Here is a 56,719-nt window from a genome sequence, read left to right on the forward strand (position 1 = left end):
AACTTAAAAATGCTGAAGGTATTTTAGAATATCGTTTTAATGGTTGGCGTGTGCAACCAGTGCTTGGACGCAATCAACCTGAAGTAATTACTCAAACAAACCCGCGTCAAAGTGTCATTACCAAAAATGCTAATCACATTCGCGTAGCTTCATTTAACGTTTTGAACTATGACAATGGCGCAACGGGTTTCCCAACGGAGCGCGGTGCAACGACACAAGCTGAGTTTGATAAACAGCATCGTAAAATTGTGAGTGCATTAAAAGCGATTGATGCTGATGTGTATGGTTTAATGGAAATTGCGAACAATGGTTATGGTCCGAACAGTGCAATTGCTCATTTAACCAGTGCTTTAGGTAGTGATTGGAAATACGTTGTTCCTGAAAACTTAGACCGTTTAGGTGGTGATGCGATTGCGGTTGCTATTATTTATAACAGCAAGCGTGTTAAGCCTTTGAATAAACCCGTTGTGCTTGATTTGGGTGACAAGAACCGAACAACATTGGCGCAAAGTTTCCAAGCCGTTCGTGGTAATAAAACCTTTACCGTTATTCCAAATCACTTAAAATCGAAAAGCTGTAGTGGGGTGGATGCTAGCTCTATTGATGCAGACCAAAAAGATGGTCAAGGCTGTTGGAACCCGACTCGTGTGAAAGCAGTTGATCAAATTGTGCAGTGGTTAGCAAAAAATCCAACTCAAGTGCCTAAGCAAAATGCTTTACTTGTAGGGGATATGAATAGCTACGCAAAAGAAGAACCTATTTTGTCATTTGAAAAAGCGAACTACAAAGTTTTGTTGAACGACGCTAAGGTAGGACAGGGTGCAGAGGCATATAGCTATGTGTTTGGTGTTGCGAGTGATGCCAATGGAAATGGTGGAGCGGGTAATTTAGACCATGCAATTGCTGATGCAGCTCTATATCCAAAAGTAGTCAGAACCTTTGCATGGCATATCAATGCAGATGAGCCAACCGTTTTAGATTACAACGAAGAATATAAAACTGATGAGCAAAAGGCATTGTTCTATGGTGAAGATGCTTATCGTTCTTCGGATCATGATCCAGTAATTGTTGATCTGGATTTAAATGGTAAAGATTCAAGCCAGCCTGATGATGATAAGAAAAACGGTATTTTTGATTTCTTAACTGAATTAATGAATTGGATTAGCCAGCTTTTTAAACGTAATTAATGGAAAAATTGCGTGACGTAAATGTGTTTTATCATATTTTAAACAATCGTCACGCAAGACAACTTGCAAGGAATAAATTTTTCAAGAATATTAGATGGTGTAAGTATTTTATAAGTTTACGCTTTTTTACAATTAAAGAATTGTGCAAACCTTGCAGGTTTTCTAGAAGCAATTTAAAACGTTAATATGAGATAACAAGGATCAGATATGAAATTATATTATTCGCCAGGCGCATGTTCTTTAGCTGCACATATTATTTTAAATGAAATTAATGTTGATTTTGACTTGGAACGAGTAAATTTAAAAACACATAAAACAGAAAAAGGTGCAGATTATTACGAGATTAATCCAAAAGGATATGTACCAGCTTTAGAAATTAACCCTGGTTTAATGTTAACTGAGAACGTGGCGATTTTACCTTTCCTTGCCCAGCACGATCCTAAGCAGGATTTAATTCCGCCATCGGGTATGGGCCGTGCGAAAGTATTGGAATGGTTGGGTTATTTGAACTCTGAATTGCATGATGCTTATGCAGTTTTCTTTGGGGCACCGTTAACGAGCGATGAAAAAACCAAAGCTTATGCAGAAATCGACCGTCTTTTAAAATATATCGATAACTATTTGTCTGAATCTGATTACGATTATTTGGTAAATGATAATTTTGGTCCAGCAGATGCTTATCTATTTGTTTTAACAAATTGGTCAAACTCAATTGAGCATGACTTAACACCTTATAAGCACATTATTGCATTACGCAATAAAGTTGCAGAGCGTCAATCTGTACAAATTGCGATGCGTGACGAAGGCTTAATTTCATAAAAGATTTTAAGAGCCAAAAAAAAGCCCCTAATCAATAGGGGCTTTTTTATACTAAAAACGATTAGTGTTGAGCGTCTTTTTTCACTTCAGCAGCGGTATTCTCAACAGCTTGAGCTGTATCAGCAGTCGCTTTACGTGCAGTCGCTTCTGTTTCAGCTGCAGCTTTAGCAGTCGCGTCAGCAGCGTGATCGGTTGCAGCATCGATCTTCTCAGCAGCATTATCAGTTGCAGTTGCAATATCGTCAGCAGCTTTATCACCAGCAGATTTGATATCAGCACTTGCTTGTTGAGCAGCATTTTCTAAGTGTTCACCTGTAGTCGCACCAGTTTCTGGAGCTTTATCTTTATTACAACCAACAAGGGCAACAGTCGCAGCAAGACCTAAAGCAACAAGTAATTTATTCATTGTGTTTTTCCTTCTAATTCATGGCATCCAAATATGGATGTCTAAAATATAAACATAAAGTAAATGATTAATAAAGATCGAAAATTGTTAAAAAGTTGTAACTCTAGTATTAAAAAAGCCTAGCATTTTGTAATGCTAGGCTTGAAATAAATAATAATGATTTTGACCGATTTTACTGCCCAGAACGGATGATGTAATCAAACGCAGAGAGTGATGCTTTAGCACCTTCACCTGTAGCAATAATGATTTGCTTGTAAGGTACAGTCGTACAGTCACCCGCAGCAAATACACCTTGCACATTGGTTTCGTTGCGGTCATTCACAATGATCTCGCCACGGTTGGTTAATTCAACTTCACTGTCTTTCAAGAAGTCAGTGTTTGGCAATAAACCAATCTGTACAAAGATCCCTGCAAGCTCGACCACATGCTCTTCATCAGTTGCACGGTCTTTATATTTCAAACCGGTGACTTGTGAACCATCGCCTAATACTTCGGTACTTAAGGCATTCATAATCACCGTGGTGTTTGGCAAGCTATGCAATTTGTTTTGCAAGACTTGGTCAGCACGAAGTTTGGTATCGAACTCAACCAGAGTGACATGCTCAACAATCCCTGCAAGGTCAATCGCTGCTTCAACACCTGAGTTACCGCCACCAATCACGGCAACACGTTTGCCTTTGAATAATGGGCCATCACAGTGTGGGCAGTACGCAACACCACGGGTACGGTATTCTTGCTCACCTGGTACATTCATCTCTCTCCAACGTGCACCTGTAGAAAGGATTACTGTTTTCGATTCAAGTTTTGCACCGTTTTCAAGTTCAACTTCAACCAAACCATTTGCAGTCTGGTTGGCACCCGTGATTTTGCTGACACGTTGCAAGTTCATGATATCGACATCGTATTCACGAACATGTGCTTCCATCTCGGCAGCAAACTTAGGACCTTGTGTCTTTTGTACAGAAGTGAAGTTTTCAATGTCCATAGTGTCCATCACTTGACCACCGAAGCGTTCAGCTACGATACCCGTGTTGATACCTTTACGTGCAGCATAGATTGCTGCTGTTGCACCCGCAGGACCACCACCAATCACCAACACATCAAAAGCATTTTTGGCATTGAGTGCCGCTGCATCTTTTTCAGCTGAGTTGGTATCAAGTTTTGCCACAATCTCTTCAAGCGTCATACGACCTTGACCAATGTGTTCGTTGTCTTGGAATACCATCGGTACAGCCATGATTTTGCGTTGTTCCACTTCGTCTTGGAAGAATGAACCATCAATCATGGTTGCTGTGGTGTTCGGGTTATAAATGGCAATCAGGTTAAGCGCCTGTACTACATCCGGACAGTTATGACAGCTTAAGGATACAAACACATCAAAGTTTGCTTTGAGGTTTAAGCCTTTAATCTGGTTGAGTACTTCATCAGACACTTTAGGTGCATAGCCAGACACCTGTAACAGCGCCAAGATCAAAGACGTAAACTCATGGCCCATTGGTAAGCCTGCAAAGAACACACGAGGCTGTTCACCTGCTTTAGCCACACCAAAGCTTGGACGACGTGTATTGTTACCGTCAAAACGGGCAGTGACTTGGTCAGAAAGCTCAGCGATTTCACTCACCAACTCTTTAATTTGAGCTGATTTATCTGATTCATCTAAAGCAGCAACTAATTCGATTGGACTTTCTAAACGTTCTAGGTAAGCTTTTAATTGAGTTTTAATGTTTTGATCTAACATCTGTTTTTTACTCCAATGCATCCAAATTCTTTCAATAGATGCATAGTACGTGAAAACACAGAATAGGTAAAACAGTATGTTTTTATGTGTTTGATCGGTTTTTTGAATTATTGGGGCTATTAATAAGTAAGATCAATAATTTATCTCTAAAATGTTCTTTTTTATGTTTTGTAGTGTTTTAAAGTGAAAGTATTTAAAAATTTATATATGTTATATGGCTGTAAAGATTTTATGTCATAACATTAAAAGGTACTTTCATGTCATTGCAACGCGGCATTTATCAGCATTATAAAGGTAATCTCTATCAAGTTTTTTCTGTAGCAAAACACAGCGAGACTGAAGAAGAGTTAGTCGTTTATCAGTGTCTTTATGGTGACTATTCAACTTGGGTACGTCCGCTAGAGATGTTTACTGAAACGGTGAAAATGGCTGACGGAAGTATCGTGCCGCGTTTTAAGTTAATTCAAAGCACTTAACGCAAACGACTTTTATATAAAATAATGATTTTAAAGGGTGAATATATGCCAAATACTTTTTTCTTACAAAGAGTTGCCGATTTATATGACACCTTTAAACGACATGATGCACAGCAGACAGATCGTTTGCTGCGGTATCGTAATATTGAGGCGGAGTCTGCAAAATTACTATCGCAATTTATTCGAATGCAGCAAGCCAAATCAATTTTAGAAATTGGGACTTCAACAGGTTACTCTACTTTATGGCTTGCTGAGGCTGCTCAAGCTACTCATGGAAAAGTAACCACGCTTGAAATTGATGCCAATCGTAGTAATGAAGCTAAACGCCATGCGACTGAACTGGCATTAGAGGAATTGGTAGATTTTTGGGTTGGAGATGCAGCCGATTACCTAAAGGAAACTCAGGAAACTTTCGATTTTATTTTGTTAGATGCTGAGCGACCTGCTTACGAGAATTATTGGCCAGATTTAAAACGTTTAATGAAGCCAAAAGGTGGCGTACTCATTATTGATAATGTTATTTCACATGCGGCTGAAGTCAGTTCATTCTTAGCTTTAATTAAAAAAGATGAAAATTTTATGAGCAGTATTGTGCCTGTAGGCGCTGGTTTATGTATTGTGGTGGCAAGATAAACCATATGAAAATATGATTTATTCATTCATAAAGGCCTGTTCAAAGCAGGCCTTATTTTATTATGTTATGAAGCATTCACTAAAGATAGGCGAGTAAAGTGTAAATCGAATTCTAAATATTTATGTACAAAAGCAGCTTTGTCTGTTGATCGTAATAAGTTGTCATAAATAAATTCTGGTACAGGATGATAAAGTTCACCTGAACCATCGCTATAAAATATTTTTAGATGACGTGAAGTCGCATTGTATTTCCATGAAGTGACTGCCACAGTATTCGCCATAAATTTTTCCCCTTTTATTTCATATTACTTAAGCTCAAAAAACATCGGTTATTTATTCGACATTACTCAAACTTCATGTAATGGGGAAGGGCATAATTGTAAAAGTATCAGTAGAAAATGTGATGTGCTTATTCAAAACAAAAGAACCATCCGATGAGGGATGGTTCTTTGAGTTTTTAAAATCTAATAAGAGATTAGATTTTACCAACTAGGTCGATAGATGGAGCAAGAGTAGCTTCGCCTTCTTTCCATTTAGCTGGGCAAACTTCACCTGGGTGAGCGTGTACGTATTGAGCAGCTTTTACTTTACGAAGAAGTTCAGACGCGTCACGGCCGATACCACCAGCGTTGAGTTCAACGATTTGGATTTTACCTTCTGGATCGATAACGAAAGTACCACGGTCAGCTAAACCTTCAGATTCGATAAGAACGTCGAAGTTTTTAGAAAGAGTCCAAGTTGGGTCACCAACTAATGGATATTGGATTTTTTTGATTTCTTCAGAAGTGTCGTGCCAAGCTTTGTGAGTGAAGTGTGTATCAGTAGATACAGCATAAATTTCAACACCAAGTTTTTGGAATTCAGCGTAGTTGTCAGCTAAGTCACCAAGTTCAGTTGGACAAACGAAAGTGAAGTCAGCTGGATAGAAGAATACAACAGACCATTTACCTTTAAGGTTAGTTTCGTTAACTTCAACAAATTGGCCGTTGTGGTAAGCAGTTGCTTGGAATGGTTTAACTTCAGTATTAATCAAGCTCATCATTGTCTCCATGATTGAGGTTTATATTTAAACTTGTTTACGAGATGTAGAATAAATAAAAATTCTTTATTGGGGAAATAGTATTTTTACATGACTAAAATCGGAAAATCGAATAAGTGATAAATTTACGATTTTTAAGTCCCCAAACACTGTATTCGATTTGACTGCAAAAACATGTAAATCAAATGACAGTTATCGTAAAAGAAACTTGCCTAACAACATGAAGTCTCGTTAGTCAAAATTCAAGGGTAAAATTTTAAAAAATTAAAAATATATAAAAAACCAACTGTTTTACCTTATGGTCATTAGAGCGTAAAATAGAGGATTGTTGTATTTTCAGGAAAATTTGTCTGTGCAGAATGATTTAAATATTGATCAGTGGGTGATGGCAAGAGATCGTTACCGTTTAAATCGTTTGCGTAAAGATAAAAAAGCCAATACAGCAGAGATTGAAAAATTATTTGAACAATCTAATGCCAAAGTAAGGCAGCGATTTGAACGTCTCCCTAAAATTAAACTGAATCAGGATTTACCTGTTTCTCAATATGCAGACCGTTTAATTGATGCGATTCAAAAGCATCAAGTGATTATTGTGGCAGGTGAGACGGGTTCAGGTAAAACCACTCAGCTTCCTCAAATTGCAATGCTAGCAGGCCGTGGTTTAACGGGGATGATTGGTCATACCCAGCCACGTCGTTTAGCTGCACGTAGTGTTTCTCAGCGTATTGCAGAAGAAGTTGGCGAAAAGCTTGGCGAGTCTATCGGGTTTAAAATCCGTTTTAACGAACAAGGTTCGCAGGACTCTATCGTACGGTTAATGACCGACGGTATTTTGCTTGCCGAGTTAGGCAATGACCGTTATTTGTCTAAATATGACACGATCATTATTGATGAAGCGCATGAACGCTCACTCAATATCGATTTTATTATGGGCTATTTAAAGCAGTTACTGCCAAAACGCCCAGATCTAAAAGTGATTGTGACTTCGGCAACTTTAGATGTAAATCGCTTTAGTAATTACTTTAATGACGCACCTATTTTTGAAGTGGAAGGGCGTAGTTATCCTGTCGAAGTACTTTATCGCCCAATTTCAGAAATGAATATTGGTGGCAGTGATGACGATGAGTTTGATGATTTCGAAGAAAACCTTCCTCGTGCAGTTGTACAGGCTGTAGAAGAATGCTTTGCTGACGCAGAAGCAAAAGGTCACCCCGAACATGCCGACATTTTAATTTTTTCAAGTACAGAACAAGAAATTCGTGAGTTGCAGGAAACCTTGCAAAAGTACGGGCCAAGACACACCGAAATTTTACCTTTGTATGCGCGCTTAGCTGTTTCTGAACAACAAAAGATTTTTAGTCCGGCTGGAAAAGGCCGTCGTATTATTATTGCGACCAACGTGGCCGAAACAGCTCTTACTGTTCCAAATATTCGCTATGTGATTGATAGCGGTTTTGCTCGTATATCACGTTATAACTACCGTTCACGCGTACAACGTTTACCAATTGAAGCAATTTCTCAAGCCGCAGCTAATCAGCGTAAAGGGCGTTGTGGTCGTATTGCTCCGGGTGTGTGTATCCGTTTATATAGCGAAGAAGACTTTTTAAGTCGTCCTGAATTTACCGAACCTGAAATTAAACGAACCAACTTAGCATCTGTTATTTTGCAAATGCAGAGTTTAGGGTTAGGTGAGTTAGAAAACTTCGATTTTATTGAGCCGCCAGATTTCCGCCTTGTAAATGATGGTCGTAAGTTGCTGATTGAGTTAGGCGCACTTAACGAGAAAAAAAATGAGCTGACTAAAGTCGGGCAAATGATGGCTCGTATGCCAATTGACCCACGACTCGCTCGTATGATCGTGGGTGGTGCTCATTTTGGCGTACTCAAAGAAATCTTAATTGTGGTAAGTGCTTTAGCTGTTCAGGACCCGCGTGAGCGTCCGGCAGATAAACAAATGCAAGCTGACCAAAAGCATGCATTATTCAAAGAAACGGATTCAGATTTTCTGTTTTATTTAAAACTTTGGGATACTTTAAATCCTAAAGGTGAAGCAGGCATGTCTGAAAATAAACGCCGTCAATTTGCCAAGCAGCATTTCTTAAGCTGGTTGCGTTTACGTGAATGGAAACAGACACACCAGCAATTGGTTGAGTTAGCCGAAGGCTTAAAACTGAGCTTTAATGAAAAACCTGCGAATTATGAAAACTTGCATCGTGCATTGCTGACAGGTTTATTATCGTTCATTGCCAATAAAACTGATGAACGAAATACCTTTATGGCAGTGCGTCAGCAAAAGGCTAAAGTTTTCCCTGCGAGTACTTTGCATAAAACCAATACCTCTTGGGTGATGGCTTTTGAGATGGTCGAAACCTCTCAAGTGTACTTACGTACTTTAGCCAAAATTGATCCTGAATGGATTTTACTTGCTGCACGCGACTTATTGAAATATCACTATTTCGAGCCGCATTGGTCTAAGAAAGCGGGAATCGTTAATGCATATGCGCAAATTTCTTTATTTGGTTTAATTATTGAGCCAAAACGGTTAATTAATTTTGAGAAAGTTGACCAACCTGCTGCTCATGAGATTTTCTTACGCGATGCATTAACTACTGGTAACTTGGGTACAGTTCCACCATTTTTAAAACACAATTTACTTAAGCTTGAAGAAGTAGAGCGAGTTGAAGATAAATTGCGTCGTCGTGATTTAGTGGTCGATGAAGAAACGATTTATCAGTTTTATGCGTCTAAAATTCCAGAAGAAATTGCGAGCCGTCGTAGCTTTGAAGACTGGCGTGCAACGGTAGAAGCAAATAATCCTCGTTATTTATTTATTGACGATGATGCGCTTTGGCTCAATGACCGACCAACAACGCAGCAATTTCCAGATCATTTACACAATGGTCAGCTACGTTTAGCAACCACATATCATTTTGACCCGAGCCATGACGAAGATGGTGCTACTGTTCAAATTCCTGTACAGGCGCTGCCTCAAGTGGATGAAAATATTTGGTCATGGGGAATTCCGGGTTGGCGCCAAGATTTAATTGAGGCTTTACTCAAAGCTTTACCTAAAGACAAGCGTCGTAATGTGGTGCCAATTCCTGATACAGCTCGTAAGCTCATGCAAGGGGTTGATGCAGTACATTTACGTGAACATATTTTTAGTTATTTAGCTTTTGCCTTACGTGGCGAGCAAATTACTGAAAAAGATTTCTCGTTTGAACGTATTGATCCATATTTGGTGCCTTTCATTAAAGTGATTGATGAAAAAGGTAAGCTGATTGCGAAAGGTCGTGATTTACCTGAGTTAAAAGCACGTTGCCGGGTAGAAACACATCGTCCAGTTAAACAGCAAAAAGGTGAGTTTAAGGACTTTCCTGAAAACTTTACTTTCGAGGCTTCTCATAAAGTCACGGGCGTTGTAGTTAAACAATATCAGGCTTTAGTTCCGACCAAGGCTTTTGCTGACCTCGAAGCTAAAGATGAGTCAGGCATTGTTATTCAAACGTTTAATGATCAAGCTGAGGCGATTAAACAGCACCGCGAAGGTATTATTCGTCTGGTACATATGCAACTGGGCGACTTGGTTCGTCAGTTGAAAAAGCAGATTTCAAAACCGCTCGCGTTAGCTTATTCACCTTTGGGCGATAAAGCTAAGCTTGAGCAGATGTTGGTCTATGCAACGTTGCAGATGGCAATTACGACTTTGCCAATTAACGCAGATGAATTTAACAAGCTGCTAGATCAGGTCAAAAAGCAATTTTTGAGTTATGGTCAGCAAGCACTTGAGCAATTAAGTGATATTTATATTCAGTGGCAACAAATCCGTCGTCAGCTTTTAGTGCTTGATCCAAACGTGTTTGGGCGCAGTATTGATGATATTGAAGATCAGTTAGATTTAATGTCACTTGGCAATTTTGTTTACCGTCAACCAGTCGATCTTTGGCAGGAATACCCGCGTTATTTAAAAGCACTGCTATTGCGTTTAGATCGATTGCCAAATAATCTACAGCGAGATCATGCTGCAATTGACGATGTCGATCCATGGATGGACAAGGTATTTAAATTCAAAAACGATCCAAAAATCAAAGAATTGTATTTGATGTTGGAAGAATTCCGCATTTCTTTATTTTCTCAACCGATGAAAACCAAGATGCCTATTTCGCCAACTCGACTGCAAAAGTTATGGGATCGTTTGGGAATCAGTTAAGATAGATCGGGGTCTGTTTATGCTGTTGTTTAGCCTACAACGCAATTTATAAATGAAAGATTAACAGACCCTATTCATTTTTTTAGGAGTTTTACATGGGCATTCGTATCACAGGTACTGGGTTATTTCACCCAACAGAAATCATTTCTAATGAAGAACTGGCCGACAGTTTAAATGCTTATGTGGAACAATATAACCAAGAGAATGCAGAGAAAATTGCAGCAGGTGAACTCGAAGAATTACGCGGTTCTAGTGCTGAATTTATTGAAAAAGCGTCTGGTATTAAGCGCCGTTACGTGATTGAGAAATCAGGTATTCTCGATCCAACACGTTTGCGTCCTCGTTTGTCTGAACGTTCAAATGATGAACTTTCACTTCAAGCAGAGTGGGGTGTGATTGCTGCGAAGCAGGCAATGGAAAATGCAGGCGTAACTGCTGAAGATATCGATGTTGTAATTTTGGCATGTTCAAACATGCAGCGTGCTTATCCAGCAGTTGCGATTGAAATCCAGTCAGCACTTGGTATTCAAGGTTATGCCTACGACATGAATGTTGCATGTTCAGCTGCTACTTTTGGTTTGAAACAAGCGGCAGATGCAATTCGTTCAGGCGCTCGCCGTGTGTTGTTGGTGAACGTTGAGATTACATCGGGTCACCTAGACTACCGTAACCGTGACTGTCACTTCATTTTTGGTGATGTTGCAACGGCTTCTATTATTGAAGAAACCACTACTAAAACTGGTTTTGAAATTTTAGATATTCATTTATTTACTCAATTTTCAAACAACATTCGCAATAACTTCGGTTTCTTAAACCGTAGCGAAGATGCAGTGGTTGACGACAAGTTATTCCGTCAAGATGGTCGCAAAGTCTTTAAAGATGTTTGTCCGTTAGTGGCAAAAATCATTAATGCGCAGTTGGAAAAAATGCAGTTAACTGCAAACGATATTAAGCGTTTCTGGTTACACCAAGCCAATGCCAACATGAATGAACTAATCTTGAAATATGTGGCTGGTAAAGAGGCAGATCTAAGCCGTGCCCCAATTATTCTAGATGAGTTTGCTAATACCTCTTCAGCAGGCGTGATTATTGCTTTACACCGTACAGGCCACGAAGTAGATAATGGCGAGTATGGTGTGATTTCATCTTTCGGCGCTGGTTATTCAGTCGGTTCGATTGTTGTACAAAAGCATGTTGCTTAAGCTACAAGATTAATTAAAAAAACGCTCGTAAGAGCGTTTTTTTATGAGCGAAATAATATAAAAAAGCGGGCCAAAATTGGCCCGCTTAGATTGAATAAAAAGTTATTAAAACTTTTTGGTGTAGTTTACAAACAGGCGATCTTCATCAAAGTCATTGCCATGTTTAACGTTGTAATCAATACGAATATATTGCAGGGCAACGCCTTTTAAGAATGGCTGCTGAAACGCATAGTTTAAAATCACATTCGACTCGGTCTCATGGTTTTTCTCACCATTGGCTGCTTTAAAGTCATGGCCATAGACATATTTAACCATTGCATTTAAGCCTGGAACATAATCTTTAAAGTCGTAGCCATACATCACATGGTAAGACTTTTCGTCTTCTTTAAAGAATCCCGTGGCATTCCAGTTAATGAAGTACGTTTCTGGCAAGAAACCATCTGGTAATGGGTAAGCTGACTCACCGATAATTTGTTGGTAACCCAAGCCAAAGGTATGGTTTTTTACTTTAAGAGTCTCTAACACCCCAATGTTTTGCGCATCAATATCAAAAGTATTGCCGTCATCTTTTGCATTGAAATATTTAAACTTAGAGGTGAGGGCAAAATTAGGTTGTTTCCAATTATGCTCAAGCCCTACATACTGTTTGTTGTAGAGGTCTTCCAAATTACCAAAGTAATATTCACCCTTGAGTGACGGCGTAAATTGATAGCGCAGATCTATGTAATTTAAACCATCAGATTCTTTGGTAATGCCGTTCGCTGTAAAAGAAAACTTTTTAAAATCTTCTTCATTACGTGGTGATACTTTTTCCACTCGACCAATTTCTGCATAGAGCTGATCTGAAAGTTGCGACTTAAGGTTGGTTCCCCAATAAGAGGCAAGTAATTGTCGGCTGGCATCGACAGCCGTTACAGGCAGGTCTAACCAGAGTTCACCGACACTTAAAAGGGTTTTGTCATAACCTAGTTTTAAAGTTGCGCCGTATTTTAAAAAGTCGGAAGCCTGAGATAGTGTTTCTTTATTAAAAGGCAAAACCGTGTCCGCAACGTGTTTATCTGAACTCAAGCGCACGGCGTATTGAACGGAAGCATCGGCCCCAATCGTAATGGGCTTATCTGCAATTTGCAGAGGGCTGTCATGCATTTTCGATTTATAAAATAAAGACGCTGCCTGAGACCAACTGCCCGTATCTTTTAAGGCATCATTATCAAAATTACGGTTGATATAGGCATTTTTTAGCGTGAACTTCCATTCATCTTCACTTTGTTGAGTGGTGTCTGCTGCCCATAAACTTGAGCTAGTCAATAACCCTAATAATGTAGCTATTGCTAAATTACATGGTTTAAAACGGTGTAATAATTCCATAATCCATTTCCAAAAAAGATGCGCCAGTCCTCGGCGCATGTATTTTTACTGCTGGGTAAGCGTGTTTTGAGGGTTAAAAGTTGATGGCGTTTGTGCGGCAACAGAGGCTTTGAGATTGACCATAAATATTGCAAGTGCAGCAATCACACCTGGAATTGCAATCGCTAAGAAATTCATTTGGTGAGGAAGCTCAAGTGTGAGTAAGGCGCCAGTTAAAACTGGTCCAATAATCGCGCCAATACGACCAATTCCAGATGCCCAGCCCATGCCAGTTGAACGAAGTGCGGTTGGATAGAACTGCGCAACAAACGTGTAGAGTAAGATTTGTGAGCCAATTGTGGCAGCACCAGCAATCGCAATTAGGCTATATAAAATAAATTGTGGACTATTAATGCCAAGCAGAATTAAAGCTGCTGATCCCACAATAAACATAATGGTAATAACAGGTTTTAAATGGAATTTATCTGCTAAAGCACCACCACCAATTGCACCGACCATGCCGCCAATATTGAGTGCAAACAGGAACAACATGCTTGCACCTAATGAGTAGCCCGCTTGGAGCATGAGTTTAGGTAACCAACTTCCTAAGGCATACACCATGAGTAGGCACATAAAGAAAGCAATCCAGAACATAAATGTGCTGAAGGTACGGCCTTGCTGGAAAAGCGCACGGACAGGTGCATCTGTTGTTGTGCTTTCGTTTAATACCAGTTGAGTATTGGCGTTTACCTGAGTTTGAGGTGCAATTTTACTCACAATACTTTTTGCCTGTTCGCCATGGTTAGATTTCACTAAAAAGGCGAGAGATTCTGGCAAAAATTTCCAGATGAGTGGGAGCAGCAACAGGGGAATACCCGCAATTAAAAACATGATTTGCCAGCCCATATCTTTCACAAGCCATGCGCCGAGTAGTGCAGAGGTCATGCCACCAATTGCGTAACCACTAAACATGATTGCGACCAATGTACTGCGGATTTTTTTGGGTGCGTATTCGGTCATAAGCGCAACGACGTTTGGCATAACGCCACCAATCCCAAGGCCTGCAATAAAGCGCAAAATAGCAAACTCAGTTGGTCCTTTGGCAAAGGCACCCATAAAGGTAAATCCACTAAATAAGGTGACACAAATCAGAATGGTTTTTTTACGTCCTAGTCTGTCTGAAAGCGTGCCGAAAATCATGGCACCAAACATCATACCGAATAAAGCAGCACTGGCGAGTAAACCAGCTTCTACCGCAGTTAATGACCATTGTTGCATTAACAGAGGAAGAGCAACCCCATAAATAACTAAATCATATCCATCAAAAATAATAATAAGTAAGCACCAGATTAAAACTTTCCAATGGAAAGATGTAAAACTGGCTTTATCAATTAACTCATTAATATTAACCTTGCTCGTATCCATTTTCTTCACCTCCAATTTGTGAAGCATCGCGTTATTTTTTAATAAACTATTTTGTTATTGGATTAGAGTCAAAAACCTAATTGATATATCTTTATGTCTTTAAGGTATTGTACTTTTATTGATTTAATTATTTGAAAAATATATATTTATTTTTATTGTTTTAGCTAAATTTGTTGTATCTTTAAAATAGGGTTAAATATTGTATAGTGAGAATTTTAAGGATTTTATAGATACTTTTTTATAGATTTTATTGATGAGAATCACAGCTAAAAATATTGCTAAATTTATATTATAAATTGAAGTGAAAATATAAAAACAAAATACTAAAGTCTATTATTTAATTATTTTAGAGATTTATCTTAAAAATGAAATTTAATCTATATCCAATAAAAAATCGCCAAATCAGAATTAGCACATTATTTGCATCCTGATTTGGCGATTTAAGCTTTATTTTAGGTGAGAGTATTTAGATAAAAAACTTAATTCGGGGTTGGAGCTGATCGTGGTGTAAGAATGAAATGGGCTATTACACCAATACAAATACCCCAAAAGACTGAGCTTAATCCAAGGAAATGCATGCCTGATGCTGTCGCTAAAAAGGTAATAAGTGCGGCATCACGTTGACTGTCATTTTTCATGGCAACAGAAATATTGGTGGCAATCGCTCCAAGCAAGGCTAAACCTGCCAGTGCTGCAACCAACTCTTTAGGAAGTAAGCTAAATAGCATGACAATACTGCCAGCAAATAAACCACCTAAAATATAAAAAATTCCGTTGGCGATTCCAGCGATGTAACGTTTTTCTTTAAGTTCATGTGCATCTTTGCCCATACATAAAGCTGCGGTAATTGAGGCAAGCACAATCGTAATACCGCCGACGCAGGCAACAGCTAAAGAGGCAATACTAGTGACAGTAATAATGGGTTTGACTGAGGTATCGTAACCGCTGAGTTTCATAATCGCCATACCCGGTAAAAATTGGCCGGTTAGACTGACTAAAATGAGAGGAACGGCGAGGTTCAATGTTGAGTTCCATGTCCATTCTGGGCTAATCCACTGTGGAATAGCTAAATTAAAACTCACATCAACCGGATTCATTTTGCCCAAAATGAGGCTTAATAAAACTCCAGCAGCTAACACCCAAATCATGGTGTAGCGTGGCATTAAACGCTTGGCAATTAAAAAGACAATGAGCATGCTAAAAACAATAAAAGGCATGCTATCAGATGCGGTAAATAGACCAATGCCAAATTGAAAAAGAATACCAGCCATCATGCCCGCTGCGACATCTTGCGGAATCCACTTTAGTAATTTGTCGAAGTAACCTGTAACGCCAATTAAAAAAATAACGATGGCAGAAGTAATATAGGCGGCTACCGCTTCATTCAACGAGACATTTGGAAATAGGGTAACTAACAGGGCAGTACCCGGTGCAGACCATGCGGTTATGACAGGCGTTTTATATTTAATTGAAAGATAAATACCTGAAACGGCGGCACCAATTGAAATTCCCCAAATCCATGACACCATCATATCGGTGGACACATGGGCGCGCTGAGCAGCTTGGAAAAAAATAATCAGTGGGCCTGAGTAAGAAATTAAAACCGCAAGAAAGCCAGCAACTGTTGCTGATATGGACCAGTCATTTTTTAACGTCTTTAACAGGGTTGCCATGTGTGATTGCCTCCATGCAAATTATGTTATTTACCCAATCATGCAAAAAGATCAGGGTTAACCCTGATCTCCACCTCCGACCGGAATGACCGATCCCGTCATATACGATGCGTCATCTGATGCAAGAAATAAAATTGCATTGACTTGTTCTTGAATTGTGCCATAACGGCTCATAAATGTTCGATCTATTGTTTGATCAACTACTTGCTGCATCCAGTCTTTTTCATTTTGACTTAATGGATTGGCATTGCGTGGTACTTTCCGAGGTGGTGCTTCGGTTCCACCAGTTGCAACAGCATTGACACGAATTCCGTCTTTGGCATGTTCAAAAGCAAGTGATGCCGTTAAAGCATTTACACCACCTTTAGATGCCGAGTAGGGAATACGGTTAATGCCACGGGTTGCAATTGAAGATACATTTACTATTGCACCCGCTTGTTGCTTAATCATGGCGGGTAGCACAGCGCGGCAACACCATAAAGTTGGAAACAATGAGCGATTGACTTCCTTAATGATCTCTTCTTCGGAAAACTCTTCAAAAGGTTTCATCCAGATCGCGCCACCTACATTATTAATCAGGATATCTACCCGACCATAGTGTTCAATGGCTTTTGCAACAACCGCTTGTGCACCTGCATAGGTTTCAAGGTCAGCATTAATCGTGACAGCATCGCCACCTGAACTCTGAATTTCTTTGAGAACTTCTTCAACATATTCAGAGCGGTCAGCCATGACGACTTGTCCACCCTCAGTCGCGACTTGTAATGCCACGCCACGACCAATGCCTTGAGCACTACCCGTAACAATCACGACCTTATCGGTAAATCTTTGACGGTTTGACATAGATAACTTCTCCACCTGTTAATTCGCAGAGAATTTTTCAAACAAGAAATTAGCAGGTTTGATATTTTCAGTTTCTAACCAGCCACGTACAGCTTCTACCATTGGTACCGGGCCACATAGATAAACATCAACATCGCCACCGTTTAACCATTCACTTTCAATATGACCAGTGACATAGCCTTTGCGTTCATGGTTACTTTCAGGGCTTGCTACCACAGTGCGGTATTCGAACCATGGGAATTTCGTCTGCAATTCATTAAGTTTATCTAAAGCAACCAAATCAAAGTCATTGGTTACGCCAAAGACTAAACGAACAGGTTGTTCTGAACCTTTTTCTTCAAGCACTTGTAACATCGACATAAATGGGGCAATGCCAGTACCGCCTGCTAGCATAAGCACAGGACGCGCTACATTACGCAAATAGAAGCTACCGAATGGACCGGTAAATGTCATTTTGTCACCAGCTTTAGCATTCTTACTTAAGAATTCACTCATTTTGCCGTTCGGCACGTTACGGACCACAAAGCCCGTTAAGCGATTGCCTGGTTTTGAGCTAAATGAATATGAACGTGTTTCGCCAGTTTCAGGAATAGCAACGTTGACGTATTGACCTGCAAGAAAATGAATGTCCGGTTGGCCTTCATCAAGTTGAATATCAAAAGTGATGGTTGAATCTGATAAGTTTTCAACGCGGGCTAATGTACCTTGGAAACTATGAATTTCTGTTTTACAGACATCTGATGAGGCTTGAATCTGGAATACCGCATCGGAAGTTGGTCGACATTGGCAAGCAAGAATATAACCTTGCTCAGCTTCTTCAGGGGTTAATGCATCTTCAATATAGGTTTCTTCTGGCATGTCATAACTACCGGACTCGCAAAATGCGCGGCAAGTTCCACATGCACCATCACGGCAATCCAAAGGAATATTAATTTTTTGGCGATAGGCTGCGTCAGATAGGGTTTCGCCTTGAGCTACGTTAATGAAACGTGTAACACCATCTTCAAATTGAAGTGCAACATTGTGGTTTGACATGGCATGTATCCTACAAAATATTTGAAACTTTTACCCTCAGCCAACAGTCCGTTTAACTGAGGGGGTATGTCTTAAAGGTGGTAGATATCAATCACTTGATTGATGTAGTCATTTTTCAAAACGACATACTTGCTCAAGATTTTTGGTTGATCACCTGAAAAATCGATCACATAACGTGACATACCGAAATAGCTGTAATTTGTCTTGTAACGGAAACTCAAGGTATTCCAGTTAAAGCGAACAGTAACTTTGTCTCCGTCACGCTCTACGACTTCAACGTTGGCAATATTGTGGCTTGTGCGTGTGTCTGGCATGGTTGCAGATGAGCGCTCGGTTTTAATACGGAACACACGATCTTCTAAACCTTGACGGTCTGGATAATAAATAAGTGAAATTTCAGATTGTGGATCTTCAGTTAATCTATCGTCGTCGTCCCAAGCTGGCATCCAGAAAGAAGCTTCTGGTGCATAGCATTCAATCCAATCTTCCCATTGTTCATCATCTAAAAAACGAGCTTCACGATAGAGAAACTGAGCAATATTTTCTAAAGTTGCTTTGTCTTGAGCACTCATGCTGTTTCTCCCTGATCAGCAATTTCTTTCTCTGATGCAATCGCATGTTTCATGGTGTGTAACCAATATTGATGTTGGGCAAGATACAGGCCTTCATCTTCAGTTTTGATACCACTTAACATTGGTTTTAAACCGATTTCGTTCGCTGCATCGTCTGGTCCATAAATCCAATGTTTTGAACCACGGCACATGTCATTCCATTCAAGTGCAATCCCTGCGTAGCCTGCCTGACAAGCACGGAATTCTTCTAAATCGTCTGGTGTTGCCATGCCTGAAGCATTAAAGAAATCTTCATATTGACGGATACGACGTGCACGAGCTTCAGGTGCTTCGCCTTTAGGCGCGATACAGTAAATAGTGACTTCGGTTCTATTGACTGAAAGTGGGCGAAGTACACGAATTTGCGAACCAAACTGATCCATCAAATAAACGTTTGGATAGAGACACAAGTTACGTGAACGCTCAATCATCCATTTCGACATGGCTTCGCCGTATTTTTCGGTGTATTCGTTTGCTTTCGGAAAGTTTGGACGGTCTTCTGGGTTTGCCCATTGTGTCCAAAGCAACATGTGGCCATTTTCAAAGCCATACGAGCCACCGCCTTGTTTACCCCACGAACCTGCACTCATGGCACGAATGTTATCGGCAGCTTGAGTTTCTTTACGGTGTTGAGTTGTTGCTGCATAGTTCCAGTGAACAGCAGAAACATGATAACCATCGGCACCATTTTCAGCGGTGAGTTTCCAGTTGCCTTCATAAGTATACGTAGATGAACCACGTAAAACTTCTAAACCATGTTCAGACTGGTCAACAATCATGTCGATGATTTTGGTGGTTTCACCCAAAAATTCTTCAAGTGAAGGAACATCGGGATTTAAGCTACCAAATAAGAAACCTTTGTAACTCTCAAAACGAGCCACTTTTTTAAGGTCGTGTGAACCGTCTTGGTTAAAACAGTCAGAATAGCCTGCTTCACTTGGATCTTTAACCTTAAGCAATTTACCTGAGTTATTAAAAGTCCAGCCGTGGAAAGGGCAAGTATACGTTGCTTTATTACCACGCTTGTAACGGCAAAGTTGTGCTCCGCGGTGTGAACACGCATTGATCATGGCATTCAATTCACCGTTACGGTTACGTGCAATAATGACAGGCTGATGACCAATGTAAGTGGTGTAGTAGTCATTATTGTTTGGAATTTGGCTTTCGTGTGCTAAGTAAACCCAATTACCTTCGAAGATATATTTCATTTCGAGGTCAAATAGGGCTTCGTCAGTAAACACTGAGCGATGAAGTTTAAATTCACCTGTATCGATATTATCGACAAGTAATTCATCAATACGGTCAAGATGGCTAGTATTGATTACAGGAATACGTGGCATGTCCGTTCTCCGACTTTCCAAAAGTGTGGAAGTCACCAAGGCCTTAGCTACGATCTACAAGGTCTTGATATCCTAATATTGTCAATGAAGCGCATGAGTGCGCTGGGTGTTTAACCGTGAATTGATGAAGATGAATAACTGGAAGATTGGCAAAAAGGCTTGTTCACAAAGCAATTCATCACTTCATCGGTTTGTTGCTTGTATATACCTTAAAAGAATGGTTAAACTGTGTCTAAGACTGAATTTGCATTTTTTTATATCTTAAAGGTATGGAAACCTTATGGAACTAAGACATTTACGGTATTTTGTGGCGGTTGTTGAAGAACAGAGCTTTACAAAGGCAGCCGAAAAACTATTTATTGCTCAACCACCTTTGAGTCGACAGATTCAAAATCTGGAAAGTGAGCTTGGCATTCAACTGTTTGAGCGTGGAAGCCGTCCTTTACAAACCACACAAGCAGGGCATTTCTTTTATCAGCACGCCGTTAAACTTTTGTCGAATGCTGAAGAAATAAAAAGTATGACCAAGCGTATTGGTCTCATCGAAAGAAGTATGACCATTGGTTTTGTTGGGTCTTTACTCTATGGTTTGCTACCTCGAATTATTTATTTATTTCGCCAGCAGCAACCCCATTTGAATATTCAGCTCATGGAGTTAAGTACGACTGAACAGCTACAGGCATTAAAAGAAGGACGTATTGATGTCGGTTTTGGACGTTTAAGAATTAGTGATCCTGCTGTGAGACGTATTTTGCTACGTAAAGAACGCTTGGTGGTTGCTGCGCATACGAGTCATCCTATTGCACAGCGTACGGAAGGGGTATATCTGGCCGATCTCATTGATGAAAAGATGTTTATGTATCCCACTTCGCCGAAACCCAATTTTTCGACCCAGCTTTTAAATATTTTTGCCGAACATAGTTTGGTTCCAAAAAATATGCATGAGATACGAGAAATTCAATTGGCTTTGGGCTTAGTTGCAGCGGGAGAAGGGATCTGCATTATTCCAGCAAGTGCCGATACCATTCGATTTCCACACTTAAACTATATTCCGATTTTAGATAACGGCGCGGTCAGCCCAATTTTTATTACAGCACGGGCAATGGACCGAAGTGAAGATTTACAGTCACTATTTGATTGTATTTATCAGGTTTATGATCTTGAAGGTATTCCATATAAACGCACCGTTTTCACGCTCGATCAGAATCCGATCGATGATTCAAACGGTATCGATTTTTAAATAAGAGAAGTGCATAGCCTCAAAAGTTGAAGCTATGCGTTGATGTGTTTTAGAAAGCCCAAATCAGTTTTAGCCAGCTGGTATGGCCTTCGGGACGATATTCGACTTCGGTTTCTTTTAGAAATTTGGCTTCAATAGACCAGTTCTTATCGGCATATTGAATGCCTGGACCAATTGCAAAAGCCTGTCCTTTAAACCCAATGTCACTTCCGTTTACTTTGTCATCTGTGGTTTGTTTAAAGGCATAGCCTTCAACTGCAACTTTAATTTTTGGGTTAATGCGATAACCCAAGCTATAGTCACCCGCAATGTATTGTCCAGACTGGTAGTCAGTCGCATCGTTACGCGTATTCCAGCTATAAGACAGTTTAGTAGATAGATCTAAACCTGCCGCGTTGGCATAACTATAGGCAAGAATAGGTCGAATGGTGTGATAGTTTTTCCCGAGATTAGCTTCAACTGGATGTGTCGTACTTGGAGTGTCATATTCACCTGTTGCCAGCACAGTTTCTAGGGCTGCAATCCAGTGATGATTTCCTTGATGCCAGCCGAGCATACCACCCAAAATCAAGTCTCCGAGTCCTTGGTTTGAGTCAGCCATTCCATTTACTTTGAGTCTTAGATCAACCAATGGCTGGGCTGCATAAAACCCGAGTTGTCCATCCAGAATTTTTTGATCGGTCATCCAGACCAACCGCGGAACCACGGCGTTGACATCAACATGGAACTGATCGGGACCATTTTGAAACTCTGATGCGTGATAATTTTGATAATAACTGAGTAGATAAACCCCAGCAGGTGGTAAGGCACCCGCCATCATACCTTCGGCACCTAAAGCAAAAGAGTCCGAGCCGTTTTCTGTCGCAAATGCAGAGGGAAGGTAAAGGGCGCTGGTTACACCACATATGATTGCAGCAATTTTGTTATTCATAGAATGTCCTATTCTGTGTTGTTTGGCTTGTCACTAAAAAACGTTATTCCTTAACGGTCTTTAAAATTTGAGTCTGTTTAACCTGTAAATTTGGAATGCAGAACTCCTATGAGCTTTGTATTTTCTTTATAAATTACAGATACAAAGCTCATTTGAAAAAGTGGAGTGCTTAAAGGTTTATCTTTAAATATGTTTGAATAAGGCCGAACGTGACTGTCCAGCAGCACCATCGGCTGCACTTAAGAAGCGTTCAGTGTGAATGTCCCGTTCGAATAAGCGACTTTGCATGAGTGTTGAAATTGCCGAGTCGATCATGATTGGTGGGCCGCACAAATACGCTTTGTGTCCACCACATCGATTTTCAAAGTAATCGGCAACAGCCTCATGTACAAATCCGGTATATCCAGTCCATTGGTCTTCTGGTTTTGGTGCATTCAGGGCAGGGATATAGCGGAAGTTCGGATGGTCTTTTACGAGCTGTTCAAACAATTCTCGGTTGTATAGCTCTGCCAAGTCTCGTGCTCCTTGGAAGAGGTAAATCGTGCGACTATCTCCAGACTCAAGCAAATCTAAAATCATCGATTGTGGACTTGAAAGACCTGAACCACCCGCAATGAAAATGGCATTTTGATCATCTGACTTACGTACGAAAAATTGACCATAAGGGCCTGAAATATCAAGCTGATCACCTGTGGCAAGTTGTTCATGTACATAAGTCGTCGCTGCACCGCCTTCAACTTTACGAATATGAAGCTCAACGATGCCGACTTCACTTGGTGAATTGGCAATTGAAAACGCTCGAGTTCCTTCAATGTTTGGGAACTGGACATTGATATATTGGCCAGCTTGGAATTCGATTGGCCGATCTAGTTGTAGTCGGATTCCTTTAATGGTTGGCGATAAGTCTTTTATTTCAATTACGGTCGCTTGATAGTCTTGAACCAAATGACCTAAGAAATCTGGATCTTCATCAACATCGGCTTCAATGACCATATCGGATTCTGGTTTACAGCAGCAGGCAAGCACCTTATTTTCATCACGTTCAATATCCATGAGTGCAAATGGCGAGGCTTCACCGACATCATAAAAACCGTCGGTGACTTGAACCTTACATGTCCCGCAAGTGCCATGACCACAGGCAAAGGGTAACCAAACGCCTTGACGTAAAGCGGCATCTAAAATGGTTTGGTCTTCTTCTACTTCAATCGTTGTTCCGATCGGTTCAATGGTGACTTGATAACTCATGACACACCTCCGAATTAAACGTAGCTATCGTTATAGCCATTTAATTCTGGCGTAACGAAACGAAGTAATGACTTGTGACCAAAACCGAGCTCTGCCAAGCTTTGTGTATTCTCTGGATTGATTGTTTGGCCATCTAAGGTGTATTGCACTTTTGTCCAATCAATTTTGGCAAAATCTGGATGTTGAGCAAAACCACCTGTAATTTGTTGCTCAATCAACTGTCCAAAAGTTTGTTGAGGCGAGGCAAGCATGGCATGTGCCGAGCAAAAAAGGGTGTGATGATCCCAACCCACGTAAAGTAAGAATTGATCGCCATAATTTTTTTGCAGATCAAGCGGTTCAAATTGATAGTTGTTGTGTATCGCGCGAACAGTCATGTTCAATCTCCTTATTTCCTATCAGGCAGCTTGATGACTGCCTGAACAATTCCTTGTGCTTAAGCCGCGTTGCCTTTCCATTTTTTCCAGCGCTGTTGGTCTGGTGAACCTTCAATATCCAGATTGTCGGCACCGACATTCATACGGTAATAATCGCGGAGCATGGTTTCGAGGTCACCGCCACCACAGTTGCCTTGCAAAATTTGATTTACAGGTAACCATGCTTGTATATATTTCTCAGGCTCGCGTTCGAAAATGTCATGACAGCCATCTGAACAGGTGTGGTAGCGTTCACCTTGGTAGATGCTATGGCGATAACTAAACTGAGTAGGATCATCGCCCATTTCGGTAAAGGTCATTGGAATCTGACAAACCTGACAAAGCTGTGGTAAACCTGCACTATAGAAGCGTTTACCTTCGGCTTCCATTTTGCGAGCCAGCTCCCATTTTGGACGGTAATATTTATCGAAAGTGTCTGGATATTTAGCCGATAACCAATCCATTTCTTCGTCAGTTGGAATCCAAGTATGGAAACCGGCAGCATGACCAAAGTTATAGAAAATCCACCATGCCTGATGTGAGACATGCTCTTTTTCTTTCACAATGACATCGCTATATTTCGGCATACGAATGCCATAACGGCTCAAATCTTTAAATAGTGCGCCGCCTGCCTGTTCAAAGTAAACTTCCCAAGCTTCTTTCCAAGACATCACTTTGTTTGGCAGCATGTAATCCATCATCATGCCCACAATTGAAAGCAAACGCGTCCCACGCCAGAACCATTTATCAATCCATTCCTGAACAATAGGTACGTTGTCTTCATGCTGTTCGAGCAAGAATTTCACGATTTCAAGACCAAGCGTCATGTGACGAGCTTCATCTGACTGCGCACTAAAACCAAAGGTCACGGTTGCCATATCGCCGTTATAAGCTGCACCCGACATAAACGGCACAAACAGCAAGTTGGTAAGTACATATTCAAAAGCAAAACTAATGGCTAATAAAAATTCGAAAGGGCCAGCAGAACGGGCGTCTTCAAAAAATGATTTAGGTACAGACAAATACCAAACGCGGTCATGCATGTGCGCCCAGTCCTGAAAACCATCAAAGAACTTGTTGTAATGGCTCATGGCATGAATTTGGGTCTGTACATGACGCAGCTCATCAATCGACTGCATCTGAGAAGCAATACGTGCTCCAATTCCACTAAACTGGCGGCCTACATGTGCATAGCCTTGATAAGCTTGATATTCAAGTGGAGTCACCGCCGTTAAAAAGAGTTTGATCGCATTTAAGTAGCGTTCATTGCTGACATTCATCTGACCATTGTTTTGAGCAAAGGCATCAAAAATGGCATAAAGTTTTTTCTCTTTTTCTGCCTGATATTTCCAGTAAGCATCCATGGTTAAACGGAATGGATCTTCCCATTTAGACCAGTCCGTAATTTTGATGCCTTCAAACTCTTCATAAGGGAAAGCCTCTTTACGGTCAGCATAGGAAAAGTCCCAGTCCAGATCACGGGTTAATGCACGGTAACGATCTTTCGCATTTAACTTTTTGCTGGTTTCTTTGGTTTGAGTTGTCATGATTGATCATCCTTAAATCTTTGTTAAACAACATCTATGTTGTGATTAATTCCAATGAAGGCGGAAAGTATCGTCATCTTCTTCGACGTTGCCGCCCAGCGTAATCATGTTGAGTTGTAACGATTGAATATCCCAATCTTGGCCTAGTTTTTCAGATACGGTTTCGGCTTTAATCACCAAATCAGTTTCACTTTCAATGCGAATCATGGCGGGTAAATACTGAATTGAAGCTTCAGGGTTATCTTCTTCAATCGCTTCGAGGATATAGCGTGAAGTATCGTTGTCTTGTAATGCGAGATAGACTTTAGACATGTTGCTTCTCCTTAAGCATTTGTAAGTGGTTGTAGGCCGAGTTTTTTTGCGCGTTCAATCACAACTTGTTCTGCTTGAACGACTGCATCTGCTGTTAAGGCTGCTGATGCCCAAGGTGTAAAGGCTGCTTTCACTTGAGCTAGAGACTCAGTGAACCATTCATTTAATAGCTGTTTGTTGTGATCGGATTCTGCTGCGGCAGTTTTAATGACGGTGTCTGACCATTTACGTAAATCACCTAAAGTGTCTTTCATAAACTCAGTCAGCATGGCTAAGTCGCGAGCATTTTGAGTGACTAACCACTGATCAAACTGTTGATAGACAAGCTCTGTCACAAAGCCGTCAATCACAAGGTTCTGTAATAAGAAAAGTTTGAAGTAGTCTTGCTCGGTGAGGCTTTCTTCACACAAACGTCGTAAGCCTTGCCATGCAGGATGTTGCATCCAAGCCTGTTTTGCCTGTTGTAATGAATCGCCACTGTTACTATCTAAAGCTAGACCAATACGTGAGATGTACTGCGCTATCCCTAAATGATCCATTGCGGCATAAATACAAGCTTGGGTAAGCACGGTGCCATAACCATAGGCACTGCCAGACATCATGTGTAAGTTTGCAGTTTGTTCAACGTGGCGAAATGGCAATAGGTACTCAATGACCTTAGCTTTGACTTCATCAGACAAATGTTCTGCAAGCTGACGTTTTTCAAAAAAAGCAAAATTACTTTCGGCGGTGTCTTGTAACCGCGCACGGTGCTGAACATAAGTTCCATAATAGAATTGACGTGGATCTTTGAATGCATACCAATCTTGCATTTGCAGGGCAGTATGGGTTTTGTCATTTAAAGTCTTTTCAGGTTTCCACAAAGGACGATAGTGAAAGTTAGTTTCTGCCTGTACATCGAAACTTACTTCTTGATATCGAGTAGCTGGCTTACTACCAAATCGTCTTTCGATATAGGCGTAGTTCTGGCGGATAGGTTCGACATTTGACGTTTTGATTTCTAAAGTCATGGCTTTATCTCCTTATATTTTTTACATTTGATCATCGTGATCGTTGCTATTACGTTGCGTGCCGACTAAGGTTGCTTCAGTGCCATAGCGCCATTTTTCTTCCTGAGCATCGTTAAAAGCTTGCTGCTCTTGGGTCATTTCAACCACTTGATTGGTCTTACAAAAATCATTAAATGCATGTTTAGGCAAAACCAGTTCCACAAATAGAGTTGGGTCGTGAATGGCAAAATCGAATTCGATAAACTCTGCGTTTAAGTCGCCAGTGACCCGAATATATTTGGTTAATGCTTCGACTTGAGGTTGCGTCATGCTGTACTCCATCAAGACATGGTCTTGAAATTGATGAATGCTCCTTGCTCTCGCTATAAGCTTTACAAAAGCTATGCCAACTTTATTTTTATTATTAAAAACAATTAATTAAGATTTTTATAGAAAGTAAGGTATTTTTAAAATTCACTATTTCATGAATTTTTTTGAATGGTGAAATAGAGATATTCATGATTTGATGAATAGGGTCGTAAAAATTTCTTTTTAGATTGTTTGAGGCTTTAAATGGAGAGATTTAGAAATACTTTTTTAGTATGAAGTTATGTCTTTAAGGTACTAGGACATTTATCTGGTTCTTCGATAAGATGAGATAAACCCAAATGTGTTTAATGGATTAAAACAGATCACTCATGGCTCGAGTAAAATACGATACAACGGGACGATACGCAGATCATCCGCAAGAAATTCACGATTTGCTGTCTAAACTGCACTTTGATACTGCCCACGGCCAAATCTGGTTTGATGAATATCGGATGCTGCTTTTACACACCAGCATTATGGGATATTTGCGTAAAGATTTAGCGCACATGATTGGGCTTGAGCGAACCAAGCGTTTCTTTATTCGTTTAGGGTATCAAGCTGGGTTAAAGGATGCCGAAGTTACAACAAAAATGCGTCCCGATTTAAATGAACACGATGCATTTATGGCGGGTCCGCAAATGCATGCGATTCGCGGAATGGTGCAAGTACAGGCCAACCAGCTTAATTTAAGCCACGATAAAAAACAGTTTTATGCCGATTTAAATTGGCTCAACTCTTTTGAAGCTGATGTGCATTTAGAGCATTTTGGCCCAAGTGATGAACCTGCGTGCTGGATGCTTCTGGGTTATGCGTGCGGCTACAGTAGTTTTGCGACGGGCATGACTATTATTTATCAAGAAATAGAGTGTAAAGCTTGCGGCGATGAGCATTGCCGTATTATTGGTAAGCCTTTAGAAGAGTGGGAAAATGCTGATGAACTGATTCAGTTCATGTCCCCCGAACCCATGGAAAAAGAACTGATCGCGTTGCAGGCTGAACTGTTTGAATTAAAAAAATCAATTTATAGCGATAGTGAAGTGGATTACCAATTATTTAGCTCTGTGGGTAAGTCAGCCTCTTATAAACAGGTCTGTGCATTATTAACCAAAGCAGCAGGCTCGAAAGTTTCTATTTTGCTGCAAGGTGAAACCGGCGTTGGTAAAGAAGCTTTTGCACGAGGTGTCCATGAAAATAGCCAAAGAAAAGACCAACCTTTTATTGCGGTAAACTGTGCAGCGATTCCACCAGAGTTAATTGAGTCTGAATTATTCGGGGTAGAAAAGGGTGCTTATACAGGAGCGCATCAATCTCGCTTGGGTAAGTTTGAACGAGCCAATGGCGGTACGATTTTTTTAGATGAAGTGATTGAGCTTTCTCCTCGTGCACAAGCAGCACTATTACGCATTTTGCAGGAAGGTGAATTTGAGCGAGTAGGAGATTCACAGACACGTATTTTAGATGTCCGTGTAATTACAGCAACCAATGAAGATCTTGAGCAGGCTGTAAAAACAGGGCGATTTCGAGCAGATTTATATTATCGCTTAAATATTTTTCCAGTTCAGATTCCGCCTTTGCGGGAGCGCCGTGAAGATATTCCTTTACTGGTTGAACACTTTCTTCATCGCTTTGAAAAAATGTACGGCAAAACCATTCAGGGTGTAAGTGAAAAGACCAAAGTTTTTATGCAGCAATATGAATGGCCAGGCAATATTCGTGAGTTAGAAAACTTATTAGAAAGGGCGGTTTTATTAACGGATGATCAGCAACTGATTAAGTTAAATGCCATTTTCCCACAGATCAAGCATGACCCTGAGCAGGCTGTAGCTGTTGAAACTGACTTTGATCAATTATTAAAGGCAGAGTTTAATTTAGAAGAACACGAGAAGCAGTTAATTTTAACGGCTTTAAAAAAGGCAAATCATAATGTGTCTGAAGCGGCACGTTTATTGGGAATATCTCGGGCAGCACTGGATTATCGAATTAAAAAATTTCAGCTTTGAGTCAATATCAACAAACACAAAATAAAGGCCTAACTTTAAACGTTAGGCCTTATTGATTATTGCACTTTCGCTGGGAAACCATCTTCTTCAAGTGCTTCGGTAATTTTATCGACGCTTTCACTGCTTTCAACAGTCACGATTTTGGTCGCTAAATCTACATCTACTTTTGCATTTGGATCGACATCTTGAATCGTCGCAGTCACTCCACGAGCGCAGCCACCACAAGTCATATTTTCAATAAGTAGTTTCATGTTCATACTCCATCAAGAATGAGATGTTTGTTTGGATAACACTGAGTCTAAACCTTGTCATGATTGTAAGGTCAAGACCAATTTTTTAAAAAAATATGCTTGACCTTCCCATGATGGGAATCTGTATGCTCAATACAGAATATTAAATTTTGCAAATTTGCAGAGGTGTTTGATGGACTCAAAAAACACAAAATTGCCAGCATATAGTGAAACACTTCCAATAGAAGGCATGACCTGTGCCTCGTGTGTAGGTCGTGTCGAAAAAGCTCTTAAAAAAGTTGAAAATATAGAGATTGCCAATGTTAATTTGGCAACAGAAAAAGCGGTTGTTTATTCAAATCAACCAATCCAGCGCGAAGCACTGGTTAAAGCAGTTGAACGAGCAGGTTATGATGTTCCCAAAGCTGCGCCAGTTGAGTTGTCTATTGAGGGCATGACCTGTGCATCTTGTGTTGCACGTGTAGAAAAAGCCCTTAAAAAAGTAGACGGTGTTCAACAAGCTACGGTCAACTTAGCAACAGAGCAGGCTTGGGTACAAGCAGATGCATCAGTTAATGTTGAAGACTTAATTCGCGCTGTTAAAAAAGCAGGTTACGACGCTAAAGCATCTGAAAAAAATCAAGATGAGCAACTCGATAAAAAAGCGTCAGAGTTAGATCAGCTAAAAAAAGATTTGATCATTTCGATTGTGTTGGCCTTACCTGTGTTTATTTTGGAAATGGGTTCACATCTCATTCCAGCTTTTCACATGTGGATCATGGACACGATTGGTCAATACAACAGCTGGCTTTTACAGTTTGCTTTGACTACATTAGTGCTCGTTTTTCCAGGTCGCCGTTTTTATCAAAAAGGGATTCCAGCCCTGTGGCGTTTGGCACCAGATATGAACTCGCTAGTGGCAGTTGGAACCTTGGCTGCCTACAGTTTCTCGGTCGTAGCAACCTTTATGCCGCATGTGTTACCACAAGGCACGGTCAATGTTTACTTTGAAGCGGCTGCCGTTATTGTCAGTTTAATTTTACTCGGACGTTATTTTGAAGCCAAAGCTAAAGGACGTACTTCGCAAGCGATTCAACATTTGGTAGGAATGCAGCCTAAAACAGCCCGTATTCAACGTGACGGTCAAGTGGTTGAAGTTGCTGTTGCCGAAGTAGTCAGTGGAACTATTGTAGAAATTCGTCCGGGTGAACGTGTACCTGTTGATGGTGAAGTAGTCGAAGGGCACAGCTACATTGATGAATCTATGATTACGGGTGAACCAGTTCCTGTTGAAAAAGTAGTGGGACAACAGGTGGTCGGTGGTACGGTCAATCAAAACGGAACACTGAACATTCGGGCAACCGCAGTGGGTAGCTCATCTGTACTTTCACAAATTATTCGTATGGTTGAACAAGCCCAAGGTTCTAAACTTCCGATTCAGGGTTTGGTTGATAAAGTCACTATGTGGTTTGTACCTGTAGTGATGTTAATTGCTGCAATCACTTTCTTGGTTTGGTTTATTTGGGGGCCAGAGCCTGCACTCACTTTTGGATTGGTGAATGCTGTTGCGGTACTGATTATTGCGTGTCCTTGTGCGATGGGACTTGCAACACCAACTTCTATTATGGTCGGTACTGGACGTGGTGCCGAGTTAGGTGTCTTGTTCCGTAAAGGTGAAGCTTTGCAGCTTTTACAAGAAGCGCAAGTAGTTGCAGTTGATAAAACGGGTACACTCACCGAAGGCAAACCGACACTGACTGACTTTAATGTGCAATCTGGCTTTGAACGCAAACAAGTGCTGATTTTAGTGGCTTCGGTCGAAGCTAAGTCTGAACACCCGATTGCTCTCGCGATTGTTCAAGCAGCAGAAAATGAAGGCCTAAACCTATTACCAGTAACAGCATTTAACTCGATTACAGGTTCAGGTATTGAAGCAGAAGTTTCAGGCCAAAAAGTACAAATTGGCGCAGACCGTTATATGCACCAACTTGGTTTAGACACCAACTCTTTCCAAGCGATTGCTGCTCAGTTAGGTGAAGAAGGCAAAACCCCGCTATACGTTGCTATTGATCAAAAACTTGCGGCAATTATTGCTGTGGCAGATCCAATTAAAGAAACAACCTATGCTGCGATTGAGGCCTTACATCAATTAGGTCTCAAAGTTGCCATGATTACAGGAGACAACCGTCATACGGCGCAAGCAATTGCCAAAAAGCTGAATATTGACGAAGTTGTGGCAGAGGTTTTACCCGAGGGCAAAGTGGACACAGTCCGCCAACTGCAAAAACAGTATGGGCGCTTAGCTTTTGTTGGTGATGGTATTAACGATGCACCAGCCTTGGCGCAAGCAGATGTCGGTTTAGCTATTGGTACAGGAACAGATGTTGCCATCGAAGCAGCTGATGTTGTGCTCATGTCAGGTAGTTTAAAAGGCGTACCGAATGCAATTGCATTAAGTAAAGCCACCATGCGAAACATACGTCAAAACCTGTTCTGGGCATTTGTATATAACGTAGCCCTAATTCCAATTGCAGCAGGGGCATTATATCCAGCATTTGGTGTGTTACTTTCACCGATGTTTGCAGCAGGCGCGATGGCACTTTCTTCGGTTTTTGTTTTAGGCAATGCATTACGCTTAAAACGCTTTCATGCGCCAGTAGAGTAAGCGTGCTGAAAATCAACTTTTGGTTTAAGATCATGACAGCAGGTCTTAAACCAAATTTAATATTTGAGGTGTGAGATGAATATCGGTCAGGCATCCAAACATTCGGGCATTTCGGCGAAAATGATTCGCTACTATGAAGAAATCGGTTTACTTGAAGCAGCTCAGCGTTCTGCTTCTGGCTATCGCATCTATTCAGAAACAGACCTTAAAACTTTAAACTTTTTAAAGCATGCTCGAGAGTTAGGTTTTTCATCTGAACAGATGAAAGAGCTTATTTCACTTTGGAAAAATACTGATCGGCATAGTGCAGAGGTGAAAGCCTTAACCGTCAAACACATTGACGAATTAAAGCAAAAAATTGCACACCTACAAGAAATGGTTAATATTTTGCAGGCTTCTGCCGATGATTGCTGTGGCGACCAACAGGCTTCTTGTGCCATTTTAGACCACATTGAGAAAGGGGTGGGTGTAAGCTAAATCCCATAAAAATAAAAGGGTAAAATCATGATTTATACAGCTTCTTGTCTTTGTAATGGTGTTCAACTCAGCATTAATGCTGAATTAAATCCCATTATGGTTTGTCATTGTAAGCAATGCCAAAAAGCACAAGGGGCTGCTTTTGCAGCTATTACACAGGTACAGAAAACTGATTTAAACATTGTACAGGGTGAAAATCTTTTGCAAGCGTATTTTGCTTCTCCAAACAAAAAGAGAGTGTTCTGTAAAACTTGCGGTTCACCGATCTGGAGTGAACGTTTAGATAAGCCAGAAGTGGTACGTCTGAGGGTCGGACTTATTAATGAAGAAATATCGATGCCAGTCATCTCTCATGCTTTTGTCAATTCACAAGTGAAGTGGTATCCAATTTGTGATGACGCTCGCCAATATCCAAATGGGGTAGAAAACCCTTAAATATTAAGGTTAGATCGTATTTTGTTCATTTGTAAAAAAACGTGAACAAGACTAGTCATGAATAAATAATGTGCTATAACTGTACCTAAGGTAATCGTAATATCTCCTCGCTCCACAGGGAAACTTGGGACAGGGCAAAAGATACGATAAGACCTTACATATAGCTAGCAAAGAGCAAACAAGAGTTGGATAGACACAACGCTTACATTGCTCACCGTTGCAGAAAAGCCCGTGAAACGGGCTTTTTTAATGCCTGTAAAAAAGATATTTCTTATTTGGAAATATCTTATACTTTTAAACTATTTATGAAAAAGTAATGTAAAAATAATAAAATATTTCAAATATACAGACTTTTCTGTATTGCAATTTGTTTTTATTAAGGGTACATTTGGTTAACGGTTTAAAGTTCAAGTTTAATAATGAACTCATGGTCGTTGTGGGAGATCTAAGAGCCTGCATTTTCCCCAAGATGCGGGTTTTTTTTATGCCTGTAAAAAAGTAAAAATTGTAATCAGCTTAAATAAAAAATATCTAATTTACTGTTATCTAAAATATTTTAATTAGCCTACGATCTAAAGATTGCGTAGGCTTAAAATTGTGAATACCACTTAGGAACGATATGCCAGACAAGCTTGTGCGCATGCAAGACACGCTTTAGCACAAACTTGGCAGTGTTCATGGTCATGTTTACTGCATTCTGCTGCACAAAGTTGACAAGCGTTCGCACAAAGTTGCATGGCTGATTCTGCTAGCTCAGAGTTTCTTAGTTCTAAAGACGTACAAAGTTGGCAGGTTTCTACACATGTCATGCAATGCTTAATACAGTCACGCATCATACTTACATGTTCTTCTTGCAAACATGCAGCTGCACATGTTTTGCAGGCAATCATACATTCAATGCAGGCTTGAATTGAGGTAGAGGCATTACAAAATAAAGAAGAGTTGGTTTCTTGTTGAGTTTCCATAAAAGTTCTCCTGTCGAAGACTATTATTAAAAAACAGAATATTGTTATCTCTTTTCATTTTATAAAATCATTTCTTTGCTAGGTGAGTTTGAAATGAAAGGTCTACAAACGCTCAATAGGGCTTAACCTCGTATAAGAATGTTACATCTGGCTACTTCAGTTATAAATTTCAAAACTACCTGCCTAGCATTAGATTTAAAATTTGATTCGATATAATACTTTTGGCTAATTTCTTATTGTGTGAAAATTGTGCAAATTATCAGTGTGAACTTTAAGGGCACACGAAATGGAAAACGTTAATCAATTTGCTCACGGAGCTGAGCATGAAGTCCACATACATTGCAAACGATCATTAAGCACTTTAATACTGAGTATGCTCGTATTAATTACAACTGGTCGTTAAAAGAAAAAGCACCTAAGGGTGCTTTTTCTATATGAGTTTAAAGTAAATGCCTTCACTTAAGAGTCTATAAAGCCACGCCGTTTTTTGTAGGCTTTACGGTCATAAGAAGGGATGTTTGATTGCTGGAGATCAATCGCGAGTTGTTTCTTGCGTTGAAACTGAACTTCACTTAGAAGAGCAGCATAAATTTTGGGACGATCAGTTTTAAACTTTTCTACATCCAACGGAATCGTATCTTCATTCTTAACAATGTACAGCACAGAGCCATTGCCATTCGTTTCATAAACCGTCCAACCAACTCGTACAATGTAGAGTCCGGTTTTCTGATTCTTACCTAAATAAGATTTAAAACCATCTGGATGAGGGCGAACATAAGCATTCATCATGCATCCTCCATCATCTGATTTATTTGATGAAAGCGACAATCAAAGAATTGATGGGGAACGGGACATCATATTCAGTAAAATCACGATTTCTAGTTGTTTATATATTGATCAATTTTCAGATTTCAAGTCAGAAAAAAGCGTTTATTAAATAAGCTGAATAAGAAATAAATATTAAAAATAACGGCTTATTTTTCTGTGAAAAAAAGCTTGATTTAAGTGTTTAGCGAGCATAAAAAATAGCGCTTATTCTAGGTTTATGTGATCGATTTTGCATATTTAAAATTATTGAAATAGTAAGTGAATTTGTAGTCAGGTGGAGTTAATTGTTTGTTTTAAAATTAAAAAAATAAACTTCAATATTTCTTGTTACAACCATTATGTCGACAATAGATATTCCTTTTTGACATATTTCGCCTAGCATAATTAAAGAGTTCGTTGCCTATGGTGTCATTTATGTTTATTGGACTTGTGGTCACCATTTTGTTGACTCCAGGCCCAACAAATACATTGTTAGCCTCGGCTGGAATACAAGCGGGGGTGAAGCAGTCTCTTAAACTTATTCCTGCTGAAGTGATGGGTTATCTCATTGCAATTACTTCATGGGGTATTTTGCTTGAGTCAGTTTCACATTTTATCCCTTGGCTTCCTGCCTTATTAAAGTTAATAAGTGCAACTTTTATTCTCTACCTTGCATTTAAACTTTGGATAACATCAACAAATGACATCAAATTAGACAGCCCACTGATTACACCTAAGGCTTTATTTGTTGCAACACTTTTAAACCCTAAAGCTTTACTCTTTGCTTCTGCTATTTTTCCACATGCAGCATGGGAAGTGCTTCACGTTTATTTTGTGCATATTGCTATTTTTTTATCATTAATTACACCCATTGCATTTTTATGGATTGCTTTTGGAACCGTATTAATTTCAAACAAAGTAACTTGGTTAAACCAACGTAATTTACAACGTACGGCTGCATTTATTTTAACTTTTTTTGCGATGCCAATCGGCTATTCTGCGATTAGCTCATTTTAAACTTAACCCTTTATTTATATTAAAAATTTAATTTTTAGGAGATTTTCATGACAAGATTAAAAGTAATTATCAAGGATCAGTTTGATAAAGAATCAATTGCTTTGGCAAAAGTTAGACCCATGAATGATCACGCGCTCGAACTTCATAAGAGCATTGAACATATTGAAATTAATGATGATATTATTTTACCCAATATGGATTTGCTCTATGAAAACCCTAAAGACGGCAAAATTTATCAGTTAATTGGTCCATTCAGTGAGGAATAACTCTTAAATTAAATTTAACAATAACCATGAGTAGAGTTTGTATTTTGTATGGTCTTAATAGAAATCGTTTTATTTAAGAGATGGTGAAAATTAAGCCAAACTAACGTATAGACACAATTAAAATATTGAACATCTAAAATGGTTATGGGACTATGCCTGTGTAAAAATGTGACCTAATCCACATTTTTGCATTTCAGGATTAAGTGGATTTCACTAAGCCCATTCCTTCAATGAGAAGTAGGAGTGGGCTTTTTTTATTCTTTGAATGTCTCATCTAGAGCTTGTTGAACGGCTTCAATTCGTGATTTACACGCTTTATAAGCCGTAATAGATTCTTCAACAATCTTCATTAAATTATCGATATCCGGGCTTTCTTGAGACTCTAATAATTCGGCATTTTTCTTCAAAATGTCATGACCATCTTTAAACGTTAACTCTTCATTCTTCATTTGGAATTACCTGCGTAATGTTGGCTTCAACCACACCATCTTGCATCTCAATAGCAAGGGCGGGGCTTGAAATTTGGTGTATAGAGCGAATCGCTTTTCCTTCTGATCTAACAATTGCATAGCCCTTGGCCTGAACCTGTTTCGGGTTTTGCAAAAGAATTTCTTTCATCAAAGATTCGATTTGGGCTAATGAAAATTTAACTTGTTGTTGTGAGCTAAACTGAATACGTTCTTTCATCTGGTCAAGCAAACGATGTGCCGAGCTAAGTTGACTCTGTGCGGATGACTTAATGTGATGAAGCAGTTGATCATTTTTGCTTTGATAGGTTGTGATTTGATGCTGAGAAAGTAGCTTAATCGTTTGTAGGCTATCTACAGCTTCTTGTACGCGTTCAACAATGTGGTTGCGAATACCAGCAATGACTTTACTTGGTGTATCAAATGAGCGATGGGCAATTTCATCAAGAATTGTACGGTCTTTTTCATGCCCTATGCCTACCCAAATGGGTACGCTACGTTTGCAAAGTAGGGCGGCAAGCTCATAATCATTTAAATAAGCTAAATCATTCACCGATCCACCACCGCGAATAATCACAATCAAATCAGGTGGAAAGTTAAACGTATTGGCCCATTGTCTTAAACCTGAACCTAAAGATTCAATCAAACTGGTTGCAGCCGTGTTTCCTTGAAAAGTAGCGGTGTGATACACAAAATGGCAAACCCCATTTCGCTCAAGTGCATCTGCATCTTTTTTAAAGTCACCAAGACCCGCAGCATTTTGAGGGGCAATGACTAAAACATTTTGAATATCAAAAGGAGTGGGAAGAAGTTTATTTTTATGGATTAAACCTTCTTGAGTAAGTCGTTCAATAATTTGCTGATAACGTTTAGCAATTTCACCCAATGTAAAACTTGAGTCAATCTCTTCGATGTTGACCGAAAAACCATATTGAGGATCAAAACGTGCTCTAATTTTGATGAGCACATTTAAGTCGCTCGAAATTTCAATCCCAGTTTCACGTTCAAACTTTAAAACAATTTTACTCGCTGAAAATTTCCAGATTGTGGCTTTACAGCTAGCAATGACTTTATCAGTCTCTGCATCTTTTTCTGCGAGTTCTAAATAGTAATGACCGCCCTTAATATTTAAATTTCGAATTTCTGCTTTTACCCAAACTGGCTCATCAAAAGCCACACGTATGACTTCCTGAACTGTGCCGAGATATTCACTAAGGGAAAACTGAGGTTCAGACATACGAACTAAAAATTAAAGGACCAATCTAGATAGTATAAAAGCCATCCAACCAAGGCAATTGTTGTCTATGAATATCGGGTTCTATTTAAAATAAATACAACAATTTAAAGAATTAAAAATTGAAATTGATAGGTGAATTTAGACTGAATGGTTAAAATGAAAAAAATAATAAAAAGAGAATTGTTAATAATTACAACCGATTAAAAAATAAAGTTTGCTTTATAAAATATATGAGCGTATAAAGCTTACTTCCAATTGCGGGGTGGAGCAGTCTGGTAGCTCGTCGGGCTCATAACCCGAAGGTCGTTGGTTCAAATCCGACTCCCGCATCCAAAAATATTATGCTCTGTGATGTACCACTTTTCATAATACGAAAATTATGAAAAGCAATTAGCTTATAAATAACCCTATATAAAGCTAAATATTAAATTCTAGACGAACTGTCCATACCCTAAATCTAGCGTTCTAATTACATACCGTAAAATCACATGAGCTCAGTGATGAGTGAATGATTGTGAATATAGTAAATGAGTGGCACATTGCCACAGCCGTAAATGGCAACGAAATTAATGTGAGGATTGTTCCTCATGTGCGTAAACAAAACTCTCTCGATGGATATCGTTGGGTCGAAGTTGGTAAAAAAATTCAACTTCAATCTGGTGAAGAAATTGAGTTAAACCAAGATGGTAAAAGCTTCTATACGGGATTTAATCAACTTTATCGTTTAAATACATATTGTTGATAAAACCATGGTAATAAAGCGAGAAAACCTATCTCTTTTAAAGGGGATAGGTTTTTTATGTCTACAGGTTATATAAATAATTAAAGTTATAAAATTCTGAAGTGGTTAAAAAAACTCGTATTATTATTTTAATTATATTTAATAACTAAATTAGCCTGCACGCCAGAACTGGCGACCCATAACCTTAAAGTTTTTACCGTTCTCTTCAGTGACACGTCGATCTCTAAATTTTTCATTTAAACTGTGCAAAATTAAAGAACCATCTGCCTCTTTAAAAATTTGTTTAATCATTCCTTCGCCAGCAAAGTAAACCGCATAAATCTCGCCATCAATGACTTCAGTCTGTGAGATATCAATACCGACCAAATCTCCATCTTTAATGTAGTCGGTCATGCTGTCGCCCTTAGCTTTAATAATACGCATGCATTCTTGAGCAACGCGTTTTTCTTTAAAGAATGAAGCGGGGAAAGGAATTTTTCCATTAATAGCATCAAAGTGAAATTCAATAGATTCACCTGTCCCGCAAGAAAAGTTAGCTTCTACAACTTCAATCCAAACATATTGATCGGTAGATTCTGCACTCACCACAGTCGGGCTAAATACATCACTTTCTCTAAAAGAGTCTTCAGTATTCCCAGTCGTTAACCAATAACCATCCACTCCTAAAAATTGGGCAATTAAAGGAAGAAATGCAGATTTTAAATTTTTCCCTGACTCTAAAGCCTGATAGGCAGGTTGTGACATCTTTACAGCTTCTGCCACTTCAGCCTGAGTTTTTTTGGCTTTAATTCTAGAGTCTTTTAAACGGTCTTTAAGAGCCATAATGGTTACACCAGTAAACTTATAACAAATATATAACTTAAGTTATATCTAGTAAAACAACTATAGTTATTGACTAATAATAACTATAGTTATAATATCAGTTATATCTCAAGATGAATAGAGAAAATTTAAGTGGTGCCTAAGTCACTATTTATCGCTTTATCAAAGCTTTGGGATGGAAGCTAAATTTATTTTGTTTCTACAGGTAGCAGAATAAAAGGGAGATAGCTCAATTATTATTTGCAAACAGGCTATCAAAACAAAAATTGGAATAAAAAAAAGCCCGATTCCGTGGATCAGGCTTAATGTTCGTAGATAAAGGGTATCAAGAACATGAAGAATTTAACAAAGATTGTGAGACCTAACAAAAGTTTCCGATATACGGCAAAGCCTTATATGAACTTTTTGGTCAAAAAATTAAGACGTGTAAAAAGCTTAAATCCACAAAATTTAATACTTTTTTACATTTTTAGAAAATGAAATATTTGTTTATAAATTAGTGGCTTAATTGCATATAGTTTGGTTCTTTATGATTGTTGTACCAGATGAAACGTTTCGAACACACATTTGTAGCCATAGCTTAGCTATATTGCTCAAAGAATGTATCAAAACCTCAAGAATAACAAACGATAAAGACGCCTTACTAACAAGTACATTGAGTTGGAGATAGTGAATGACTACAGCAATGCAGAACAGAGCTAAACAACTTAAAAATGCAAAACGTGGAGGGTATATCCCGACAATTGCCAAAGACGTAAACAAATATAAGGTACAAAAAATAAAAAGGGCACTTGAGGAGGCCAAGCAGATTGTAAATGAGCTTGAAGATGACGCATTCGAATTCGATGATCAAGTCTCTATGCAAAAAGCGATTGGTGCAATCACAGTGATTGAGTTGATTGAACAAGCCTTAAACGGTGCACACTAACAGGCTTTAGCATACAAACATTCTTTCTCGGACCCCTGAAATAAATGGGGTCAAGGATAAGTTCGTCTTGCAATTTAGCGCTGCTTTAAAGCGTTAGTGTTTTTTATTGACTGTAATAAAGAAAACGAAGGGGATTAATAAACATTGAAAACCACAAGCTGGTCAACGTGATGAGTTTTCAAGTTTTACCCTTTAGCGCAGGACAAAGTCATGGAAACAGTTTCTAGCAGTGGGTTAGCCACATTTTTAAATTTTTATAGTATTGCAATTATGGTGGCTCTGGCAGTCAGCTTAGTTGTCGCAGTTGTATTGATGATGCGTTTTCCTCGTTCTCCACAAGAATGGATTGTTGCTCTCATCTGTACAGTAGTTTCAAGCCTGACAGGCGGCTCATTCATTATTATGAAATGGAACCTGCATGAATGGGTATCCGATATTTGGGGAATGATCACCCTATCTGGATTCTTCTTCATTTGTGGTTTACCAGGTTGGGCTATTGTGAGATGGATATTTAACTTCATCAATAAACAAGAAGGCAAAACGATTGTAGAGGTCATTAAAGACCTAAAAAAAGCAAAAGATGATCTTCAAAATAGCTAAAGACAGCTTTAAATATAAAGGTAGAATAAAATGAATATTGACCAATACTTAGAAACAATTATCAGCCGAGAAGGCGGATATGTTAACCATCCATCAGATCATGGCCATGCGACTAAATTTGGCATTACAGAAGCAGTCGCTCGATCGAACGGATATCAAGGCAACATGCAAGACTTGCCCTTAAGCGTCGCTAAATCTATTTATAAGCAAAAATACTGGCTTGAACCCCAGTTTGACCAGATTAATGCGATTAGCCCAGCTATTGCAGAAGAGTTACTGGATACGGCTATAAATTGTGGCGTCAATTTTACAAAGCCTTTATTACAACGTGCTTTAAACCTGCTGAATAAGCAGGGAAAGGAAGGTTGGCCAAACCTTGCGGTAGATGGCCAGTACGGGCCTCTAACTTTGCAAGCACTGGCGACCTACTTAAATAGACGTAATAAAGAGGGAGAAAAAGTATTCGTGCGCATTTTAAATATTATGCAAGGGCAGCATTATATTAAAATTACAGAGAACAACCCTAAATACGAAGATTTCTTTTACGGTTGGATATTAAACAGAGTAACACTCTAAAAATGTATTAGAAGAGAGCATGTTTAAAGATCAAATGAGTTAAAAAGCCTAACTATGAGTTAAGGCTTTTTAACAAATAATAGGTCGAGCAATGCTTTATTGTGCGATGAGTAAAATCGCAAGAAGAAAGAAAATAGCGCCACTAATTTTATTGAGCATCGAGAAATTATTTCCAGCTAACATTTTCTCTTTAAAAATTGAAGAGAAGTTCGCGTAAACTAAATGAATTAAAAAACCAATAAAACAAAAGGTTAAAGAAAGAATTAAAAATTGATTTAAAATCTCTTTCTTGATATCAATAAATTGAGGGAAGAGTGCGATAAAAAATACGATTGTTTTAGGATTAAGCAAAGATGCAAATAGGCCCTGATAAAACAATTTAGATTTACTTACAGCTTTATCTTTTTGTTGATCGGTCATTAACTCTTGGGTTGCAAGTTTTTTAGTGAAGTTTTTATATCCGAGATACATTAAATAAAATGCACCAATAAACTTTAAAACCGTAAAAATAGTAGGGTTACTTGTAATAATAAGTCCTACACCGCTGGCAGAAATTACAGCGATCACAAACATACCAATAATTAACCCACTTATTCCGAACAAAGCAGTTTTAACACCATAGTTAATTGAGTTTGTGACAGTAAATAAAACTCCCGGTCCTGGGCTTAATAGGGTAAGAAATGCTATTGTTATAAATACTAAAAGACCGCTCACGCTGATATATCCTATTTATCAATTGAGGCAAGATTGTGCGGTTACTTTAAATGAGAAAATAATCGATGTATACAGAAGGTTATGTATATTTAAGGCTTAAATAGATTAAATATTTAAAATATAGATTTATATAAATAAATAGGACATATAAAACTATAAAAGTGAAAGCAACATAAACACACAACGTTAAAAATTGAGCATGTTAGTATACTAAGTCTATACCTCAAGAAATCTATAGTATGAAGAAAAATGAACGGCAGTTTAAATCTGGCGAGTTTCAATTTTCCTTTTTAACATTTAAATATTGGGGTATATGGTTTTTAGCTTTTATTCTAATGTTATTTGCGATGTTACCTTGGGCTATTCAATGGCGCCTTGCTGACTTTCTATCAAAAATAGCGTGGAAATCTTTAAGTTCTCGAAGAAAAACCACACTACGTAACTTACAAGCATGTTTTCCAGAAAAAACACCTTTGCAAATTGAGGCAAAAGCTAAACAGGTTTTTGTTGATACTTTAACGGGTGTATTTGAAGCTTTAAATGCTTGGTATTGCCCAAATTGGTTTAAAAGCCGTGTTCACATAGATGGTTTAGAAAATTTAACCAATAATCAGGAAAATGGCATACTTTTATTAGGTACCCACAGTACGCTTTTAGATGCAGGTGGAGCGGCGTGTACTTTATTCTTTAATATGGACGTGGTTTACCGACCTCAAAACAATCCGTTTTTAGATTTTCTGATTCATCGTAGTCGTGCGCGAGTGTATAAAAACCAAATTGCTCGAGACAACATGCGTGGACTCATACAAAACCTTAAACATGGTCATGCAATATGGTATAGCCCAGATCAGGACTTTGGCCTAAAACAAGGGGTCATGGCATCATTTTTCGGTATTCAAGCCGCTACAGTTACAGCTCATCGCAGACTGATGGATATCTCAAAAGCAACTGCAGTGCCTTTATATTTTTATCGAAGTGGTGATATTCGTAATCCGCAATATCATGTTTTAGTAGAACCTAAATTAGAAAATTTCCCGAGTGGCTGTGAAGTCAGTGACGCTGAAAGGGTAAACAAGATTATTGAAAACCAAATTCGCATTGCCCCTACACAATACATGTGGTTTCATCGACGCTTTAAAACACGTCCTGCTGGTGAACAGAAATTCTATTAATGGCGTCAGTAACTCAAGAATTAAAAGTACTTCTTTCAATTAAAATATAGAATATTAGATTTTTAATTGAAAGGATCTTTAATCAAATCAAGATGAAAGATGTAGAACCAGCAGTATAGAATTTTTCTTGCTTTAATTATTTTGAATATCGATTGCAAATGATTTTGAAGCGTGTATAGTCGAGCATAACTAACAAAATATTCTTGTCATCATAAATTTCTATTTCGCAGTTTTATTTATAAGTCTTCGGTTCATTCAGATATTTAAGTTTTCACGTCTATTTTTTAGTTAAATTGGTTTCCCCAATAATAAGTTATAATATTTTAAAATTTAGGATAAATATATGTCTACTTCTACTGGTACAGTAAAATGGTTCAATGAAACTAAAGGTTTTGGTTTTATTGCGGCTGATGAAGGTAAGGATATTTTCGCTCATTTTACCGATATTCAAACACAAGGTTTTAAAGTTCTCTTAGAAGGCCAACGTGTTGAGTTTACTGTAGTACAGGGTAAAAAAGGCCCACAAGCTTCAAATATTGTGATTCTTCAGAATTCATAATTTCATAGAGCGACTAGAGTTGTTTTAAATATATTATTTAAATAGAATATGTTTAAGGCTAAAGCGCTTTAGAAGAGTTTAAAAACCCACTCTATGTTGTGGGTTTTTTATAAGTTTTAATTAAGCTTATCTTTAAAAATAAAAAGCAGAATAAAAATATGCTCTTAAAAGTGCTTCTAAATTTTTTGTTAAAATATAAGTAATTAGGTGTATGGTACTAAAATGGATATTTGTATTGGCGGTATTTTAGACGGTCAAAAGATAGAAAATCATAATGATGTTTTTAAGATAGAAGAGCACTATTCGGACAATAGCTCTCAGTATGTTAAACAGCATTTCCACCTATTTGGAAAAATTTTTACCTTTTGGGTGTGCGAAGATATTGATTTACAACAGGCAATCAGAAAAGCCGAGAGAATTTTAGCGAATAAGAAAGAAACTCTTTAGTTGTTTGAACTAGAACACTTCCGTGCCTTAATTTGGTTTAAAGATTTTCTTATTAAGTAATAGATATTTTTTATATTAGCTTAATAGAATTCGTTACAGAATTTTTTACAATACTCTTGTATATGTTACACAGCTTAACATTTTTTTTGTGGTATTTACTAACAATAGTAATACATTAGGCTTAATCTAAAGTTGTTTTATTTATTGCGCGAATAAAACAAAACCCACTTTAATAATATATCTTATTAAAGTGGGTTCTTTATTCAGACGGTCATCATTAATTCAATATACATAATTAAATTATAGATAATATTTGTTGTTATAAACCTCTCTTAAGAAAGGAAAACATTTTAAATGTTAAGTGCAGTACAACCTAATATTTGTTTTATTGGCAGTAGTAATCTAGCTTTAGCGTTAATAGGAGGGTTGGTTTTAAAAGGATTTAAAAAAGAAAAAATACACCTCATTGAAGAGAAAAAGATTAATGATACAAATGCTTTAAAGCAAAAAGAAAATGGACTAAAAAAAGCTGAAATTGTTGTTTTGCTACTAGAGCCTAAACAGTTAAAAGAGACACTTATACCGCTAAAAAAATGGTTAGCTAGTAAAATTATAGTTTCTATGATGGCGGGAGTAGATATTGCAAACTTGACTCGTTTTACGGGTTCGAAAAAAATTGTTCGTGTAATTTCAAATCCACCTGTGCTGACGCATACGGGGACACATGTGCTTATTGCTTCAGAGCAAATGGACCAACTTGATAAAGACCTGATCGAAATGCTGTACTCTGCAACGGGTCAGACTTTTTGGGCGCCGTCTGAAACGCAGTCAGACGCAATTATTGCTTTGTCTGGTTCGGGGCCAGCTTACTTTTTCTATATTTTAGACAGCATGATAAAGACAGGGGTTTCTTTAGGACTTGATAAACAATTTGCTCTAGATTTAGCACTCCAAGCGGCTAGTGGCGCAGTTGAAATGGTCCGTAAAAGTAATGTCCCGCCAGCGGATCTGTGTGGCAAGGTGACGTTGGCTAACGGGATTACCGAATCAGCACTCAGAATGTTTGAGCTAGGAAATGTATCTGATGATATACGTTTAGCTATGAAGGCTGCATATCATCGTAGTAAAGAAATCACTTCAGAAATTATTACTGAGGTGAGTTAAGTATTCTTTAGCAAACTAGGCCTTTAAAAAGTATTCCCAAATAACGAAGCCTAAGCCAAACCCAATAAACGAGTAGAGAGTAATAATAAAGAATACAAAACTGGCCTTATTTTTTTTCTTCAAAATGTTCATGGCGATGCCTCCAATTCAGATTAATTACATTTTGAAGAAGTGAAGGCTGTAATCATAGATACAGAATTTTTTAAAAAAAATATAACAGAGCTATCATCTGTTATATTTTCTAGGTTTTTCCTTAATAAAGATTTTAAAATCAATAAATTAAAGATTTAACTGTCAGCGTTTAACCTTTTTATTCAATTAGCATTAAATCGGCTGTATTAGCAGATTTGAGAGGGCGTAGAGCAAAGGTCGAACGGGTGTGGCGTATTCCTTTAATTGAATAAAGTTTTTTTCTTAAAAATCGTTCGTAATGGTCAGCATCTTTGACTGCTACTTTAACAAGATAATCATAGTCACCTGTGACGAGATGCGCTTCCACTACTTCAGGTATATCTGCTAATGCTTCACTGAAATTTTCTAGCATTTCGTCATCATGACGCTCTAAAGTAATTTCAATAAAAAAGACTTCATGAATGCCAATCGCTTTTTGGTTTACGTTTACCGTATATCCTTCAATAATTTTTAAAGTTTCCAGACGTTTCAGTCGAGTCCAGCATGGAGAAGATGAAAGACCTACTTCTTCGGCCAGTTGAGCTACAGTTAAACGGCCATTTCCACGTAATGCAGATAAAATTTTCCGATCTATACGATCTAGTGTGTATTCTGTTTTGTTCAAAATATAAACCAAAGAAGAATCTTCTGATAAAAATCAATATACTTCATTTTTATGCTGTGAATGTTTAAAAATTTTAAAAAATACAGGAAACATTTTGAGTCAAAGGTACATACACTATTTCTATGCATCGAACCTTTCTGGATAGAGGTTGGGATGGAGCAAAGAGCACTGTTTCAGTAAGGGTGACTAAACAGTGCTCTTTGCGGATTTCTTATTAATCTTTAAATCTATTTTTATTAACTGGCATGACATATCAAAACAAATCAAATAATAACTTTTATTTATCAATTGAAGAAAAACTAATCATTATTTTTTATCTAAATTTTCCTTTAATGTAATTCCATTACAAAGGAGGAGCAAGGTTATGATCACCCAGCATGATATAAATCAAAAACAATATCAAAATAAATCTCTCGACTATTTAAATAGCCAAGCTCATTCTGAAGGTATTGAATTTAATAAATTTATTAATGAAATTCAGAAAATTGAAAAAGCTGTAGTCCTTGATTTAGGCTGTGGTGGTGGGCATGTTTCCTACAATGTTGCTCCGCATGCGGACCTTGTTTTTGCCTACGATTTATCTCATGAAATGTTAGACACCGTGTCTAAGACGGCTAGCCAACGTAAATTAAAAAATATCTTTGTGCAGCAGGGCATTGCTGAGGACATGCCTTTTAGTGATCAGCAATTTGATGTGGTCATTAGCCGATATTCTGCGCATCACTGGCAACATGTTCCGACTGCCATGAAAGAAGTAAACCGCGTGCTTAAGCCAGATGGTATTGTTATTTTTGTAGACATTATTAGCTCTAGCTCGTCTATATTAGATACTTTTTTACAGACCATCGAAACGATTCGAGACCCAAGTCATGTACGAAACTATAGTGTGAAAGAGTGGGTCTATTTTATCGAAGATGCAGGCTTTGATTTGGTGGGTTTAGATAAACAAACACTTTCGTTAGATTTTGATAGTTGGGTAAAGCGCATGAAAACGCCTGAAGATCAAATCAAAACTTTACGTTATTTGCAGGAAGGTTCATCTGACCTTGTTAAGAAGTATTTCAAAATTCAAAATGACGGTAGCTTTGAAAGCCATGTGGGTTATTTTGTCTTTAAGAAATTAGGGTTTTAACGTAGTGTTATGAATAAGGGTTTTAGTAGATTAGAAATGGATTAAATATCACTAAAACTCTTTTTCCGAATAACTCGAATAATATTAAAGATGGTTATAAAACAAATTTAATATCATTCACTTGATAAAAATTAATCACCCAATTTTATTAAGGTGATTAAGTATTCAAAAGAGATGAGGGTTATCCCATTTTCTTTATTATTAATAGACACTTATAAATAATTATTATTTAATACGCCCGCAATATTATCACTAATACTTTTAATAACTTTGTCGGGGAAATAATGCGTAATATTTTAGTAACGATTTTCACTTTATTCTTAGCAACATCAATTTATGCTGCTCAAGAGTCTAGAAATCTTCTAGAGCAAACTCAGTGTGAGAAAGCAGTGGAACTGCATGGTTTTTTAAGCCGTGCTCAGCTCGATTGTAATTATCACTATTACTCAGAAGAGTTAAAGGATGCTGCCGCAAAATGTACTAAACATGACCTTGGTGAAAAATACGGTAGAGAGGTTATGAAATTTGGTATGAAGGAATTTGAGGAACGCAAGAAAGAGGATACACAGGGCCACTTTTGTCATAAGGTTTTAAAAGAGTTCCCAAAATATATTAAACAATAAAAAATAAGGTTTTAAAAACCTCTTCTAGCAAGCCGATAAAATGGATTTAATTATTCATTTTATCGGTGTATTACCCTATATAATTCGCCAATTAGATTAAAATAAATTTTAAGAAGCTCTGCAATATAAAAAATATCTAATTCTGGCTCTATTAGTGATCATATTTTAGTTATGAAAATTAGTCGCAGATGAAAAATATGCCTTTAACTCTATTTTAAAATTTTCCCATAGTGCCTCAGTTTCTAATTCTGAATAGCCTTCTAAAGCCATGTCTAGTTGACCCTCGTATGAGTAAATTAAGAAACGCAATTCCTCTTTTTCTAAGTAATGATTTATTGAAAAAATATTTTGAAAAAAAGAATATATCTGGTCTTTATGATTCACGGTATTTATATGCTTAAAAATATAATTTTCCAAAACTTTTGTTGTTACTTTATCTATCGAAGTTTCACTAAATTCATTTCTTTCAGTTAGTCTGAAGTATTGTAAAATTTGCTCAGTATTTGATAAAAAACAGATGTCTAAAGCTAGCTCATTTGTTGGATCATTTTCTAGTGCATGCATGGCCCAGTCCTGAACTTCTTCAGGAGTGATTAATTTTAGATCTAGCTCCAATTTTAATTGAAATTTATAACTATTAGACATTTATATAACCTAAATTTATTACATGATATTTAGAGGAACTAAGAGCAGCATCTTTCAATATACTTTTATGTTTAAGAAAACTATATAAAATTTTCACTCCATTTTTTGTCTAATTCTTTTAAATCATTATATGCTTTTTCAAATTCGCTCAACGGAAAACTTAGGTGAGGAGTAGAAGGCGAGGTTTCCCAGACTACAGATGTCACAACATCGTGAGTATGGTTAAATGCGTAACCAAAACGAGTCCATACGACTTGATCTGCTGAAACAACTTGTTCCACCATAACCACATTGCACACTAGATCTAAATCATCAGGGCAAATTAAAATTGGAACTACTGTTGAAATTGCTACATTTTCATAAGTTTGTGGTTTAAGAAGTTTCCAAGCATTACTTAATGCCAACTCACTATCATAATCATATAACCAACCTTGCGCTGGAACTAAAGTTTCTGCGAGATCAGTAATATGTGTATTTTGGTGCACCCATATATTTAATGGAATATTATCAATTGCGAGAATAGGGAAAGGTTTTAAATTGCCATTTGCGTCTTTGATGCATCCCTCAATTGAGTGTTCATATAAAAGAGTAGCTGAGATAGTATTCATATTTATAAGTTAATGTGAGTTAAGCAAATATAATATATTCTATTCAATAGATTAATGAATCTAATCTAATGAAAAACAAAAAATTATTTATCCATTTTCTATCCAATATCACATTGACACCTAAAACCCCTCCGATTATCCTTTGCCTGCTGGCCACATTGCCAGTCGGCTTTGACAGGCCGCATACCCAAAGCACACGAAAAAGTCTCTCTTTTTTGTGGGCATCCCTGCGTGCCCCCTCTGCGGCGGAACGGGAGGGGGACACCTTCGGGTGTGCTGATCTTTTGGGTATCAGTCTGTCAACCTTCTCTCGTTTCGCCACCATTATTTGACAGTAATGTGGTGAAGCTTCTTTATACCCAAAGGAGTCCGCTATGCGTACTATTTCTTCTTTATTGGCTTTTGCCAAAGTCTCTCTATTCATACCACTCGAGCAATCTATAAAGCGGTTCAATCGACTCTAGGTTTTCTACACCTTAAGAATCTAAAACACAGCAACTATAAAACTTGAGATAGGTCAGCACGCCATTTTGTGCGGCTTTTGCATGCCTGTTTTTTAGCACTCATTTTAAGAGTGACGGCATTTCTATCTCATTTACATACAACAAAAAATTATTTTTAGCGGTATATCTATGCCAAATTTGCAATCTTCCTTTAAAGCATTAAAAGTGCTTCACGTAGCAAAAGACTTATTTAATCAATATGGGTTTCATAAGGTCGGTGTCGATCGAATTATTAGTGAAGCCAAGGTTTCCAAAGCCACTTTTTATAATGCCTTTCACTCAAAAGAACGGCTAATCGAGAGGTGTATCAGTTTCCAAAAAGACACGCTAAAAGACAAAGTGTTTTCCATTCTCTATTCTTACAATGAACTCATGGTGCTGGATAAACTTAAGCAAATTTACTTTTTACATGCGAGTTTAGAAGGGCCATATCATTTACCTTTTAAGGCATTGTTTGAAATTAAAAGAGTCTATCCCAAGGCCTATGGCGTTACGATTGAGTACCGAACTTGGTTCATCAATGAAATTTATAAACTGCTTTTAACCGTCAAAACTACCGCCTCAGTCGAAGACGCTTACATGTTTTTATGTATGATTGACGGGGCGATGTTCCGACTTTTTGAAAAAAACAGCATTGATGAAAGCGCGCTAGTTCGATTGTTTCTTTTTAATCTGTGTCGTTCTAGATAACTCTTAAATGAAAGAAAGCCTCTCAAAAAGAGGCTTTACTTTGTATTGAAATAAGCGCTTAGCTTGATTACACAGGTTTTGCAGAATGCATTCCTTCAAAGTATTGAACCGCAGGCGAGCGAGCCATATAAGCTAAAGCTTGCTCGGTGTCTCCCTCATGAATTGGGTTAAATTTTGGTGAAGCCCATCTTAACGTCGCTTTCCACAAATATTTAATGGTCGGTAAGTTGTCTGAGCGAGTCGCGGTTTTTTCAAATTCACGAATAATTTTAAAGTAGCCACGGCGCATCAATTTTTGAATATCTTCATGCTCTAAATCTTGCTTACCTAAACTACGGGCAAAGTCAGCAAGGAAGTAAATAAACAGTGGGAAAACCGCCGCCATAATCACTTGGCGCGACACATAAAAACCAAATTTGTTTGTTAAGAGATGCTCAAATAAATCATAAGCAACACAGCGATGTTCAACTTCTTCAGCCAAATGCCAACGGAACAAATCTGCCATAGCAGGGTCAGCTTGGTCCCAAGTCTTACTGTCCAGCGTCCATTGACCAATGGTTCCCGTAAAGTGCTCGATTGCAGCAATCACTCCCACTCTGAAAAGTAACCAATATTCATCAAGCTTTTCGCCTTTTAAAAAGGGTATGCCTAGAGGTTTGTCACCCAACAAAATGTTAAAAACAAAATGGGCACGGTTGAGTGTTTCTTGAATGTCGTAACCATTTTCACGTAAGAAGTCTTGTGCTTTTTCATGCGCACGTGCATGAGCAGCTTCTTGGCGGACAAATCCAATCACTTCTTGTTTTAGTGTTTCATCGGTAATTAAGGGCAGGGTTTTATTAAACACACGGCAAAACCAAAACTCACCAGCTGGCAAGAGCATGTTGATGCCATTGGCGACATGCGAGCATAGAGGATCATTCGGCATCCAACAGACCGATGATTCGGTAAAATCGAAATGGACCTTTCTTGCTTTAAGCTGATGATTCCCTGTGATCATATACGTCACCCTATTCATAATTGTTCATTTAATGCGAATGGACAATTTTTAGCATTAAGTAAAATTGATCACCATGTGCTTAAGGGACAAAATGAGACTCAAAAAGGTTTATAGAGATAAAAGCAGCTCTATTAAAGATTGGATATATTTAACACAACACGAGGGTAAGCTTTTTTATTTTAAATATGAGATGAATAAAAAAGCTCCTTAATAAAAAGGAGCTTTGGTTTTTATAATTTAAATTTTTAATTATAAATTTATTTTATTTTAATCTAGCTAAAACTAGCTAGCTTAGAAGTTTAGATCGCTTGCCACTGATCTTTAACTTCCTCTGAATTTTTATTCAGAATAACCTGATCTTCTTTTACTTCCCCAATCCACCCAGTAGGGATGAGGTGATGTTGACCACTTTCGTCTCGGGTGAGTTTTAACTGGTTTTCACCATCGAGATGATCGACAGTACCTACTTTAGTACCACAAGAAGCAATAACATCTGCGTGTTTTTTAATATCATTAATATTTAAAGTGTTCATTTTAGACCTCTTCTTTGGAAATAGAAAAACGGTAAGAACTAAACTACTTTAAATAATCGATTAAATGTTGAGTTTTTAATAAACCTTACATGATCGGATTATAAGTTCACTTAACCGTGATATTTGAGTAACAATGAAATAATTAGATATAAAACTAATAATATTTTTCTTTTTATTACAATTTATATGTTTATCTAAACAGAAATCTTTAGTTATGGTTGGGTTAAGTCTTATAAATAATTATTTGCAATGAATATTAAAATACCTATAAACATGACGATACTGATCAGTTTGAGTGAATTTGAAGCTGCCCTAGCTGAAGATAAAAGTAAGCTTCGTATAAATTTACTTTTTCAGCTTGTAAATTTAACTCAAAATTTGCCTCATCCAGCTTCGGGTCAAACCTATCAACGTTGGCAACTTTTTGCGCAGATTGCTGGAGTTGATTTAAGTCTAGCTAAGCTTTTTGAGTCTCATTGTGATGCTTTAAGCATTTTAAATGAATTGGGTTATCAGCAAGAAATAGATGACCAGACTTGGGCAGTTTGGGCAGCAGACGGTGGACCAGCACCATTGCGAATAAAAGACAATCTTTGTAATGGCATAAAACCTTGGTGCTCTGGTGCTGAATTCATTGAAAAAGCTTTAATAAGTTATAAAGATCAGCAAGGGCTGGCGCAGCTTTGTATTGTCGACTTAAGTCATCCATCCATTACAACCGATTTAAGCCACTGGCACGCTGTAGGCATGCATGCGACACAGACTGCGCAAGTAACTTTTAAAAATACACCTGTTAAATTGATTGGTCAGCCAAATAGTTATTTAAAACGCCCAGGTTTTTGGCATGGCGCAGCAGGTGTTGCGGCCTGTTGGTATGGTGCCGCCGTGCGTCTAGCTAACTTTTTGCAAGAAAGCTGTCAGGCAAATCCTAATCCGTATAAAAAATTGTATTTAGGCGAGGTCGCTCAGCAGCTAGAAATCACTAAACAGTATTTTCAATATGTGGCCAAGCTCATAGACCATAAACCAACGCTAAGTCATGAGCGGGAAATACGCATATTACGTGCCCAAACAGAACAATGCTGCCTGAGCGTTATTGAGCGAGTAGGGAAAGCCTTGGGTGCTCGTCCTTTTTGTGAAGATGCGACATTTGCTCAGCTCATGGCTGATCTGCCTGTGTTTATTAGGCAAAGTCATGCTGCTTTTGACTATGAACAAATTGCAGATCTCTGTGTATCGGAGCAAAGCCTATGGGAACTTTAAAACATCCTTTGGTTGAAGACCGTATTATTTTTGGTGAGGGGACAGCCAAAGAGCAATGGTTAAAGGCATTTAAGGAACAACCGTTAGCGCCTCTAGATCTTGAGTTATTTCGTTCTAAAAGGGTAGTAATTGTTGCGCCACATCCTGATGATGAAGTGCTTGGCTGTGGCGGATTAATGCAGCAGCTGATTGCACTGAACTGTAAAATAGTGGTTTTAGCTGTCAGTAACGGCACACAAAGTCATCCTAACTCTACAAAATATTCTCCAGATCAGCTCAATATTCTTCGCCCGCAAGAAAGCTTGGCAGCCTTAAATTGTCTAGGCGTAGCAAAGTTCACCGAGCATATAGAGCTTAATTTGTTAGATGGCCAGATTCATTTGCAAACCGAACAACTGTGGCAGAGTTTAGGCAAGTTAGTTCAAGCCGACGATATTCTGATTTGTAGCTATGAATTTGATGGTCATCCAGACCATGAAGCAGTAGGTAAAACCGTACAAGCCTATGCAACCGCTAAGCAACTACTCTGTTTACACGTATTAATTTGGGCTTGGCATTGGGCAGAGCCTTTAGACCCACGCATTGATTGGCACCGAGCAAAAGCCTACCGCTTAACCGAAGAACAGCTAACTAAAAAACATCAAGCAATTTTGCAGTTTAAAACCCAACTTGAAGCAGATGAAACTACGGGTAATGCCGCAGTGCTATCTCCAAGTGCGATTAAACGTCTTTTAATGCCTTATGAGGTTTATTTGAGTGATTCATTCTCGCGTGTACTTTGAAGATTTATATCGTCATAACAGTGATCCATGGGGCTATGACTTTCATTGGTATGAAGCACGTAAAAGACAAATTTGTCTCGCGTTGCTGACAAGACCCCGCTACCCAAAGGTGCTAGAAGTCGGCTGTTCAAATGGACATTTAAGTTTTCATTTGGCGCAAAGAGCCGAGGAGTTACTGTGTATAGATGTCTCTGAGCGTGCTGTTCATTTAGCTTCCGAGCGGCTACAAGAGTTCGAGCATGTTGTGGTTGAAAACAGAAAAATACCCGAAGACTACTCGATTCAAAAATTTGACCTGATTTTAATTAGTGAGATGGCCTATTACTTATCCAAGGATGAATTGCATCAGTTTATTGAAAAGTTAAAGCTTAGTTTAAATGATGATGGCGAGATTCTGTGTTGTCACTGGCGTCATGAAATTCAAGATTTTGAATTAAATGCAGAGCAAGTCCATCAAGCTTTTCAGCAACATTTTCCATTTCACCATTACCTCAGCTTAAACGACCCAGATTTTATGATTGATCTGTGGACGGCGAACACTTCCTCTTTAGCACAGCAGGAAAAACTAAGATGAAAATAGGTATCGTCATTCCAGCGCATAACGAAGAGTATTATCTATCGGCCTGCCTGCAATCTATTCAGGTCGCCATAGATAACATTAGTGGTTATGAGGTAGAAGTGCTTGTTGTACTCGATAGCTGTACAGATCAGTCGCGGTTGATTGTACAAAGCCATCAGATTAACTGGATTGAATGCAACTATGCATGTGTGGGGCAAGCGAGGGATTTGGGAATCCGTCATTTAATCAGGCGTGGTGTAACTTGGATTGCCTGTACCGATGCAGACACTGTGGTGAGTCCAGATTGGCTGCGTTATCAAATCCAGCACCAACCAACAGATGCAATTTGCGGTACTGTAACGCTAGACGATTTTAGTCATCTCTCTATAATGAAACAGCAAAAATATTTAGCACACTATAAAGATGAAATGGACCACGCGCATATTCATGGGGCCAATTTAAGTTTTAGTGCAGAGGTCTATCTTTTGGTCGGCGGCTTTGAGCCTATCTCATGCCATGAAGACGTGTCTTTAATCAAAAAATTGATCAAGCATTGTTGCAATATTACTTGGAGTAATCTGGTACGAGTAACCACAAGTAGTCGTTTAAATGGGCGCGCCCCACAGGGATTATCGTATTTTTTAAATAATCTCTAATGACCTAAATCATCACTTCGCTCAATATCGAAATATTCTTTAAGTTTTTAGGGTCATATTTAATATTAATAATACTACCCAGTTTATATTTATAGTGATCTTGCTTAGCAATAAGCACCTTTAAATTTTCAGTAATGATTTGGCCTTGCTCAGTTTGAAATTTCAATTTGATATAACATAAAGGGCGATATTGCACCTTAGCTAATGAGTCTTGAAAATATACGACCTCGGCAGAAGTCATCTTTCCTCGTTTATAAATCAAAAATCTTTGAAACTGACTTTTAAGAAAAAAGGTCCAAGCAATATAGATAAACAATAAGCTGAACCAGACTGTTCCAATAAAAGTCAAAAAATCAGAAAATTTCACTCACTCAAACCAGAATTATTCGTTTAACGCCTTATTCTAAATGAACTGATAAGCCTGATCTAGTTTATATAATTGGTCTAAAGCATAAGCAAATGAAGCTTTAAAATTAACGGATCATAATTAAATTTGGGCAGGGTATATAACTTAGTTGTTGTATTTATGACTACATATGTAAACAAACCTTATGAGAAACGTTCTTAACCCCTAAAATTCTACAAAAGAAATTTTAAAGGTGTATAGGTTTGGATTTTTTAAATTTTTTCCGTGATATTCGGGGTGAGTTAAGTCAATATCCTTGGCTAGAAATGTTGGTTTCACTCACGATTTTGATTTTATTTGCTGCAATAGCAAATTTTATTGCCAAACGCATTATTGTTCGGGGCGTTCGTCATTTAGTCACAAAACTCAAATCACCAAATCAGTCTATTTTCGCTCAGCATAGCGTTATAAAGAAATTTGCAAATATTGTTCCTGCTGTTGTGATTATGAATGGTATTGCAACCGTGCCTCATCTATCTCCAAAGTTTATTGCTTTTGTAGAAATGGCAGCGCAAGCATTTATTTTTCTTACACTCGCGCTTACGGTCAGCGAGCTGTTAAACATCTTTAACCTTATTTATCAGCGAAATCCAAAATCTAGAAATAAGCCGATTAAAGGTTACTTACAACTGGTTAAACTCATTTTATTTGTTGTATGTGGCCTCATGATTTTGGGAACATTCCTTAAAAAGGATGTGTTCACTTTACTCGCTGGTTTTGGTGCGATGGCAGCGGTATTAATGCTGGTTTTCCAAAACACCATTTTGTCTTTGGTGGCGAGTGTACAAATTGCCTCTTATGACATGGTGCGTATTGGAGACTGGATTGAAATGCCATCACTCAATGCAGATGGTGATGTAATTGATATTTCACTGCATACCGTGACTGTTCAAAACTTTGATAAAACCTATACCACCATTCCAACCAATAAGCTCGTGACCGATACATTTAAAAACTGGCGGGGTATGAGCAACTCGGGTTGCCGTCGAATGAAGCGCTCACTTTTTATCGATCAAAGTAGCGTTCATTTCATGAGTGATGAAGAGCAACAAAAGCTCAAAGACTTTTTATTGCTAGATCAATACTTAAATGCAAAGAATTCTGAAATTGAAGAATTCAATAAGCATTTAAGCAATCAATCTCGTTACAACAAGCGCCGTCTAACCAATATTGGTACATTTAGGGCCTATGTAGAATTTT

At 38.3% G+C, this 56,719-nt stretch carries 60 protein-coding genes, 1 tRNA gene and 2 pseudogenes (2 of these 63 only partly in view); 31 read left to right on the top strand and 32 right to left on the bottom strand.

Features of this window, described 5'->3' with window-relative positions; genetic code table 11:
- Together MKL33_RS18865 and MKL33_RS18870 are read left to right on the top strand one after the other, a co-directional pair.
- Positions 1 to 1,187, top strand: partial view of an ExeM/NucH family extracellular endonuclease gene (locus MKL33_RS18865; RefSeq protein ID WP_270907524.1) — the 3' end only. Its footprint begins 1,252 nt before the window's first position; 1,187 of the gene's 2,439 nt are visible here — the last part of the coding sequence; its start codon lies off the left edge, out of view; the stop codon is at positions 1,185 to 1,187.
- Between the two features lie 207 nt (positions 1,188 to 1,394).
- The gene (locus tag MKL33_RS18870) at positions 1,395 to 2,006 is read left to right on the top strand and encodes a glutathione binding-like protein (RefSeq protein ID WP_002121577.1); all 612 of its coding nucleotides are present in this window, start codon (positions 1,395 to 1,397) and stop codon (positions 2,004 to 2,006) included.
- Positions 2,007 to 2,067: 61 nt separating this feature from the next.
- Here the strand turns inward: MKL33_RS18870 and MKL33_RS18875 are convergent, their stop codons facing one another.
- Both MKL33_RS18875 and ahpF read right to left on the bottom strand, forming a co-directional pair.
- Positions 2,068 to 2,412: a hypothetical protein gene (locus tag MKL33_RS18875; RefSeq protein WP_002121546.1), complete on the bottom strand. Its 345-nt coding sequence runs from the start codon at positions 2,410 to 2,412 to the stop codon at positions 2,068 to 2,070.
- 172 nt (positions 2,413 to 2,584) lie between these two features.
- The gene (gene ahpF / locus MKL33_RS18880) at positions 2,585 to 4,150 is read right to left on the bottom strand and encodes an alkyl hydroperoxide reductase subunit F (RefSeq protein WP_270907525.1); all 1,566 of its coding nucleotides are present in this window, start codon (positions 4,148 to 4,150) and stop codon (positions 2,585 to 2,587) included.
- Between the two features lie 257 nt (positions 4,151 to 4,407).
- Here ahpF and MKL33_RS18885 point away from each other — a divergent pair, with 257 nt between their 5' ends.
- On the top strand, positions 4,408 to 4,626 hold the full coding sequence (locus tag MKL33_RS18885) for a DUF1653 domain-containing protein (protein WP_262447755.1): 219 nt from the start codon (positions 4,408 to 4,410) through the stop codon (positions 4,624 to 4,626).
- A 45-nt stretch (positions 4,627 to 4,671) separates the two neighbouring features.
- Positions 4,672 to 5,259: an O-methyltransferase gene (locus MKL33_RS18890; protein WP_270907526.1), complete on the top strand. Its 588-nt coding sequence runs from the start codon at positions 4,672 to 4,674 to the stop codon at positions 5,257 to 5,259.
- Positions 5,260 to 5,324: 65 nt separating this feature from the next.
- Here MKL33_RS18890 and MKL33_RS18895 read toward each other — a convergent pair whose 3' ends face one another.
- Complete coding sequence (locus MKL33_RS18895) at positions 5,325 to 5,540, bottom strand: KTSC domain-containing protein (protein ID WP_005070287.1); 216 nt, start codon at positions 5,538 to 5,540, stop codon at positions 5,325 to 5,327.
- A gap of 194 nt (positions 5,541 to 5,734) precedes the next feature.
- Complete coding sequence (ahpC, locus tag MKL33_RS18900; RefSeq protein WP_003652649.1) at positions 5,735 to 6,298, bottom strand: alkyl hydroperoxide reductase subunit C; 564 nt, start codon at positions 6,296 to 6,298, stop codon at positions 5,735 to 5,737.
- Between the two features lie 352 nt (positions 6,299 to 6,650).
- Here ahpC and hrpA point away from each other — a divergent pair, with 352 nt between their 5' ends.
- Positions 6,651 to 10,508, top strand: a complete 3,858-nt coding sequence (gene hrpA / locus MKL33_RS18905) for an ATP-dependent RNA helicase HrpA (RefSeq protein ID WP_270907527.1) — start codon at positions 6,651 to 6,653, stop codon at positions 10,506 to 10,508.
- Positions 10,509 to 10,603: 95 nt separating this feature from the next.
- Positions 10,604 to 11,710, top strand: a complete 1,107-nt coding sequence (locus MKL33_RS18910; protein WP_005802658.1) for a beta-ketoacyl-ACP synthase III — start codon at positions 10,604 to 10,606, stop codon at positions 11,708 to 11,710.
- Between the two features lie 105 nt (positions 11,711 to 11,815).
- Here the strand turns inward: MKL33_RS18910 and MKL33_RS18915 are convergent, their stop codons facing one another.
- From MKL33_RS18915 to benA, 7 genes and pseudogenes are all read right to left on the bottom strand, one after another.
- Positions 11,816 to 13,078, bottom strand: a complete 1,263-nt coding sequence (locus MKL33_RS18915) for an OprD family outer membrane porin (RefSeq protein WP_270907528.1) — start codon at positions 13,076 to 13,078, stop codon at positions 11,816 to 11,818.
- Positions 13,079 to 13,123: 45 nt separating this feature from the next.
- Positions 13,124 to 14,482: an aromatic acid/H+ symport family MFS transporter gene (locus tag MKL33_RS18920; RefSeq protein WP_270907529.1), complete on the bottom strand. Its 1,359-nt coding sequence runs from the start codon at positions 14,480 to 14,482 to the stop codon at positions 13,124 to 13,126.
- 479 nt (positions 14,483 to 14,961) lie between these two features.
- Complete coding sequence (gene benE / locus MKL33_RS18925) at positions 14,962 to 16,155, bottom strand: benzoate/H(+) symporter BenE (RefSeq protein ID WP_270907530.1); 1,194 nt, start codon at positions 16,153 to 16,155, stop codon at positions 14,962 to 14,964.
- A gap of 57 nt (positions 16,156 to 16,212) precedes the next feature.
- Complete coding sequence (locus MKL33_RS18930; protein WP_057062314.1) at positions 16,213 to 16,998, bottom strand: 1,6-dihydroxycyclohexa-2,4-diene-1-carboxylate dehydrogenase; 786 nt, start codon at positions 16,996 to 16,998, stop codon at positions 16,213 to 16,215.
- An 18-nt stretch (positions 16,999 to 17,016) separates the two neighbouring features.
- Entirely contained in the window at positions 17,017 to 18,033 is a 1,017-nt protein-coding gene (benC, locus tag MKL33_RS18935) for a benzoate 1,2-dioxygenase electron transfer component BenC (RefSeq protein ID WP_161281895.1), read from the bottom strand.
- 52 nt (positions 18,034 to 18,085) lie between these two features.
- Positions 18,086 to 18,605: pseudogene (benB, locus tag MKL33_RS18940) on the bottom strand (benzoate 1,2-dioxygenase small subunit).
- On the bottom strand, positions 18,602 to 19,984 hold the full coding sequence (benA, locus tag MKL33_RS18945) for a benzoate 1,2-dioxygenase large subunit (RefSeq protein ID WP_270907531.1): 1,383 nt from the start codon (positions 19,982 to 19,984) through the stop codon (positions 18,602 to 18,604). The pseudogene benB and the gene benA overlap by 4 nt, the downstream one beginning before the upstream one ends.
- Positions 19,985 to 20,090: 106 nt before the next feature.
- Between benA and MKL33_RS18950 the strand changes: the two are divergent.
- Together MKL33_RS18950 and MKL33_RS18955 are read left to right on the top strand one after the other, a co-directional pair.
- A pseudogene (locus MKL33_RS18950) lies at positions 20,091 to 20,220 on the top strand (hypothetical protein).
- 44 nt (positions 20,221 to 20,264) lie between these two features.
- On the top strand, positions 20,265 to 21,224 hold the full coding sequence (locus MKL33_RS18955; RefSeq protein ID WP_046812975.1) for a LysR family transcriptional regulator: 960 nt from the start codon (positions 20,265 to 20,267) through the stop codon (positions 21,222 to 21,224).
- Positions 21,225 to 21,273: 49 nt separating this feature from the next.
- Here the strand turns inward: MKL33_RS18955 and MKL33_RS18960 are convergent, their stop codons facing one another.
- The 7 genes from MKL33_RS18960 to MKL33_RS18990 form a co-directional block, all read right to left on the bottom strand.
- On the bottom strand, positions 21,274 to 22,155 hold the full coding sequence (locus MKL33_RS18960; RefSeq protein ID WP_270907532.1) for a SphA family protein: 882 nt from the start codon (positions 22,153 to 22,155) through the stop codon (positions 21,274 to 21,276).
- A 183-nt stretch (positions 22,156 to 22,338) separates the two neighbouring features.
- Entirely contained in the window at positions 22,339 to 23,400 is a 1,062-nt protein-coding gene (locus MKL33_RS18965) for an NADH:ubiquinone reductase (Na(+)-transporting) subunit F (protein WP_270907533.1), read from the bottom strand.
- 14 nt (positions 23,401 to 23,414) lie between these two features.
- Positions 23,415 to 23,777 (bottom strand): phenol hydroxylase subunit P4, encoded by a 363-nt coding sequence (locus tag MKL33_RS18970; protein ID WP_270907534.1) that lies wholly within the window; start codon positions 23,775 to 23,777, stop codon positions 23,415 to 23,417.
- A 59-nt stretch (positions 23,778 to 23,836) separates the two neighbouring features.
- Positions 23,837 to 25,363: an aromatic/alkene/methane monooxygenase hydroxylase/oxygenase subunit alpha gene (locus MKL33_RS18975; protein ID WP_004702709.1), complete on the bottom strand. Its 1,527-nt coding sequence runs from the start codon at positions 25,361 to 25,363 to the stop codon at positions 23,837 to 23,839.
- A gap of 45 nt (positions 25,364 to 25,408) precedes the next feature.
- Entirely contained in the window at positions 25,409 to 25,675 is a 267-nt protein-coding gene (locus MKL33_RS18980) for an MmoB/DmpM family protein (RefSeq protein WP_000049450.1), read from the bottom strand.
- A gap of 11 nt (positions 25,676 to 25,686) precedes the next feature.
- Positions 25,687 to 26,685, bottom strand: a complete 999-nt coding sequence (locus tag MKL33_RS18985; protein ID WP_270907535.1) for an aromatic/alkene monooxygenase hydroxylase subunit beta — start codon at positions 26,683 to 26,685, stop codon at positions 25,687 to 25,689.
- Positions 26,686 to 26,706: 21 nt separating this feature from the next.
- Entirely contained in the window at positions 26,707 to 26,994 is a 288-nt protein-coding gene (locus tag MKL33_RS18990) for a phenol hydroxylase subunit (protein ID WP_270907536.1), read from the bottom strand.
- A 368-nt stretch (positions 26,995 to 27,362) separates the two neighbouring features.
- Between MKL33_RS18990 and mobR the strand changes: the two genes are divergently transcribed.
- On the top strand, positions 27,363 to 29,033 hold the full coding sequence (gene mobR / locus MKL33_RS19000; RefSeq protein ID WP_270907537.1) for a phenol degradation transcriptional regulator MobR: 1,671 nt from the start codon (positions 27,363 to 27,365) through the stop codon (positions 29,031 to 29,033).
- Positions 29,034 to 29,089: 56 nt separating this feature from the next.
- Here the strand turns inward: mobR and MKL33_RS19005 are convergent, their stop codons facing one another.
- Complete coding sequence (locus MKL33_RS19005; RefSeq protein ID WP_001985155.1) at positions 29,090 to 29,290, bottom strand: heavy-metal-associated domain-containing protein; 201 nt, start codon at positions 29,288 to 29,290, stop codon at positions 29,090 to 29,092.
- 166 nt (positions 29,291 to 29,456) lie between these two features.
- Here MKL33_RS19005 and MKL33_RS19010 point away from each other — a divergent pair, with 166 nt between their 5' ends.
- From MKL33_RS19010 to MKL33_RS19020, 3 genes are all read left to right on the top strand, one after another.
- Entirely contained in the window at positions 29,457 to 31,928 is a 2,472-nt protein-coding gene (locus tag MKL33_RS19010) for a heavy metal translocating P-type ATPase (RefSeq protein WP_270907538.1), read from the top strand.
- Positions 31,929 to 32,003: 75 nt separating this feature from the next.
- On the top strand, positions 32,004 to 32,405 hold the full coding sequence (gene cueR / locus MKL33_RS19015) for a Cu(I)-responsive transcriptional regulator (protein WP_002119912.1): 402 nt from the start codon (positions 32,004 to 32,006) through the stop codon (positions 32,403 to 32,405).
- Positions 32,406 to 32,432: 27 nt separating this feature from the next.
- Entirely contained in the window at positions 32,433 to 32,840 is a 408-nt protein-coding gene (locus tag MKL33_RS19020; RefSeq protein WP_002119862.1) for a GFA family protein, read from the top strand.
- Between the two features lie 608 nt (positions 32,841 to 33,448).
- Here MKL33_RS19020 and MKL33_RS19025 read toward each other — a convergent pair.
- Together MKL33_RS19025 and MKL33_RS19030 are read right to left on the bottom strand one after the other, a co-directional pair.
- A complete protein-coding gene (locus MKL33_RS19025) occupies positions 33,449 to 33,805 on the bottom strand; it encodes a four-helix bundle copper-binding protein (RefSeq protein WP_086376888.1) in 357 nt (118 codons plus the stop codon).
- A gap of 459 nt (positions 33,806 to 34,264) precedes the next feature.
- Positions 34,265 to 34,594, bottom strand: coding sequence for a hypothetical protein (locus MKL33_RS19030; RefSeq protein ID WP_005070242.1), 330 nt, complete (start codon positions 34,592 to 34,594; stop codon positions 34,265 to 34,267).
- Positions 34,595 to 35,035: 441 nt separating this feature from the next.
- On the opposite strand from MKL33_RS19030, the gene MKL33_RS19035 reads away from it, so the two are divergent.
- Positions 35,036 to 35,629: a LysE family translocator gene (locus MKL33_RS19035; protein WP_033850539.1), complete on the top strand. Its 594-nt coding sequence runs from the start codon at positions 35,036 to 35,038 to the stop codon at positions 35,627 to 35,629.
- A 47-nt stretch (positions 35,630 to 35,676) separates the two neighbouring features.
- A complete protein-coding gene (locus tag MKL33_RS19040; protein ID WP_033850537.1) occupies positions 35,677 to 35,895 on the top strand; it encodes a hypothetical protein in 219 nt (72 codons plus the stop codon).
- A gap of 254 nt (positions 35,896 to 36,149) precedes the next feature.
- Here MKL33_RS19040 and xseB read toward each other — a convergent pair whose 3' ends face one another.
- Together xseB and xseA are read right to left on the bottom strand one after the other, a co-directional pair.
- Positions 36,150 to 36,344, bottom strand: a complete 195-nt coding sequence (gene xseB / locus MKL33_RS19045; protein ID WP_002119890.1) for an exodeoxyribonuclease VII small subunit — start codon at positions 36,342 to 36,344, stop codon at positions 36,150 to 36,152.
- Positions 36,334 to 37,599, bottom strand: a complete 1,266-nt coding sequence (xseA, locus tag MKL33_RS19050; protein ID WP_270907539.1) for an exodeoxyribonuclease VII large subunit — start codon at positions 37,597 to 37,599, stop codon at positions 36,334 to 36,336. Before xseA ends, xseB begins: the two co-directional genes overlap by 11 nt.
- 256 nt (positions 37,600 to 37,855) lie before the next feature.
- Here xseA and MKL33_RS19055 point away from each other — a divergent pair.
- Both MKL33_RS19055 and MKL33_RS19060 read left to right on the top strand, forming a co-directional pair.
- Positions 37,856 to 37,932, top strand: a tRNA-Met gene (locus tag MKL33_RS19055).
- Positions 37,933 to 38,107: 175 nt separating this feature from the next.
- Positions 38,108 to 38,341: a hypothetical protein gene (locus MKL33_RS19060; RefSeq protein ID WP_005070233.1), complete on the top strand. Its 234-nt coding sequence runs from the start codon at positions 38,108 to 38,110 to the stop codon at positions 38,339 to 38,341.
- Between the two features lie 150 nt (positions 38,342 to 38,491).
- Here the strand turns inward: MKL33_RS19060 and MKL33_RS19065 are convergent, their stop codons facing one another.
- Complete coding sequence (locus MKL33_RS19065; RefSeq protein ID WP_002119885.1) at positions 38,492 to 39,163, bottom strand: XRE family transcriptional regulator; 672 nt, start codon at positions 39,161 to 39,163, stop codon at positions 38,492 to 38,494.
- 673 nt (positions 39,164 to 39,836) lie between these two features.
- Between MKL33_RS19065 and MKL33_RS19070 the strand changes: the two genes are divergently transcribed.
- From MKL33_RS19070 to MKL33_RS19080, 3 genes are all read left to right on the top strand, one after another.
- Positions 39,837 to 40,091: a hypothetical protein gene (locus MKL33_RS19070; protein WP_002119927.1), complete on the top strand. Its 255-nt coding sequence runs from the start codon at positions 39,837 to 39,839 to the stop codon at positions 40,089 to 40,091.
- A gap of 210 nt (positions 40,092 to 40,301) precedes the next feature.
- On the top strand, positions 40,302 to 40,691 hold the full coding sequence (locus MKL33_RS19075; RefSeq protein WP_002119864.1) for a hypothetical protein: 390 nt from the start codon (positions 40,302 to 40,304) through the stop codon (positions 40,689 to 40,691).
- Between the two features lie 30 nt (positions 40,692 to 40,721).
- Complete coding sequence (locus MKL33_RS19080) at positions 40,722 to 41,267, top strand: glycoside hydrolase family 108 protein (protein ID WP_270907540.1); 546 nt, start codon at positions 40,722 to 40,724, stop codon at positions 41,265 to 41,267.
- 96 nt (positions 41,268 to 41,363) lie between these two features.
- Here MKL33_RS19080 and MKL33_RS19085 read toward each other — a convergent pair whose 3' ends face one another.
- On the bottom strand, positions 41,364 to 41,981 hold the full coding sequence (locus tag MKL33_RS19085; protein ID WP_063098453.1) for a LysE family translocator: 618 nt from the start codon (positions 41,979 to 41,981) through the stop codon (positions 41,364 to 41,366).
- A gap of 239 nt (positions 41,982 to 42,220) precedes the next feature.
- On the opposite strand from MKL33_RS19085, the gene MKL33_RS19090 reads away from it, so the two are divergent.
- The 4 genes from MKL33_RS19090 (at position 42,221) to MKL33_RS19105 (ending at position 45,323) form a co-directional block, all read left to right on the top strand.
- Positions 42,221 to 43,153 carry an LpxL/LpxP family acyltransferase gene (locus tag MKL33_RS19090; protein ID WP_270907541.1) on the top strand — a complete coding sequence of 311 codons (933 nt, stop codon included), beginning with the start codon at positions 42,221 to 42,223 and terminating at the stop codon, positions 43,151 to 43,153.
- 343 nt (positions 43,154 to 43,496) lie between these two features.
- Complete coding sequence (locus MKL33_RS19095; protein WP_005070223.1) at positions 43,497 to 43,712, top strand: cold-shock protein; 216 nt, start codon at positions 43,497 to 43,499, stop codon at positions 43,710 to 43,712.
- 222 nt (positions 43,713 to 43,934) lie between these two features.
- The gene (locus tag MKL33_RS19100) at positions 43,935 to 44,159 is read left to right on the top strand and encodes a hypothetical protein (protein WP_002117453.1); all 225 of its coding nucleotides are present in this window, start codon (positions 43,935 to 43,937) and stop codon (positions 44,157 to 44,159) included.
- A 354-nt stretch (positions 44,160 to 44,513) separates the two neighbouring features.
- Positions 44,514 to 45,323, top strand: coding sequence for a pyrroline-5-carboxylate reductase family protein (locus tag MKL33_RS19105; RefSeq protein ID WP_017403101.1), 810 nt, complete (start codon positions 44,514 to 44,516; stop codon positions 45,321 to 45,323).
- A 15-nt stretch (positions 45,324 to 45,338) separates the two neighbouring features.
- Here MKL33_RS19105 and MKL33_RS19110 read toward each other — a convergent pair whose 3' ends face one another.
- Together MKL33_RS19110 and MKL33_RS19115 are read right to left on the bottom strand one after the other, a co-directional pair.
- Positions 45,339 to 45,455: a hypothetical protein gene (locus MKL33_RS19110; protein ID WP_002117441.1), complete on the bottom strand. Its 117-nt coding sequence runs from the start codon at positions 45,453 to 45,455 to the stop codon at positions 45,339 to 45,341.
- 178 nt (positions 45,456 to 45,633) lie between these two features.
- Entirely contained in the window at positions 45,634 to 46,119 is a 486-nt protein-coding gene (locus tag MKL33_RS19115) for an Lrp/AsnC family transcriptional regulator (RefSeq protein WP_031944692.1), read from the bottom strand.
- 364 nt (positions 46,120 to 46,483) lie between these two features.
- Here MKL33_RS19115 and MKL33_RS19120 point away from each other — a divergent pair, with 364 nt between their 5' ends.
- Complete coding sequence (locus tag MKL33_RS19120) at positions 46,484 to 47,251, top strand: class I SAM-dependent methyltransferase (RefSeq protein ID WP_057086024.1); 768 nt, start codon at positions 46,484 to 46,486, stop codon at positions 47,249 to 47,251.
- A gap of 284 nt (positions 47,252 to 47,535) precedes the next feature.
- Positions 47,536 to 47,874: a hypothetical protein gene (locus tag MKL33_RS19125; RefSeq protein WP_017481398.1), complete on the top strand. Its 339-nt coding sequence runs from the start codon at positions 47,536 to 47,538 to the stop codon at positions 47,872 to 47,874.
- Positions 47,875 to 48,039: 165 nt separating this feature from the next.
- Here the strand turns inward: MKL33_RS19125 and MKL33_RS19130 are convergent, their stop codons facing one another.
- Positions 48,040 to 48,519, bottom strand: coding sequence for a hypothetical protein (locus MKL33_RS19130; RefSeq protein WP_206242004.1), 480 nt, complete (start codon positions 48,517 to 48,519; stop codon positions 48,040 to 48,042).
- Between the two features lie 80 nt (positions 48,520 to 48,599).
- Positions 48,600 to 49,127 (bottom strand): hypothetical protein, encoded by a 528-nt coding sequence (locus tag MKL33_RS19135; RefSeq protein ID WP_206242006.1) that lies wholly within the window; start codon positions 49,125 to 49,127, stop codon positions 48,600 to 48,602.
- A gap of 632 nt (positions 49,128 to 49,759) precedes the next feature.
- On the opposite strand from MKL33_RS19135, the gene MKL33_RS19140 reads away from it, so the two are divergent.
- A complete protein-coding gene (locus tag MKL33_RS19140; RefSeq protein ID WP_069030976.1) occupies positions 49,760 to 50,320 on the top strand; it encodes a TetR/AcrR family transcriptional regulator in 561 nt (186 codons plus the stop codon).
- 67 nt (positions 50,321 to 50,387) lie between these two features.
- Here the strand turns inward: MKL33_RS19140 and MKL33_RS19145 are convergent, their stop codons facing one another.
- Positions 50,388 to 51,320 carry a metal-dependent hydrolase gene (locus tag MKL33_RS19145; RefSeq protein ID WP_270907542.1) on the bottom strand — a complete coding sequence of 311 codons (933 nt, stop codon included), beginning with the start codon at positions 51,318 to 51,320 and terminating at the stop codon, positions 50,388 to 50,390.
- 299 nt (positions 51,321 to 51,619) lie between these two features.
- Positions 51,620 to 51,853 carry a DUF2171 domain-containing protein gene (locus tag MKL33_RS19155; protein ID WP_002113991.1) on the bottom strand — a complete coding sequence of 78 codons (234 nt, stop codon included), beginning with the start codon at positions 51,851 to 51,853 and terminating at the stop codon, positions 51,620 to 51,622.
- 249 nt (positions 51,854 to 52,102) lie between these two features.
- Here MKL33_RS19155 and MKL33_RS19160 point away from each other — a divergent pair, with 249 nt between their 5' ends.
- The 4 genes from MKL33_RS19160 to MKL33_RS19175 are packed head-to-tail and all read left to right on the top strand — an operon-like array spanning position 52,103 to position 55,113.
- On the top strand, positions 52,103 to 53,116 hold the full coding sequence (locus MKL33_RS19160) for an acyl-CoA dehydrogenase family protein (RefSeq protein WP_270907543.1): 1,014 nt from the start codon (positions 52,103 to 52,105) through the stop codon (positions 53,114 to 53,116).
- Positions 53,104 to 53,898 carry a PIG-L deacetylase family protein gene (locus tag MKL33_RS19165; RefSeq protein WP_270907544.1) on the top strand — a complete coding sequence of 265 codons (795 nt, stop codon included), beginning with the start codon at positions 53,104 to 53,106 and terminating at the stop codon, positions 53,896 to 53,898. The genes MKL33_RS19160 and MKL33_RS19165 overlap by 13 nt, the downstream gene beginning before the upstream one ends.
- Positions 53,873 to 54,472: a class I SAM-dependent methyltransferase gene (locus tag MKL33_RS19170; RefSeq protein WP_270907545.1), complete on the top strand. Its 600-nt coding sequence runs from the start codon at positions 53,873 to 53,875 to the stop codon at positions 54,470 to 54,472. The genes MKL33_RS19165 and MKL33_RS19170 overlap by 26 nt, the downstream gene beginning before the upstream one ends.
- Entirely contained in the window at positions 54,469 to 55,113 is a 645-nt protein-coding gene (locus MKL33_RS19175) for a glycosyltransferase (RefSeq protein WP_270907546.1), read from the top strand. Before MKL33_RS19170 ends, MKL33_RS19175 begins: the two co-directional genes overlap by 4 nt.
- 4 nt (positions 55,114 to 55,117) lie before the next feature.
- Here the strand turns inward: MKL33_RS19175 and MKL33_RS19180 are convergent, their stop codons facing one another.
- On the bottom strand, positions 55,118 to 55,480 hold the full coding sequence (locus MKL33_RS19180) for a DUF3592 domain-containing protein (RefSeq protein ID WP_270907547.1): 363 nt from the start codon (positions 55,478 to 55,480) through the stop codon (positions 55,118 to 55,120).
- 242 nt (positions 55,481 to 55,722) lie between these two features.
- Between MKL33_RS19180 and MKL33_RS19185 the strand changes: the two genes are divergently transcribed.
- Positions 55,723 to 56,719 carry the 5' portion of a mechanosensitive ion channel family protein gene (locus MKL33_RS19185; RefSeq protein ID WP_005070199.1) on the top strand. 251 nt of this gene lie beyond the right edge of the window, so 997 of the gene's 1,248 nt are visible here — the first part of the coding sequence; its start codon is at positions 55,723 to 55,725; the stop codon falls past the right edge of the window.

Origin of the sequence: Acinetobacter sp. AOR43_HL (assembly GCF_027854635.1) — a bacterium.
Taxonomy (GTDB): Bacteria; Pseudomonadota; Gammaproteobacteria; order Pseudomonadales; family Moraxellaceae; genus Acinetobacter; species Acinetobacter pittii.

Coding starts and splice junctions, on each gene's coding strand:
- MKL33_RS18870 (WP_002121577.1), top strand. CDS start 1,395: ATGAAATTATATTATTCGCCAGGCGCATGTTCTTTAGCTGCACATATT.
- MKL33_RS18875 (WP_002121546.1), bottom strand. CDS start 2,412: ATGAATAAATTACTTGTTGCTTTAGGTCTTGCTGCGACTGTTGCCCTT.
- ahpF (WP_270907525.1), bottom strand. CDS start 4,150: ATGTTAGATCAAAACATTAAAACTCAATTAAAAGCTTACCTAGAACGT.
- MKL33_RS18885 (WP_262447755.1), top strand. CDS start 4,408: ATGTCATTGCAACGCGGCATTTATCAGCATTATAAAGGTAATCTCTAT.
- MKL33_RS18890 (WP_270907526.1), top strand. CDS start 4,672: ATGCCAAATACTTTTTTCTTACAAAGAGTTGCCGATTTATATGACACC.
- MKL33_RS18895 (WP_005070287.1), bottom strand. CDS start 5,540: ATGGCGAATACTGTGGCAGTCACTTCATGGAAATACAATGCGACTTCA.
- ahpC (WP_003652649.1), bottom strand. CDS start 6,298: ATGAGCTTGATTAATACTGAAGTTAAACCATTCCAAGCAACTGCTTAC.
- MKL33_RS18910 (WP_005802658.1), top strand. CDS start 10,604: ATGGGCATTCGTATCACAGGTACTGGGTTATTTCACCCAACAGAAATC.
- MKL33_RS18915 (WP_270907528.1), bottom strand. CDS start 13,078: ATGGAATTATTACACCGTTTTAAACCATGTAATTTAGCAATAGCTACA.
- MKL33_RS18920 (WP_270907529.1), bottom strand. CDS start 14,482: ATGGATACGAGCAAGGTTAATATTAATGAGTTAATTGATAAAGCCAGT.
- benE (WP_270907530.1), bottom strand. CDS start 16,155: ATGGCAACCCTGTTAAAGACGTTAAAAAATGACTGGTCCATATCAGCA.
- MKL33_RS18930 (WP_057062314.1), bottom strand. CDS start 16,998: ATGTCAAACCGTCAAAGATTTACCGATAAGGTCGTGATTGTTACGGGT.
- benC (WP_161281895.1), bottom strand. CDS start 18,033: ATGTCAAACCACAATGTTGCACTTCAATTTGAAGATGGTGTTACACGT.
- benA (WP_270907531.1), bottom strand. CDS start 19,984: ATGCCACGTATTCCTGTAATCAATACTAGCCATCTTGACCGTATTGAT.
- MKL33_RS18955 (WP_046812975.1), top strand. CDS start 20,265: ATGGAACTAAGACATTTACGGTATTTTGTGGCGGTTGTTGAAGAACAG.
- MKL33_RS18960 (WP_270907532.1), bottom strand. CDS start 22,155: ATGAATAACAAAATTGCTGCAATCATATGTGGTGTAACCAGCGCCCTT.
- MKL33_RS18965 (WP_270907533.1), bottom strand. CDS start 23,400: ATGAGTTATCAAGTCACCATTGAACCGATCGGAACAACGATTGAAGTA.
- MKL33_RS18970 (WP_270907534.1), bottom strand. CDS start 23,777: ATGACTGTTCGCGCGATACACAACAACTATCAATTTGAACCGCTTGAT.
- MKL33_RS18975 (WP_004702709.1), bottom strand. CDS start 25,363: ATGACAACTCAAACCAAAGAAACCAGCAAAAAGTTAAATGCGAAAGAT.
- MKL33_RS18980 (WP_000049450.1), bottom strand. CDS start 25,675: ATGTCTAAAGTCTATCTCGCATTACAAGACAACGATACTTCACGCTAT.
- MKL33_RS18985 (WP_270907535.1), bottom strand. CDS start 26,685: ATGACTTTAGAAATCAAAACGTCAAATGTCGAACCTATCCGCCAGAAC.
- MKL33_RS18990 (WP_270907536.1), bottom strand. CDS start 26,994: ATGACGCAACCTCAAGTCGAAGCATTAACCAAATATATTCGGGTCACT.
- mobR (WP_270907537.1), top strand. CDS start 27,363: ATGGCTCGAGTAAAATACGATACAACGGGACGATACGCAGATCATCCG.
- MKL33_RS19005 (WP_001985155.1), bottom strand. CDS start 29,290: ATGAACATGAAACTACTTATTGAAAATATGACTTGTGGTGGCTGCGCT.
- MKL33_RS19010 (WP_270907538.1), top strand. CDS start 29,457: ATGGACTCAAAAAACACAAAATTGCCAGCATATAGTGAAACACTTCCA.
- cueR (WP_002119912.1), top strand. CDS start 32,004: ATGAATATCGGTCAGGCATCCAAACATTCGGGCATTTCGGCGAAAATG.
- MKL33_RS19020 (WP_002119862.1), top strand. CDS start 32,433: ATGATTTATACAGCTTCTTGTCTTTGTAATGGTGTTCAACTCAGCATT.
- MKL33_RS19025 (WP_086376888.1), bottom strand. CDS start 33,805: ATGGAAACTCAACAAGAAACCAACTCTTCTTTATTTTGTAATGCCTCT.
- MKL33_RS19030 (WP_005070242.1), bottom strand. CDS start 34,594: ATGATGAATGCTTATGTTCGCCCTCATCCAGATGGTTTTAAATCTTAT.
- MKL33_RS19035 (WP_033850539.1), top strand. CDS start 35,036: ATGGTGTCATTTATGTTTATTGGACTTGTGGTCACCATTTTGTTGACT.
- MKL33_RS19040 (WP_033850537.1), top strand. CDS start 35,677: ATGACAAGATTAAAAGTAATTATCAAGGATCAGTTTGATAAAGAATCA.
- xseB (WP_002119890.1), bottom strand. CDS start 36,344: ATGAAGAATGAAGAGTTAACGTTTAAAGATGGTCATGACATTTTGAAG.
- xseA (WP_270907539.1), bottom strand. CDS start 37,599: ATGTCTGAACCTCAGTTTTCCCTTAGTGAATATCTCGGCACAGTTCAG.
- MKL33_RS19060 (WP_005070233.1), top strand. CDS start 38,108: ATGATTGTGAATATAGTAAATGAGTGGCACATTGCCACAGCCGTAAAT.
- MKL33_RS19065 (WP_002119885.1), bottom strand. CDS start 39,163: ATGGCTCTTAAAGACCGTTTAAAAGACTCTAGAATTAAAGCCAAAAAA.
- MKL33_RS19070 (WP_002119927.1), top strand. CDS start 39,837: ATGACTACAGCAATGCAGAACAGAGCTAAACAACTTAAAAATGCAAAA.
- MKL33_RS19075 (WP_002119864.1), top strand. CDS start 40,302: ATGGAAACAGTTTCTAGCAGTGGGTTAGCCACATTTTTAAATTTTTAT.
- MKL33_RS19080 (WP_270907540.1), top strand. CDS start 40,722: ATGAATATTGACCAATACTTAGAAACAATTATCAGCCGAGAAGGCGGA.
- MKL33_RS19090 (WP_270907541.1), top strand. CDS start 42,221: ATGAAGAAAAATGAACGGCAGTTTAAATCTGGCGAGTTTCAATTTTCC.
- MKL33_RS19095 (WP_005070223.1), top strand. CDS start 43,497: ATGTCTACTTCTACTGGTACAGTAAAATGGTTCAATGAAACTAAAGGT.
- MKL33_RS19100 (WP_002117453.1), top strand. CDS start 43,935: ATGGATATTTGTATTGGCGGTATTTTAGACGGTCAAAAGATAGAAAAT.
- MKL33_RS19105 (WP_017403101.1), top strand. CDS start 44,514: ATGTTAAGTGCAGTACAACCTAATATTTGTTTTATTGGCAGTAGTAAT.
- MKL33_RS19110 (WP_002117441.1), bottom strand. CDS start 45,455: ATGAACATTTTGAAGAAAAAAAATAAGGCCAGTTTTGTATTCTTTATT.
- MKL33_RS19120 (WP_057086024.1), top strand. CDS start 46,484: ATGATCACCCAGCATGATATAAATCAAAAACAATATCAAAATAAATCT.
- MKL33_RS19125 (WP_017481398.1), top strand. CDS start 47,536: ATGCGTAATATTTTAGTAACGATTTTCACTTTATTCTTAGCAACATCA.
- MKL33_RS19130 (WP_206242004.1), bottom strand. CDS start 48,519: ATGTCTAATAGTTATAAATTTCAATTAAAATTGGAGCTAGATCTAAAA.
- MKL33_RS19135 (WP_206242006.1), bottom strand. CDS start 49,127: ATGAATACTATCTCAGCTACTCTTTTATATGAACACTCAATTGAGGGA.
- MKL33_RS19140 (WP_069030976.1), top strand. CDS start 49,760: ATGCCAAATTTGCAATCTTCCTTTAAAGCATTAAAAGTGCTTCACGTA.
- MKL33_RS19145 (WP_270907542.1), bottom strand. CDS start 51,320: ATGATCACAGGGAATCATCAGCTTAAAGCAAGAAAGGTCCATTTCGAT.
- MKL33_RS19155 (WP_002113991.1), bottom strand. CDS start 51,853: ATGAACACTTTAAATATTAATGATATTAAAAAACACGCAGATGTTATT.
- MKL33_RS19160 (WP_270907543.1), top strand. CDS start 52,103: ATGAATATTAAAATACCTATAAACATGACGATACTGATCAGTTTGAGT.
- MKL33_RS19165 (WP_270907544.1), top strand. CDS start 53,104: ATGGGAACTTTAAAACATCCTTTGGTTGAAGACCGTATTATTTTTGGT.
- MKL33_RS19175 (WP_270907546.1), top strand. CDS start 54,469: ATGAAAATAGGTATCGTCATTCCAGCGCATAACGAAGAGTATTATCTA.